The following is a 56,558-nucleotide window of genomic DNA, read 5'->3' as shown; positions in this document are numbered from 1 at the left end:
CCGGCCTTTCCGATGACATGTTCGGCGATGTCCTCCGCGAAACGCTGAAGGCGGCGAATGTCGACTTCGCTCCCTGCGCGACCCTGTCGCTGCATACAACGCTTGCCTTCGTCAAGCTCGTCAACGGCCATGCCACCTATGCCTTCTTCGACGAGAACACGGCGGGGCGGATGATTACGAAAGATCATCTGCCGGCGCTCGGCGACTTCTGCGAGGCGCTGCATTTCGGCGCGATCAGCCTCATCCCCGAGCCCTGCGGCTCGACATATGAGGCGCTGATGACCCGCGAACACGAAAAGCGGATCATCTCCTTCGACCCGAACATCCGGCCCGGCTTCATCAAGGATCGGGAAGCCCATCTCGCCCGGATGAACCGCATGGCGGCGATGTCTGACATCATCAAGTTCTCGGATGAAGATCTCGACTGGTTCGGCATGACCGGCAGCCACGACGATCTGGCGGCCGAATGGCTGAAGCGCGGTCCGAAGCTGGTTCTGATCACCAAGGGCGCCGATGGGGCCGTCGGCTACACCGGGCGTCACAAGGTCGACGTTGCCGGTGAGCGCGTCACGGTCGTCGACACGGTCGGTGCCGGCGATACCTTCGATGCCGGCGTGCTCGCATCGCTGAAGCTGAGCGGTCTCCTGACCAAGGACGCCGTCGCAAACCTCTCGGAAAGCGCTGTTCGCGACGCCCTGGCCCTCGGCGCCAGGGCCGCCGCCGTCACCGTTTCGCGTGCCGGCGCCAACCCGCCCTGGAAGCATGAAATCGGGCTCTGAGAAGAGCCCGCACGAAACTCAATCCTTTTCCTCCGGGCGATATTCGAGAATGTCACCCGGCTGGCAATCGAGAACGGCGCAGATCTTCTCCAACGTGTCGAAGCGCACGCCTTTGACCTTGCCCGATTTTAACAGCGATATGTTCTGCTCGGTAATGCCGACCTGTTCCGCAAGATCGCGCGAGCGCACCTTGCGTTTCGCCAGCATGACGTCGAGGTTTACGACAATCGGCATCCGTTAAACGAAGCTCCTGTTCTCGGCTTCGATCCCCGATGCGATGACCATGACATGGCCGAGCACCAGAAGCAGCCCGGCCATCAGCATAACGATAATCGTTCCCCCATTGATGTCGATGAAGACGGAGTGCCCGGTCGTACTGGGATTGTCGTAGGTGACAGCCATGATGCCGATTGCGTTGCTGACAGTCATGCACAAGGAACCGACGATGGCGATGATGCCGATCCGCTTCAGCAGGACACCATTGCGGCTGGAAAGGATCTCACCGCGTTCGAAACCGTCGAAAAGTTGCCAGGCAAAGGCGAGGCCGGCAATAACAAGCGCATTGTTCATCGCAGTGAGAAACATGACGGTTATTATCGCGCGATAGGAGAGCGTGATGGCGGAGACCTTCGGGAAGACCACGTCGCGAATACCCTGCTCGAAGCCGGCCCGGTCGAAGAAAATCTGCCAGTGCCCGTAGACGACGGCCGAGCAGAACACTGCGCCGCACAATACGACCATCAGTTTCATGATGCGGCTCAGCTTGCGCAGCCGCTCGGGAGATCCGTTCATTAAAAAGTTCCTTATCGGCTCACTTGTTTTTTTATTGTAAAACGATAATTATTTCGCGTCAATTATGATTTTGGTGCGTTTCATGACTTTCCGTATTTTGATGAACCCATGCCTTTTCCTGTCCCTCAACGTGCTGGCCGCCTGTGCAGCGCTCAATGTCGGCTCGTTTGAAAAACTGTCTGGCGTCGATCCGCTCACGTCCGATCCGGCAGAACTGCGTGTTGCCCTTTTGGTGCCCGAAGCGCTGTCGCTCAGGCGCGGCGACGCAACACTCGGCATTTCGTGGAAGGCGGATGGTGCGCCCCTCGACACCCACCGTTTTGCCCTTCAGATCCAATCCGGAAATGTCGGGGCGCCGGGGCTGACCGAGGGGATGCGGGAGGGGCAGACGCTCTATGTCCTGACGCTGACGCCCGCCGATGCGGAGCGCCTGCGCGATATGCAGGAGAAGATCGCGGCGACCAAAGGCACGGAGGCCAAGGGTCGCGGAAGCCTTACGGTCGGTTTTTCCGGTGGCTGCTGGAGCGGTGCGTTTCCTGCTGACCAGAAAGTCACGGTCGATGCCTGGATCCGTACGCGTTCCGACGAAAACTACTTCCAGCTCCTTTCGGGACTGGATCTGATGGATATGCTCCGCCAGTCCGGCGTCAAGGCGCTGCCGGCCTGCGCGGCCTGAACGGCCAGGGCACGCCGGGCGCGCCCTGGCCTCGCATTCTTAGCGAGAAGCCTTGAGCAGCACGGCCACAAGGCCCGCCGTCGACGAATCGTGACCGGCAGCACTTTCCTTGCCTTCGACCACGGGCAGCAGGCCCGTTGCCAGCTCCTTGCCGAGCTCGACGCCCCACTGATCGAACGAATTGATGTTGAAGAGCGCGCCTTCGACGAAGACGCGGTGCTCGTAGAGCGCGATCAGCCGGCCGAAGGCGAAAGGATCGAGCTGGTCGTAGACCAGCGTCAGCGACGGGCGGTTGCCGGCAAAGACGCGGTGCGGCGCGATCTTGTCTGCCTTGGCATCCGCCATGCCCTTGGAGGTCAGCTGTGCCTTCGCCTCGGCAAGCGTGCGCCCCTTCATCAGGGCTTCAGACTGGGCGAGGCAATTGGCAATCAGCAGTTCGTGCTGGTGGCGCAGGTTCTTCTCGTGGCCGTTGGCGGCGATCATGAACTCGGCCGGGATGACGTCCGTGCCCTGGTGGATCAGCTGGTAGAAGGCGTGCTGGCCATTGGTGCCCGGCTCGCCCCAGACGACCGGACCCGTCGAATATTCGACCGGTTTGCTGTCGAGCGTGACCGCCTTGCCGTTCGATTCCATGTCGAGCTGCTGCAGGTAAGCCGGAAAGCGCGACAGGCGCTGGTCATAGGGCAGGATCGCCCGCGAGGGATAGCCGAGAACATTGCGGTGATAGAAGCCGAGGAGGCCCAGCAGCATCGGCAGGTTCTGGCGGATCGGCGCAGTGCGGAAGTGCTCGTCGATGGCATGGCCGCCATCGAGGAAGCGGCCGAAATTCTCCTTGCCGATGGCGATCATCAGCGGCAGGCCAATGGCCGACCAGATCGAATAGCGCCCACCGACCCAATCCCAGAAGCCGAACACGCGCGCCTGGTCGATGCCGAAAGCTGCGACCTTGTCGAGTGCCGTCGAGACGGCGGCAAAGTGGTGGCCGACTGCGGCTTCGCCGAGCTTGCCGGCGATGAAGGCGCGGGCAGTCGCCGCATTGGTCATCGTCTCGATGGTCGTGAAGGTCTTGGAGGCGACGATGAAGAGCGTCGTTTCCGGATCGACGAGCTTCAGCGTATCGGCGATATGCGCGCCATCGATGTTGGAGACGAAATGCAGGCGCGGGCCGTCATGGAACGGCGCGAGCGCCAGCGTCGCCATCACTGGGCCGAGATCCGAGCCGCCGATGCCGATATTGACCACATCGGTGATCTTCTTGCCGGTCGCACCTTTGAGCGCGCCCGAGCGGATGCCATCGGCAAAGGCGCCCATGGTTTCAAGCACGCCGTTGACGTCGGGCATCACGTCCTTGCCGTCGACCATGACAGGACGATTGCCGCGGTTGCGCAGCGCCGTGTGCAGCACGGCCCGTTCTTCGGTAATGTTGATGATGTCGCCGCGGAACATCGCGTCGCGCTTCTCTTCGACCTTGGCCGCTTTCGCCAGCGCCTCAAGACCGTCGAGCACCTGTTCGTTCACTGCGCATTTCGAATAATCGAGCAGCAGATCGTCGAGCGAGGTGCTGAAGCGCGAGAAGCGCTGGGCATCGCTCGCGAAGGCGGCGCGGATATCGGTCGCATTGGTCTGCGCGGCGGTTGCTTTGAGTTGATCGACAAGCGCTTTCATCGCGGGGCTCCTTGTGTCGGACATTCGCCTGCGTAGCTATTCGCTTTGCATTGTCCAAATCAAGCCCGCAAAACCGCCGGGATGGCGGTTTTCAGGATTTTTTAAATCGTTTTAAGTCGAGGCTGGCCCTAGCCCCGGAGGTCCTTGCGCAGGATCTTGCCGACATTGGTTTTCGGCAACTCGGTGCGGAACTCGACGAAGCGCGGCCGCTTGTAGTTGGTGAGATTGGCCGCGCAATGCCGCTTGACGTCCTCTTCGGTCAGGTCAGGATCCTTGCGCACGACGAACAGCTTGACGGCTTCGCCCGAATGTTCGTCCGGAACGCCGATCGCCGCGCATTCGAGAATGCCGGGATGGGTCATCGCCACTTCCTCGATCTCGTTAGGGAAGACGTTGAAGCCCGAAACCAGGATCATGTCCTTCTTGCGGTCGACGATCTTGACGAGGCCGGCGGGGTTTATGAAGCCGATATCGCCGGAGCGGAAGAAACCGTCGGGCGAAATCGCCTTGGCGGTTTCGTCCGGACGCTGCCAGTAACCGGCCATGACCTGCGGCCCGCGAATGCAGATTTCGCCGACGTCGCCGATCGCCAGGGTGTTGCCCTGGTCGTCGCGGATCTCAACCTCGGTCGAAGGGATCGGAAAGCCGATCGTGCCGGTGAACTCGGTCGAGTCGAGAAGGTTGGCGGTGGCGACCGGCGACGTCTCGGAAAGCCCGTAGCCTTCGGCGATCGGGCACCCCGTCATCTTCTGCCAGCGCTCTGCCACCGGTCTTTGGATGGCCATGCCGCCGCCGAAGGTGAGCATCAGCGACGAGAAGTCGAGCTTCTGGAATTCGGGGTTGTTCATCAGCGCATTGAACAGCGTGTTGAGACCCGGGAAGATGTTGGTCTTGTACTTGCCGAGCTCCTTGACGAAGCCGGGAATGTCGCGTGGGTTGGGGATCAGGATGTTGTTGCCGCCGGTGGCAAGGCCCATCAGCGAGTTCACCGTCAGCGCGAAGATATGGTAGAGCGGCAGAGCGCACATGAAGACGAGACTGTCCGGCCGCGGACGCGAGCGGAACGCCGTGTCGAACCAGATTTCCATCTGCGCCATGTTCGACAAAAGGTTGGAATGGGTGAGCGTCGCCCCTTTGGAAATACCCGTGGTGCCGCCGGTATATTGCAGGAAAGCGACATCGCTCGGCGCCACATTGGGTTTGGTCAGCTTCAGGCGGCCACCTTCGGCGAGCACGGACTTGAAGGAATGATGGCCGGGGATCGACCAGGCGGGCACGAGCTTCTTCACCCGGCGCACGATCAGATTGACGATCGTGCCCTTGAAGCCGAGCATGTCGCCCATCGTGGCGACCACCACATGCTTGATGCTGGTCTTGGCCGCAACCTGCTGGACCGTATGAGCGAAGTTCTCAAGCACGAAGATCGCCTTGGCGCCGGAATCGACGAGCTGATGTTCCAGTTCGCGCGGCGTGTAGAGCGGGTTGACGTTCACGACCGTGAATCCTGCCCTCAGAATGCCGAAAACGATAACAGGGTTCTGCAGGATGTTCGGCATCATCACCGCGACGCGGTCGCCCTTCGACAGCCCGCGCGCCTGCAGCCAGGCGCCGATCTTGGCGGATTCGGCATTGAGCTCGGAGAAGGTCAGCGATTTGCCCATGCAGGTAAAGGCGAAGCGGCGCGAGTAGCGCGCGACGGCATGGTCGAAGAAGTCGCCGATCGATTTGTAGGGCAGAGGGCCGATTTCGGCGGCAATGCCCGGCGGATAGGACTTCAGCCAGATCTTCTCCGGGCTGATGCCTGTTGGTTGCGTGTTGAGTTCCGCCATGACCTCTCTCCCTCTGGTCGCCACAGGCTAGCCTTGCTTGCGGCCAAAGAAGTAACCCTCCCGGTCTTCTCTTGCCGATGAAGATGATGCTTTTACGACACCTCTTCAAGCCGAGATTCGGGATTATATAACTTTGACGTAAACGTCAACTCAGCGAACAGTTAGCCGGTCTGCTTCACCAGCGTGTGAAAAAGTATGATGAGTGCCGCAAAGCCTTTGCCAGCCGGGTTTAAAGCCTGTATTGCATTGCAGCATATCCCCGTCGGAAACCGTCCGATACCACGCCGCCAGCACCCCACAGATTTGTTCCGCTGTTCGAGGCCGAACGACACAGGTCATTGCTCATGTGTGACGAAGCCTATTCTTCTGCCGTCGATTCGCGCCGAAGCCGCATCTCTGTTGCCGAGGTTGCGCTCGCCGTTGGCGGGTTCGGCATCGGTACGGGCGAATTCGCCATCATGGGCCTGCTGCCGCAAGTGGCCGATGACGTCGGCGTTTCGGTGCCGCGCGCCGGCGCCGTCATCAGCGCCTATGCACTCGGCGTCGTCGTCGGCGCACCGTTGATCGCGGTGCTTGCGGCGCGGTTTTCCCGCTTTCGGGTGCTCTTGGTGCTGATGCTGCTGTTTGCGATCGGCAATTTCGCAAGCGCCATCGCACCGGATTTCTACACGCTGGTTGCCGCGCGCTTCTTTGCCGGTCTTCCGCACGGTGCCTATTTCGGTGTGGCGGCGCTCGTGGCTGCAGGGCTGGCTGCACCCAACCAGCGGGCGCGTGCCGTCGGGCGCGTGATGATGGGCCTGACGATCGCGACCCTGTTCGGAACGCCGCTCGTTGCCTGGTTCGGTCAGGCGCTCGGATGGCGGTCGGCCTTCGCCATTGTCGGCGGCATCAGCCTTCTGACCATTGCGCTCACCTGGTCCTACGTGCCGCGCGACAAGGGCAATCCGCAGGCGACGCCGCTGCGCGAGCTTGGCGCCCTGGGCAAGCTGCAGGTGTGGCTGATGCTCGGCATCTGCGCCATCGGCTGCGGCGGCATGTTCGCCGTCTTCAGCTACATCGCTCCGGCATTGACGGACGTCGCAGGCGTTTCCGTGGCGAACGTGCCGATCATGCTGTCGGTGTTTGGCGCCGGGATGATCCTCGGCAACATCGTCGGCTCCAGGCTCGCCGATTGGGCGCTGCTGCCGGCGATCGGCATCGCGCTTGCCTTCAATATCTTCGCTTATGTGCTGTTCTATTTCACCATGGGCAATCCGTGGATCGCCATCGTCAACGTCTTGTTCATCGGCGGCGGCTTTGCCGTCGTACCGGGTGTGCAGACCCGACTTATGGACGTGTCGGGCGAGGCGCAGACACTTGCCGCAGCACTCAGCCATTCCGCCTTCAACCTCGCCAATGCGCTCGGCGCCTGGCTTGGCGGCTGGTCCATTGCCGCTGGCTATGGTTGGACTTCGACTGGTCTGGTCGGTGCCGTCATGGGGGTTGCCGGTTTCGGTATCTTCCTCGCATCGGTTTTCGTCGATCGCGCCGAGACGACCAAGCGGGCGGCGATACGTGCGGCAGAATGACTTCTGCCATCAAATGAAGCCTGAGAGCTTGCGCGCCGCTAAATTTTTCTGTCATGTCCCGCCGCTAGCGTCGGCTGTGGCCCCGAAACTACCGTAAACCGGGGGCATGGGGGCGGCACTGCATAATTTTGCGCTTAAATCGGATCGATCTAAGCGCAAAATTATGCATCAGATCCTGGTACAGCGACCTTTGCACGTCTTTGTGGGAGACGCGCGGCACTGTACAGGCTGGCAAGGCCTCGGGTTTGTTGTAAGGTCGTCTGGAGACGGAGGAATGTTGGTGCAGTTGGGCAATCGCGAACGAGAAAACCTTCCCGTAGAGCCGCGGCTCTTCGGGCATGCGGCGGCGTCGCGCTCGGCTCTGGTTGGTCCGATCACCGCTGCGCGCTGGATGCTCGTCTTCGTGCTTCTGGCCGGCGTCTATTTCTTCCACGGCTTCCTCGTCCCGGTTCTGGCTGCTGTCGTCATCGGTTTTGCCAGCTGGCCGATTTATCGCCGCCTGCTGGCGGCCGTCGGCGGCAACCGCACACTGGCGGCGACCATTGCCATTATCTGCGTCGTCGCCTTCATCGTCGTGCCGATCTCGGTCGCTGCCGTCTACGCGGTCGACGAAGTGCGCGACTGGCTGGTCTGGGCGGTTGAAACCAATGCCAACGGCGCCGGCGTGCCCGTCTGGCTGACCTCGATCCCCGTCGCCGGTGCCTGGCTCGGCGAGCAATGGGTCAAATATGTCGGCCATCCCGGAGCGCTCGGCGAACTGGTGCAGCTCGTCAGCGGCTCCAACATCGGCAATATCTATCGCGGCGTGCTGGTCATCGGCGCGTCGGCGTTTCACGCCTTCCTGACGCTGCTCTTCATGCTGATCACGCTGTTCTTCGTCTATCGCGACGGACACTCCTTCTCCAAGCAGCTCGATCATCTCGGCGAACGCATCTTCCCGATGCGCTGGGAACGGCTGTCGCGCGTGGTGCCGCTGACGATCAGCTCGACGGTGACGGGCATGGGCATCATCGCCATCGGCGAGGGCATCGTGCTCGGCGTCGCCTATTGGCTGGCCGGCGTTCCCTCGCCGGTCACGCTCGGCATCATCACCGGCCTGATGGCGCTGATCCCCGGCGGTGCGCCGCTCTGCTTCACGCTGGTTTCCGTCTATCTCGTCGCCAGCGGCTCGCCGGTCCAGGGCATTGCGCTGTTTGCCTGGGGCACGACCGAACTCTTCATCGTCGACAAGACGTTGCGTCCGCGCCTTGTCGGCGGCCCGATCAAGCTGCCGTTCCTGCCGACCTTCTTCGGCCTCGTCGGCGGCGTGAAGACCATGGGCTTTCTCGGTCTGTTCGTCGGTCCGGTGCTGATGGCACTGCTCGTCGCCATCTGGCGCGAGTGGATGCGCGAAGTGACCACCGAAGCGGCACCCACCGTAAGCCCGATCATCAAGGGCTAGGGTTTTTCCAGCAAAGATGCGAAGCGGTTTTTCGCCAGGAAATGCGTAAAAACAAAGAGCTAAAGCGTTTCTGTTACTCAGTTTAAGTTGGAAACGCTCTGACGCCACCAATCCGCCAGCCGCCTTCGGACGGTGGCAGTATCCTTATCTTTTCCTTATGCGCGCGCGAAACCATCGCAATCGATAATTGACCCGCTGAGGGTGCATCATCCGGCCATAAACAGTTCCGGAGAATGCACATGTCCGATTTCCTTTTTCTTGCCGCCGGTCTCGGCGGCCTTGTCGTGTTTGCGCTCTACGCGCGCACGCTCAGCCGGCTCTAGGAGGCGTCGATGTTCGAAGCCTTCATTGGCCTCGCCGTCGCCTTTGCGCTCGCGGCCTATCTCATCGTGACCCTCGTTCGACCGGAACGGTTCTGATCGTTCAGCCGTATTTTGCGGAGAATTCCTCATGTCTATTATCGGGTGGCTGCAGATCGGCCTCCTCTTTCTCGCCGTCTTCCTCGCGATCAAGCCATTGGGCCTTTACATGGCCCGGGTTTTCGCTGGCGAGCGCAACTTCCTCTCTCCGGTTCTCGGACCCGTCGAGCGTGGGCTCTATCTCGCGGCTGGCGTCGATGCTAGGAAGGAGCAGGGCTGGCTCGCCTATACACTGTCGATGCTCGCCTTCAGCGCGGCCGGCTTCGCGCTTCTCTACGTCATCCTGCGCTTCCAGGGGTCGCTGCCGCTGAACCCGCAGGGGTTTGCCAACGTCCCGCCAGACCTCGCCTTCAACACGGCGGTCAGCTTCCTCACCAACACCAACTGGCAGTCCTATGGCGGCGAGACCACCATGAGCCATTTCAGCCAGATGGCCGGCCTGACAGTGCAGAACTTCGTGTCGGCTGCAACGGGCATCGCCATCGCGCTTGCCGTCACCCGCGCCTTTGCCCGCTCCGGCGCCGCGACACTCGGCAATTTCTGGGTCGATCTGACCCACTCGACCCTCTATGTGCTGCTGCCGCTGGCAGTTCTCGTTGCACTCGCTTTCGTCGCGATGGGTATGCCGCAGACGTTCCACGCTTCCGTCAGCGCCACCACGCTCGAGGGCGTGCAGCAGACGATCGCGCTTGGTCCGGTCGCAAGCCAGGAGGCGATCAAGCAGCTCGGCACCAATGGCGGCGGCTTCTTCAACGCCAATGCGGCGCACCCGTTCGAAAACCCGAGCGCGCTCAGCAACTACCTGTCGATCTTCGCGATGCTGTCGATCACCTCGGCGCTGGTCTACACCTTCGGCCAGATAGTCGGTGACCGCCGCCAGGGCTGGGCCTTCATCGCTGCCATGGCAACGTTGCTGATCGCCGGTATCGGCGTCATCTACTGGGCCGAAAGCTACGGCAACCCGATCCTGCACGGCCTCGGCCTCGAGGCGTCTCTCGGCAATATGGAAGGCAAGGAAGTCCGCTTCGGCCAAGCGATGTCGGCGGCTTATGCCGGCGTGACCACAGGCATTTCGACCGGTGCGGTCAACGGCATGCACGGCTCCTTCACCGGCATTGGCGGCCTTGTCCCCATGCTGCTGATCCAGCTTGGCGAAGTGCTGCCGGGCGGCGTCGGCTCCGGCCTTTACGGTATGGTCGTCTTCGCGATCCTCGCCGTCTTCGTCGCCGGCCTGATGGTCGGGCGCACGCCCGAACTGCTCGGTAAGAAGATCGAAGGCCGCGAGATGAAATACGCGATGCTGGCGATCCTCATCCTGCCCGCCTCGATCCTCGGCTTCACCGCGATTTCTGCCGTCATGCCCTCGGCTGTCGCCAGCATCGGCACGTCAGGTCCGCATGGCCTGTCGGAAATCCTCTACGCCTATACCTCTGCTACCGGCAACAACGGCTCCGCGTTTGGCGGCCTCTCGGCCAACACGCCCTGGTACAACACGACGCTCGGCTTCGCGATGCTGCTCGGCCGTTTCGCCTACGCGATACCGGTGCTGGCGATAGCCGGCTCAATCGCCGCCAAGACCCGCGTTCCGGCTTCCCAGGGAACCTTCCCGACGCACACGCCGCTCTTCGTCGGCCTGCTCATCGGCGTCATCCTCATCCTCGGCGGGCTGCAATATTTCCCGGCCCTCGCGCTTGGTCCCATCGTCGAGCAGTTCGCCATGCTCTCGGGCCAGACCTTCTGAAGGAACAGACAATGTCTTCGAAACCCGTCGCCCCAAGCCTTCTCGACCCGGCGATCCTGCTACCGGCCTTCAAGGCCGCATTCACCAAGCTCGACCCGCGCCAGCTTGTCCGCAACCCGGTGATCTTCGTCACCGAGGTGGTGGCAGCCATGGTCACGGTCTTCTTCATTCGCGATCTTGCGACTGGAACCGGCACGCCGCTGTTTTCGGGCCAGATTGCCGCCTGGCTGTGGTTCACGGTGCTGTTTGCCACCTTCGCCGAAGCGGTCGCCGAAGGACGCGGCAAGGCGCAGGCCGACAGCCTGCGCCGCACCAAGTCCGAACTGACGGCCCGCAAGCTTGTCTCGGCCGAAGGCAGGGAAACGCAGACCATTCCGGCGACATCGCTGAAGGTCGGCGATCTCGTGCTGGTCGAAGCCGGGGAACTGATCCCCGGCGACGGCGACGTCGTCGAGGGTGTCGCCTCGGTCAACGAAAGCGCCATCACCGGCGAATCCGCACCCGTCATCCGTGAGTCCGGCGGCGACCGCTCCGCCGTCACCGGCGGCACGCAGGTGCTGTCCGACTGGATCAAGATGCGCATCGGCACGGCGCCCGGCGACACCTTCGTCGACCGCATGATCGCGCTCATCGAAGGCGCGCAGCGCCAGAAGACCCCGAACGAGATCGCGCTCTCTATCCTGCTCTCGGGCCTGACGCTGGTCTTCCTGGTCGCCGTCGTGACACTCTGGGGTCTTGCCGGCTACTCCGGCACGGTTCTGTCGGTCACGGTTCTTGCAGCCCTGCTCGTCACGCTGATCCCGACCACCATCGGCGGCCTGCTGTCGGCCATCGGCATCGCCGGTATGGACCGGCTGGTGCGGTTCAACGTCATCGCCACATCCGGCCGCGCCGTCGAGGCGGCTGGCGACGTCGATACGCTGCTGCTCGACAAGACAGGCACGATCACCTTCGGCAACCGCATGGCCGCCAACTTCATGCCGGTCCCCGGCGTGACGGATGCCGAGCTTGCCGATGCCGCGCTGCTGGCAAGCCTTGCCGATGAGACCCCCGAGGGCCGCTCGATTGCCGCCCTTGCGACCGGCGAATTCGGTCGTCAGACGCCAGCCGTATCGCTGCCAGCTTCCGACAAGCAGACGAGCCGCGAGGTTGTGGCTCTGGCTGTCGGTGGCGGCTCGGTTCAAACAGGTGCCTTGGCAATTGATGCCGTCGTGCCCTTTGCCGCCGAAACGAGACTGTCGGGCGTCGATTTCGGCGGACGCCGGCTGCGCAAGGGCGCCGTGGATTCGATCCTGAAGTTTGCAGGCGTTCGCGACGAGAACGTGCCGGCCGAATTCCGCCGTGCCGTCGACCAGGTCGCGCGCACCGGCGGCACGCCGCTTGCCGTTGCGGACGGCAATCGCCTGCTCGGCGTCATCCACCTCAAGGACGTGGTCAAGCCTGGCATCAAGGAGCGCTTCGCGGCACTGCGTGCCATGGGGATACGCACCGTGATGGTGACCGGCGATAACCCGGTAACGGCAGCGGCAATCGCCTCGGAAGCCGGCGTCGACGATTTCCTCGCCGAAGCGACACCGGAAGACAAGCTCGGCTATATCCGCAAGGAACAGCAGGGCGGCCGATTGATTGCCATGTGCGGCGACGGCACCAACGACGCGCCGGCGCTGGCCCAGGCCGATGTCGGCGTGGCGATGCAGACCGGCACGCAGGCGGCGCGCGAGGCGGCCAACATGGTCGATCTCGATTCCAGCCCGACAAAGCTCATCGAGATCGTCGAGATCGGCAAGCAACTGTTGATGACGCGCGGCTCGCTGACGACCTTCTCGGTCGCCAACGACGTGGCAAAATACTTCGCCATCATCCCGGCGCTGTTCATCACCACCTATCCGGCGCTGGCCGCGCTCAACATCATGGGGCTGTCGTCACCGCAATCGGCAATCCTGTCAGCGGTCATCTTCAATGCCTTGATCATCGTCGCGCTCATCCCGCTGGCGCTGAAGGGCGTCAAGTATCGCCCGGTCGGCGCCGCAGCACTCCTGCGCCGCAACCTGCTGGTCTATGGCCTCGGCGGCCTCCTGCTGCCCTTTGCCGGCATCAAGCTCGTCGACGTCGTCGTCTCTGCTCTCAATCTGGTGTAATCATGTTGAACCAACTTCGTCCCGCAATCGTCATGGCCTTGTTGCTGACTGCGATCACCGGCCTTGCATATCCCTTCGCGATCACCGGCGTTGCCCAGGCATTGATGCCGGCGCAGGCCAATGGCAGCCTGATCCGCATCGATGGCGCGATCGTCGGCTCCGATCTGATCGGGCAGAACTTCACCGCCGACAAATATTTCTGGCCGCGCCCCTCCGCGACCGGGCCCGAAGCCTACAACGCCGGCGGCTCGACCGGATCCAACCTCGGCCCGACCTCGGTCAAACTGAAGGACCGGGTTGCCGCCGACGTCGAGAAGCTGCGCGCCAGCGGTATAACAGGCGAGATCGCCGCCGATGGCGGCACCGCGTCCGGCTCCGGCCTCGATCCGCATATTTCGCCGGCTTTCGCCCGCGAGCAGGTGTCCCGTGTTGCCAAGGCCCGCGGGTTTGCGGAAGCCGACGTGGCGAGCCTGGTCGAACAGGCGACGGAAGGTCGTCTGCTCGGGATCATAGGCGAGCCGCGCGTCAATGTGCTAGAACTCAACCTCGCTCTGGATGCCCGGAGAAGCTGAGTGTGAAGCCTGAGATGCGGCCAGAGACGCTGCCAGAGACCCTGAATGCCTGAAACCGACCGCGAATCGAAAAGCCGTCCGGACCCGGACGCACTGCTGGCGCTGGCCGGGCAGGGGCGAAAGGGGAAGCTCACGGTTTTTCTCGGCGCAGCCCCCGGCGTCGGCAAGACCTACACGATGCTGACGCGGGCGCGTCGGTTGAAGGCCGATGGCGTCGACATCGTCATCGGTCTGGTGGAAACCCACGGGCGCGGCGAGACCGCCGCGCTCGTCGAAGGGCTGGAGATACTGCCGCGCCGCGATGTCAACCATCGCGGCCGTGTGCTTTCCGAATTCGATCTCGACGCGGCGCTCGCCCGCCGTCCGCGGATCATCGTCGTCGACGAACTGGCGCACAGCAACCCCGAGGACAGCCGCCATCCGAAGCGCTACCAGGATGTCGAAGAGTTGATTGCCGCCGGCATCGACGTCTGGACGGCACTCAACATCCAGCATCTGGAAAGCCTGTCCGATGTCGTTGCCCAGATCACCGGCGTTCCGGTGCGCGAGCGGGTGCCCGACACGGTTCTCAGCCGTGCCGATGACGTGCTGCTCGTCGACCTGCCGCCGGCCGAACTGATCGAGCGGCTGAACCAAGGCAAGGTCTATCTGCCTGACAGCGCCAAGCGCGCGATCGAGCGCTTCTTCCGCCTCGGCAATCTGACGGCGCTACGCGAGCTGGCGCTGCGGCGGACGGCCGACCGCGTCGACGACCAGATGGTCGACTATCTCAAGCAGAACGCCATCGAAGGCCCCTGGGCGAGCGGCGAACGTCTGCTGGTGTGCATCGGGCCCGACCCGCTGTCGGAAAAGGTCGTGCGCACCGCCAGCCGCCTGGCCTCGGGGCTGAATGCGCCATGGATCGTCGTCTTCATCGAGCGGGCCGACCGCGAAAGCGGCGATGGCGAAGCGGCGCGACGGCTTGACGAGACTTTTCGCCTGGCCGAACAGCTCGGCGCCGAAACCCGCCGCATCGTCGGCAACGATTTCGTCGAGGAGATCCTCAAGCTCGCCCGTCGCGAGCATGCGACGCAGATAGTCATCGGCATCAGGCGCCAGCGGTTCCCGCTACGGCTGTTCCGGCAATCGCTTCCCGACGCGCTGGCCGAACGCATCACCGGCGTCGGCATTCATCTGGTTACCGACAAGGAGCAGCCGCGTCCGAAAAGTCGCCTGAGCGTCAAGCGGCAAATGCCGGAGGGCTTCGGGCGGGCGCTCGCGATCGCGGCCGTCACCGTGGCGGCGGCGACTGCACTTGGCGTCCTGATCGAGCGCTTCATCATCCTGCCGAATATATCGCTGCTGTTCCTGCTGGCGGTGCTGGCGTCGGCGACCTATGCCGGCCACGTCGCGGCGATCGCGGCTGCCCTGTTTTCGGTTCTTGCCTACAACTTCTTCTTCATCGATCCGGTCGGCACCTTCACGGTCGCCGAACCGCACGAAGTCTTCGCGCTGTTCATTTTCCTGGTCGCGGCTGCGCTTGCCGGTAGTCTGGCCTCCCGGGTGCGCGAACAGGCGAAATCAGCGCGACGCCGTGCCGCGGCGACGCAGGCGCTCTACGATTTCTCCCGCAAGCTCTCGGGTACCGCCAATGTCGACGATGTGCTCTGGGCGGCGGTGACCCAGATGCAGACGACGCTGAAGCGCAATGTCGCGCTGCTGTTGCCGGAGGAGGGCGATCTGCAGCTCAAGGCCGCGTGGCCTCCGGACACCGAGCTCGATGTCACCGATACCATGGCAGCGCGCTGGGCGATGGACAAGCAGGAGGCGGCCGGCAACGGCACCGGTACGCTGCCGAACAGCCCCTTCCATTTCCGACCGTTGACCAGCCCGCATGGCGTCGTCGGCGTCTGCGGTTTCGCCCAGGCCGGCAAGCCGCTGGAGATCAACGAAGAGCGGGCGCTCGCCGCCATCCTCGACCAGACGGCGATCGCCATCGACCGGGCGCGCCTTTCGCGCGAGAGCCTCGATCACGCCGCCAAGCTGGAGGGCGAGCGGTTTCGCGCTGCCTTGCTGTCATCGATCTCGCACGATCTGCGCACGCCGCTTGCCACCATCACCGGCGCCGTCACCAGCCTGCGCCAGCTGGGCGACCGCATGCCGCCGGAAAGCCGCGACGACCTGCTGCAATCGATCGAGGAGGAGGGCGCACGGTTGACGCGTTTCGTCGCCAACCTCTTGGACATGACCCGCATCGAAGCGGGGACAGTCAATGCCAAGCGCGACTGGGTGGATGTCGCCGACGCCGTGCGGGCAGCCGTCGATCGGGCGCGTAAGTATTTTCCGGACCGTGAGATCGAAACCAGCATCGCGCCCGAACTACCGTTGATGCGCGGCGACAGCGTGCTTCTCGGCCAGGTGCTCTTCAACCTGCTCGACAACGCCAACAAATACGGCGGCGAGGAGCCGGTCAGCATCTATGCCAGGCGGGACGGCAACGAGATTGTGCTGTCGGTCACCGATCTCGGCAAGGGGATTGCTCACGGTGATCTCGAACACGTATTCGAAAAATTCTTCCGGCGGGGCAAGGTGGATGGCCGCACGCCGGGCACCGGCCTCGGACTGTCGATCGCCAAAGGCTTCGTCGAGGCCATGGGCGGCCGCATCAAGGCTGAGAGCCCGGCTTTGAGGCGTCGCGGAACGCGCATTTCCATGCGTTTTCCCGCCGCCGAAGCAGAAATTTCTGAAAAGGACCGTGCATGAGCGTGGAGCGCATCCTCGTTGTCGACGACGAACCCCAGATCCAGCGTTTTCTGCGACCGGCGTTGAGTGCCGCTGGCTATGACGTGCTTGAGGCGCTGACGGGCACCGAGGCGCTGAAGGCGGCGGCGACCACCGCGCCCGATGTGGTGATTCTCGATCTCGGCCTGCCCGACATGGACGGCAAGGATGTGATCGCCAACATCCGCGCCTGGTCGCAGGTGCCGATCATCATCCTGTCGGCTCGCGACCGCGAGAGCGAAAAGATCGCTGCCCTCGACCTCGGCGCCGACGACTATATCGAAAAACCTTTCGGCATCGGCGAGCTGACGGCGCGCATCCGGGCAGCGCTTCGCCACCGCATCCAGATGGAGGGCGGCCACACCCAGCTCTCGGCCGATGGCGTGGCGATCGATACGATCAAGCGGCTGGTGACGCGCGACGGCGAGCCGGTGCGTCTGACGCCGAAGGAGTATGATCTGCTCGTCATGCTGGCGCACCATGCCGGACGCGTCGTCACCCACAAGACGCTGCTGACCTCGGTCTGGGGCGCGGCGCATGGAGAGGACCTGCATTATCTGCGCGTCTTCATCGGCCAGTTGCGCGGCAAGATCGAGCGCGATCCGGCCGACCCGAAGATTATCCGCACCGAGCCTGGTGTCGGTTACCGCTTCGTCGGCGACGACGACTGAGGCCGACCGGTTTTTCCGGTCGGCCCTCGAAACGTCCACTCAGTTGATCACCAGCGGCTTCGGTTGGTCTTCGGACAGCGTGTCGCCGACCACCTGCCGCTTTTTCGTCGGGCGTGGATTCTCGATGATGCTGACCGGCGCGGACAGCGTTGTCGCAGCGACGTTGCCGACGCCTCTGGCTGTGCCGGCGACGACGGCCGCAATGCCCGTGCCGACCGAAATGTTGGAATCGGTCAGAGTCTGGCCCTTGATCAGCCGCTGGCCGATCAATTGCACGATCTCCGGGCTTTCGGCGAACTTGCCGTGATGCAGCCCGTCATCGGTCTCAACCTTGGTCAGGTCGATGGCGGTGATGCCGGATTTCTCCAGGTCCGTGCGATAGGGTTCCTTCGATGGGTCGATGGCGCCGAGCCTAGAAACGTCACCGGAAATGAAACTCGAAAGCGCGAGCGCACGGTCGTCCTGCGAGACGAAGATCGTGAACTTCGGTTTCTTCTTGCCCATCTCCACCCATTGCTTGGCAAAGACGTCGAGGTCGATATCGGGAGAGGCTAGGATCACGTTCTGGATCTTCGAGGGGACGTTGCCGTCGCGAATACCCATCTGCCTGAGCGATTCCATCGTCAGCCAGGTGCCCATGGAATGGGCCAGGATGGTGATGTCCTTGACATCAGGCGCGTCGGCGAGGATGCGCAGCGTATCCTCGAGTGCGGTGCGCGAGTAGTTCGTGCTTTCCTTGTCGTAATTGTATTCGAACACATTGGCGCGCGACGGCCAGGTGAACAGGATCGGCGTTGTCTGGGCGCCGGAATCATGGATGATCTGCGCAAGCCGGAAGACGGAATCCTCGTAGCGGTTGTTGAAGCCGTGAACGAAAACGAAGGTGTGGCCGCCGACACTGTGCTGCCTGAACCAGGCCTTGCCGTCGGCAAGTGTGTCGAGTTCCCGCACCCGCGTTACCGCAAAGTCGGTCGCCGGATTGGGCGGCAGCTTGCGCGGCCATTGCACGGTGCCGGGCTTGCGCACCGAATCCGGAGGGATCGATACCGAAACATCGGTCATGAAGGTGTTGACGTCTCTTTCGCCTGAAAACAGAGTCGCAGGATCGCCGGAAGGCTGCCGGGTCGTTGCGACCAGCATGTCCACCTGTGAGGTTTTCGGTGTTTGTGCCGTCAGGGCGACCGGCGTCATCACGCCCTTGGGCTTGCCACCGCACCCGGCAAGCCCCAGCGAGAGGACAACGGGGAGGATGATCGTCATCATTGCCGGCATCCGCGCCGTCGAGATCTTAATACGCGCATTCTCAATCATCGGCGCCCCACGCAGAAACAAAACGAGCCGCATCAGACTGTGCTTTCGCGACGGCGCGATGACAGCATTCCGGGCCGGCGGATGCAAGCGGGTACTTCCCGGGTTCTCGCGTTATGGTGGCGCTGTGCAGATAGCGGCTGCTTAGGCGGCGGCCCAGCCGGCGGACCTTGGCGCTTCTCGCAGGCGCCGATCCGTGCTAGGAGCGCGGTCAAAGGGATAACCGAAGCTCTGCCTCGAAACCCGGTGTGCAACCAGTCGCCACACCGGGAAGACCTTTTCCGATCGTGGCGTCCACCGATCGGGAAAGGCAACATGAACATCCCCCTTCTTCTCCTCGCATTGGCGACCTTCGCCACCGGCACGGCGGAAAATCTCGTCATCGGCATCCTGCCCGATGTGGCGTCAGGGCTCGGCGTCTCGATCGGCCTCGCCGGGCAGCTGACGTCGGTCTTCTCCGTGACATTCGCGTTGGCGGCGCCGGCAGCCCTCATGCTGACGGCGCGCCTGGAGCGCAGGACCCTGCTTTTAGTGACGCTGGGGCTCTTCATCACAAGCAACGTCGTGGCCGCTGCCAGCCCGAATTACGGCGTCCTGGTTGCCGCCCGCATCGGCATGGCGGCCGCGAGCGCAGCGTCTTTATCGGCCTTGAGCTGTTTGCGGCCTGCGTGATGTTGGCATGTGGCTGGTTCGTACCGGGGGGCGGTCGGTCGAAGCCGGCGCACGGTGGCTCCTATGCCGGCCATCTGCGCTCGCTACCCTGCGTCTGCGCGCAGCTCGTGTCGGTGCTGATGATCGGCGGTCACTTCATCCTGTTCGCCTATCTCGCACCCTATCTGGCCGAGATCGTCGGGATGCGGGGCGATGAGGTCGTCACAGCCTTTTTCGCCTTCGGCGTGGCCGGCGTCTGCGGTGGATATCTCGGCGGCCGGTTCAGCGATGCCGTTCCGCCGCGGCTGGCGATCCGGTTGACGCCGCTCGCCTACCTGCTTGCGCTGATCGCCGTACCCTTCATGTCCGAGATGCGCCTGCTGTTCCTAGTGGTGATGATGCTGTGGGGCTGCATCAGCTGGATGATTTCGCCCGTGGTGCAGAGCTTTCTGATCAGCCAGAGCCCCGAGACGGCGGAAGCCGGCATCGGTCTCAACCTGTCGGCGATGCATGTCGGCGTCGGGCTGGGCACGGGCATCGGCGGTCTGCTTGTCGAAGCGGCCTCGCCATCTGTGCTTCCGGCCGCAGCCGCGATTCTGGCGGGCCTTGCCGTGGTCGCGGCATTCGCGCGACATGGCGTGTGCCAGCGCCGGAAAGGGCCGATCGCCAGCCGGCGGCGTGAGCGAGCGGTCGACAGCGCCGCGCGTCTTATTAGACGCGCAAAGGTCGCTGTAGCACTTTGAATTGCTGCATGTCTTTTGTCCTTAAATCGAATAGGATTTAAGGAAACATGCAGTAGGCTGTCGTTTGACTGCAGATCAGGATGTGGCGCCGGGTAGCGGCAGGTTGAGCGCCGGGCCGGGGCTGACGCCGTGCTGTCGGCGGACCTGCCGCGATGCGCTGCCGTCGAACAGCGACATTGGCAACGTCCCTGTCAGGATCCAGCGATAGGGCGAGCCGGCATCCGGTTCGCGCGATTGATGCGGTATCGACGCCAACGGCAGCACGTATTCCGGACGGCGCAGGCCCGCGTCCTTGTTTCCGAGCCAGGTGAGCACGACAAACACCTCGCCGCCGATCTCCAGCGCCGACAAGGAACAGGTCCGGCCGGAGACATTGGCCTGGACGGCATCCTCGTGAACTTGAAAACGGCTGACTTTAAGCGACATCGATCGGCTTCCTCGAAATGGACCTCTTGCCGGCCGCTCATGCGTGGCAAGACGAGCTGACCTTCGGCCAGCTTCAGACTTTCATCCCGCTACAGTGCTCATTTCTTTGAAGGAAAATGGTGCCGCTTAGCAGACTCGAACTGCTGACCCCATCATTACGAATGATGTGCTCTACCAACTGAGCTAAAGCGGCCCTGAGGCGGTTCCGCGAAAAGTCCGCGGAACGAAGTGTGAGGCGCTGATAAACGCAAAGCGCCAAGATTTCAAGCCATCAGTTTCGAGAACTTGAAAATTCCTTGTTGGCGGCGATCGTGGGGGCGGGGCGGAGCCCGAGGCGGGCGCGCGCGGCGTCGTATTCGCGCTCCCACCGATCGACCATATGCGCGACCGAAGTGACCTCGCGGACCGCGCCGATGCCCTGGCCGCAGCCCCAGATGTCCTTCCAGGCCTTGGCGCCCTCGGTGGCCTGGGCGAAGTCCATCTTCGACGGGTCGGCTTCCGGCAGGCTTTCCGGGTCCATGCCAGCCGCCAAGATCGATGGCTTCAGGTAGTTGCCGTGAATGCCGGTGAAGTAGTTGGAATAGACGATGTCGGCGGCATTGCTGTCGACGATCATCTGCTTGTAGGCGTCGCTGGCGCGCGCTTCTTGCGTGGCGATGAAGGGCGAGCCGATATAGGCCATGTCGGCGCCCATCGCCTGGGCTGCCAGGATGGCGCCGCCATTGGCGATCGCGCCGGAGAGAAGCAAGGGGCCGTCGAACCAGGAACGGATTTCCTGGACGAGGGCGAAAGGCGAGAGCGTGCCCGCATGGCCGCCCGCGCCCGCTGCAACGGCGATCAGGCCGTCGGCGCCCTTGCGGATCGCCGAATTGGCGTGGCGGTTGTTGATCACGTCGTGCAGCACGATGCCGCCGTAGGAATGAATGGCGGCGTTGACCTCGGGCACGGCACCGAGCGATGATATCACCACCGGCACCTTATACTTGATGCAGAGCATCAGGTCCTGTTCGAGGCGGGTGTTGGACTTGTGGACGATCTGGTTGACGGCAAAGGGGGCAGCCGGACGGCCGGGGTTCTTGGCGTCGTGGTCGGCCAGCGTTTCGGTGATTTCGGCAAGCCACTCGTCGAGCTGCGATTGCGGGCGGGCGTTCAATGCCGGGAAGGACCCGACCACTCCTGCCTTGCACTGCGCGATCGTCAGTTTGGGATGCGAGACGATGAACAAGGGTGCGCCGACAACAGGCAGTCTCGTCGTTCCGGAAAGAATTGGCGGCAGCGACATCGAGTTCTCCATCCCATGAAATTTTTGACGTTTGCGTAAACGTCAAAATAGATAGCAGCAAGTTGCGCGCTTGCAAAGATGCGGATTTTCGAAGCGAAGCGACGGTTCGGAAGCAGTTTTCCCCGCCGTTGCCGGGGCTGCCGGCGCGTCGGACTTGCGGATTTTGAAAGCAGCGGTTACGCAATTGTTAACAAAACCAACGGCGTGCATCCGGAATTAACCGATAAGAGCTTGCGGATGATGAAAAAGGCACCGATCGAATGCCGAGCGCCGGCGGGGGCTACTGCATAATCCTTTAAATCGGATCCGATTCAGGGATAGGATTATGCAGCAGATTTAAGGCGTTACAGCGTCCTTTACGCGTCATATTTGACGCGCGGCGCTGTAAGGCCCGGTGTGCACAGAAGGATTTGACGTGAGCGGACTCGAAACTGCAATCCGAAATGCGCTGGAGCGCTCCGACAGAACCAACGCCGAAACGCGGGCGCGCATCTATCAATCTGCGCGACAGGCGCTGGAAACCGGGCTGCAGAAGCAGGGAATCGAGGATCAGAACGTCGTCGCCCAGCAGCGCCATCGGCTGGAAGCGGTCATCCATGCGATCGAAACCGAGGAGCGCGCGGCGTTGAAGGCACGCCCGGCGCCGACCCCTTCGGTCAGCCTCGACGACGCGGTCACGCCACGCGATACAGCAACGAGCAGGCCCGAGCTGCAGCCGTCCGCGCCCGCTAGCGGCCGCCGCGAGCCGGCTTTCGCCGGCCAGGCACCGCGCGATGCGCCGAATGACGGTGGGCTTGGCAGCCTTCGCGCCGACCGCGATGGCCCCGTTGTCTCGACGGCAGCGGCCGGCGAGGTCGCGGCCAGGCAGTCGCATGAAGGCCGAGGCGCAGTTGCGCCGGAAGCGCGCGCGACGGACGGTCGCAAGCGTCGACGCAAGCGGGGGCGTCTGCTTTCGCTCGCCATGGTCGTTGCGACGCTTGCCGCCGCGGTCGTGGCTGCCGTCTGGTGGGTCGAGACCAACAATCTGCTGCAGTCGCCGGCCGCGCGCGATACCAATGTCGCCAACCCGCCGGCAACAGTGGCATCGCAGGATTTCGACGGTGCCGCCGGTCTGCAGACCCTCGGTGCCCAGGAAGGCTTCACCGGCGACTGGGTCGAGGTGTATGCGCCCGGCAAGACAGGCGCGATCACGCCCGGCCCGCAGGCGACCGCCGAACAGGTCAACGACGATGGCGGACCGCGCGCCCTGCTGACATCTGGGAATGCCGATGCCGACGGTGACGTGACCATCGAGATCCCGGCCGCGATCCTGGCCGAGCTTTCAGGCAAGACGTCGACACTGGCGTTGACCGTCCAGGCCGCACCTGGCAAGTCGACCGAGTTTGCGGTGGAGTGCAACTTCTCTTCGCTGGGCGAGTGCGGTCGCCACCGTTTCACCCTGCATGACGAACGGGTCGACATGCTGTTCAAGGTCACCTTCGATCGCAGCCTTGCGCCGAGTGCTGCCGGGCAGATCGTCATCAACAGCGACATCAGCGGCGGCGGCAAGGGCATGAACCTTTACGCCATCCGCGTCCTGCCGGGTCAATAATCCCAACGCAGGTGGGTATAGACCGACGGGCGGCCGGCTGACGCTAAAGCGCGTCCCGATCTCAAGTGTTCTCTTGTTGCGCTTTACAGCGCCGCGCGTCTTTTCTTGCGCATGTCGTTGTCGCAAAATCGCTGCGCACTTTTGCGCGACAGGCCGCGGGCCTATTTCAGGAAGCCGGGGCCCGAGCCGATGATCTTGTCATCGACCTCGCCGATGGCGTCCTTGTCCTTGCCCTCATAATCGAGCTTGGAAAGCATGTGCCGAATGAGGTTGAGACGGGCGCGCCGCTTGTCGTTGCCACGCACCACGGTCCATGGCGCCTGGTCCGTATGGGTCTCTTTCAGCATCTGGTTGCGCTTATCGGTATAATCGTCCCATTTGTTGAGTGCGGCGATATCCATCGGCGACAGCTTCCAGATTTTCAGAGGATCATGGCAGCGGTCGTGAAAGCGCTTGAGCTGCATCTCGCGGCCGATGTTGATCCAGAATTTGAAGAACTGAATGTCTTCGTGCACGATCATCTTTTCAAAGCGCGGCACCTGCTTCAGGAATTGCTCGTGCTGCTCGGGCGTGCAGAAGCCCATGACCGGCTCGACGCCGGCGCGGTTGTACCAAGAGCGGTCGTAGAGAACGAGTTCGCCTGATGTCGGCATCGTCGCGATGTAGCGCTGGAAGTACCATTGCCCACGCTCGGTTTCTGTCGGCTTCGTCAGCGCGACGACGCGCGCCCAGCGGGGGTTCAGGTTGCCGCTGGTCGCATGGATCGCGCCGCCCTTGCCGGCCGCGTCGCGGCCCTCGAACAGGGCGATGATGCGCTTGCCGGTTGCCTGCTGCCAGAGTTGCAGCTTGACCAGTTCGATCTGCAGCTTTTCCAGCGTCTTCAGGTATTCATCGTCGTCGAGCTTCTTCTTGTAGGGGTAGTCGTCGGAGGAGAACGCGGCCTCGTCGATCCACTTCGGCAATTCGGGATTGTCGATGTCGAAGAGCCGCTTCTTGCCGCCGATATCGAGTTCTACCGCCCGGCTTTCGGTCTTCGTTGCTGCCTGCGTTGACGCCATTTGGTCTTCCTCCAGCCCGAGCGATTTCCTGTGAGGAGGCCACAATTGCATTGCGGATTCAAGCGCGTCGTGAAAATCATGTCATGAACGGTCGCTATCTCTCGACCATTTAGGGTCGGGAGGAAGACAAAGTGATTCATGAGGATATCGTGCTGGACGGTTCCAAGGCGTTCTGGCGGATGCTCGTGCCGCGACTGAAGGCAGAACGTTGGCTCCTCGGCCTGACGGCGCTGCTCGCCGCGCTTGCGACCGTCGCCGGCATTCATTTCCTCGTCGTGCTGCCGTTCTGGATCGTGCTTGCCGCAGCCCTGCTCAACCGCAGCGCGCCTTCGGTGCTACCGAAGGCCGCAAAAGCGGCAAAGGTGGCCGCGGTTGCGGGCGCGGCCAGCGACGCCCTGATCCCAGCCCTGAACGCGCTCGATATGCCGGTGCTGGTGGTGGCTGTCGATGAAACGGTCGTCTTCCAGAACATCGCTGCCGAAAAGGCTTTCGGCACCATCCCGCCCAACAGCTATCTTGCCGCCCGCGTTCGCTCGCCCGGCATTCTCGATATGGTCCGCGAGACGATCGCGACCGGCAAGATCAACCAGATCGAGCACACCGAGCGGCTGCCGTCCGATGCCGTCTATGTGGTCCGGGTGGCGCCAGCCGAAATCGGTGGCGATGGCCCATGGCGCCGGATCTTTCTCTTGACCTACCGCGATATTTCGCAGGCCCGCCGCATCGATCGCATGCGCTCTGACTTCGTCGCCAACGCCAGCCACGAGTTGCGCACGCCGCTGGCGTCGCTGCGCGGCTTCATCGAAACCATGCAAGGCCCGGCGCGCAACGACGCGAAGGCGCAGGAGAAGTTCTTCGGCATCATGCACGAGCAGGCGACGCGCATGAGCCGCCTCGTCGACGACCTCCTGTCGCTGTCGCGGCTGGAGCTGAAATCGCACATCGCGCCAGACGATACGATCGATCTGCGGCCGCTGCTCGGCCATGTCCGCGACAGTCTTGCTCCGCTTGCGGGCGATCTTGACGTGACGATCACGCTGACAATGCCCGAGACGCCTGTGGTCGTTCAGGGGGATCGCGACGAACTGATCGAGGTTTTCGAGAACCTGATCGAGAATGCCTGCAAATACGGCCAGGAAGGCAAGAGGGTCGATGTCGAGCTTTCCGGCGACGACGGCGGGCAGGCGGAGGTCGTGGTCAGAGACTACGGCCCCGGCATTCCGGCCGAGCATGTGCCGCGCATCACCGAGCGGTTCTATCGCGTCAATGTGGAGGCCAGCCGCTCGAAAAAGGGCACCGGTCTCGGCCTTGCGATCGTCAAGCACATCCTGACCCGCCACCGCGCGCGGCTCCTGATCCACTCGGAGTTGGGCAAGGGCACGGTGTTTACCGTGCGCTTTTGACATATTGGCGCGGGATAATGCCGCTGTGTTCATTTTTCATTATTATTTTCAATGACATGAGCTGTCATAAATGTTTCGCGAAACTGACATAAAAGGTGTGGCTATCGGCGGCTAGTTAGGGGCAGCCGATCAAACGGCGAAGAGCGCTGCAACGCTTGGCGCACTCAACACCAGCCCATTCCGGGAGAACTTTTATGAAAGCTCTTAAACTCACCGTAGCGGCGCTTGTCGCATCCGCCGCATTCGCCGGCGTGGCTGCCGCGCGCGATCAGGTTCAGGTCGCCGGCTCCTCGACCGTTCTTCCCTACGCAAAGATCGTCGCCGAGACGTTCGGCGAAACGTTCCCGGACTTCAAGACCCCGGTTGTCGAATCCGGCGGCTCCTCGGCCGGCCTGAAGGAATTCTGCAAGGGCGTTGGCCCTGATACCATCGACATCGCCAACTCCTCCCGCAAGATCAAGGACAGCGAAGTCGAGGCCTGCAAGGCCGCCGGCGTCACCGAGATCCAGGAAATCCAGATCGGTTATGACGGCATCGTCTTCGCAACCGACGCCGGCAACGCCGACCTCGCCCTGAAGCCCGTTGATCTCTACAAGGGTCTGGCTGCCGAAATCGTCGTCGACGGCAAGCTCGTTGCCAACCCTTACAAGAAGTGGTCTGAAGTCAACTCCGCTCTGCCGGACGCCGACATCGCCGCCTTCATCCCGGGCGAAAAGCACGGCACGCGCGAAGTCTTCGAAGAGAAGATCCTGGCCGCAGGTTGCAAGGAAGCTGGCGCCATTGACGTCATCAAGGCCGCCGTTGCCGATGAGAAGCAGCAGCACAGCAAGTGCGTCGCAGTCCGCAAGGACGGCATGGCTGTCGACATCGACGGCGACTACACCGAAACGCTGGCCCGTATCGCTGCCAACAAGAACGGCATCGGCGTATTCGGCCTGTCCTTCTACGAAAACAACGCCGACAAGCTGAAGGTCGCCACCGTCAACGGCATCGTTCCGTCGACCGAAACGATCGCTTCCGGCGAATACCCGGTTTCCCGCCCGCTGTACTTCTACGTCAAGAAGGCACATCTCGGCGTTATCGCGGGCCTCAAGGAATATGTTGAGTTCTTCCTCGACGATCAGATGATCGGCCCGGAAAGCCCGCTTGCAGAATACGGCCTCGTCGCTGCTCCGGACGCCGAGCGCGAAGAAGTTCGCAAGGCTTTCGCAGCCGGCAACATGCTCTGATACTGACAAGCCCCGGCGCGATGGTCTCGCGCCGGGGCATGCCTCCATCCGAACTGCCGGCAGCGCATTGAGCGTCACGCCGCGGAGACGTGCCGATGAGTACTTCATTTCTTCTTTTGCTCATTGTTGTAATTGGTTTTGTTTCTTATTTTGGGGGTCGTGCGCGCTCCTTCGCACAGGCTGGCGGCAAGCTCTCCAATCTGCATTCCTTACCCGGCTATCACGGCAGCTATGTCGCCATCTGGGCGATCCTTCCAGCGGCGCTCGTACTCGGCGCCTGGCTCGTCGCCGCGCCCATGTATATCGACTCCAGCACCCGGGCGACCTTGCCCGAGACGGTGCAGACGCAGGGCGGCGCCACGGTCGAGCTGGCGCTTGGCCAGGTCAAGTCGGTCGCCGGCGGCCTGAAGCGGTTGACGGCCGAAGAAGTTTCGGCGCTTGAAAGCGGTTCGGCCAATCTTCGCTCGACGCTTGCGGCCAAGGGCGTGGCTCTTGCCGGCGAGGGCGAACCCTACATGATCACCGCCGCCCAGCATTTCAACGCGATGAGCGCCACCAATCGCTGGCTGATGAGCGCCGTCGTCCTGCTGATCGCGATTGCCGGCGGCTTTTATGCCATCCGCAACATCGCCACCCGCTTCCGCGCCCGCAACCAGGTCGAGCGCGTCATGCTCGGCGCGCTGATCGTAGCGTCCTCGATCGCCATCCTGACGACGGTCGGCATCATCGCCTCTATGCTGTCGGAAGCCGGCCGCTTCTTCACGATGGTTTCACCCTTCGAGTTCTTCTTCGGCACGGTCTGGGACCCCCGGTTTGCTGCCGCCGGAAGCGGTGGCTCCTCCGGCCAGTTCGGCCTGATCCCGCTTCTCGCCGGTACGCTCTACATCGCCTTCGTCGCCATGCTGTTTGCGGTGCCGATCGGCCTGTTTGCCGCCATCTACATGGCGGAATATGCCAGCCCACGACTGCGTTCGACGGCAAAGCCCCTGCTCGAAGTGCTCGCCGGCATCCCGACCATCGTCTACGGTTTCTTCGCACTTGTGACCGTCGGCCCATTCCTGCGCGATATCTCTGCCCAACTGAACGGTCTCGTCACCGGCAATTATCAGAACTTCATCCAGGCACAGAGCGTCGTGACCGCCGGCATCGTCATGGGCATCATGCTGATCCCGTTCGTGTCCTCGCTTTCCGATGACATCATTACCCAGGTACCGCGGGCCCTGCGCGACGGTTCGCTCGGCCTTGGTGCCACCCGCTCCGAGACAGTCAAGAAGGTCATCCTTCCCGCAGCACTTCCGGGCATTGTCGGCGCTCTGCTTTTGACCGCCTCGCGTGCCGTCGGCGAGACGATGATCGTGGTGCTTGCCGCCGGTGTCGCGGCCCGCATGCAAATCAATCCTTTCGAGCCGATGACCACGGTGACGGTGAAGATCGTCAACCAGCTGACGGGTGACCTTGAGTTCACCTCGCCGCAGACGCTGGTTGCCTTCGCACTCGGCATCACGCTCTTCGTTATCACGCTCGGCCTCAACATTTACGCGCTCTACATCGTGCGCAAATATCGGGAACAGTACGAATGACCGACATCGCTTCCCCGGCCGTCCGGATCTCCGTCCGCCCCGCATCCGCCAAGCGTGATATCGGCATCAAGCGTCGCTACGCGGCCGAGCGTCGGTTCCGTGCCTATGGCATCAGCGCCATCAGTCTTGGCCTGTTCTTCCTCGCTCTGCTGCTGTGGACGGTGATCTCCAACGGCTACACCGCGTTCCAGCAGACGACGATCACGCTGCCGATCGAATTCACCGAAAAGGTCATCGATCCCAAGGGTGAGCGCGCGACCGACGGCAAGGTGCTGGTGGCGGCCAACTATCCGCTGCTGGTCCGCGATGCGCTGATCAAGCAGCTCGGCATCGATCCGAGCAATCGTCCGCTGGTCAAGCGGGCCACCGACATGGTGTCTGCAAGCTCCCGCACGCTGTTGCGCGACATCGTCGTCGCCGACCCGTCGGTTATCGGCAAGACCATACCGGTGACACTGCTCGCCGAAGCCAATGTCGACTCCGCCTTCAAGGGGCAGATCGACCTGAAGGTCGATGAGAGCAAGCGCAAGGTCAAGGACCAGCAGGTCACCTGGATGAACGAGCTTGCAAGCGCCGGCGTCCTGAAGAAGAGCTTCAACACCGGCATCTTCACCTTCGGTGCCTCGAGCCGTCCGGAAGCGGCAGGCGTCGGCGTTGCCGCCCTCGGTTCGCTGTTCATGATGCTGATCGTGCTCGTGCTGTCGCTGCCGATCGGCGTTGCCGCCTCGATCTATCTCGAAGAGTTTGCGCCGAAGAACCGGCTGACCGATCTCATCGAGGTCAACATCAACAATCTCGCCGCCGTTCCGTCGATCGTCTACGGTCTCTTGGGGTTGGCCGTATTCATCAACTTCGCCGGCATGCCGCGCTCGGCCGCCCTCGTCGGCGGCCTGGTGCTGACGCTGATGACCCTGCCGACGATCATCATCGCCACCCGTGCAGCGTTGAAGGCGGTCCCGCCGTCGATCCGCTCGGCAGCGCTCGGTCTCGGTGCGTCGAAGATGCAGACCATCTTCCACCACGTCCTGCCGCTGGCGATGCCGGGCATCCTGACCGGCACGATCATCGGTCTCGCCCATGCACTTGGCGAAACCGCGCCGCTGCTGTTGATCGGCATGGTCGCCTTCGTCGTCGATTATCCCGGCTCGCCGATGGAGCCGTCGACCGCGCTGCCGGTGCAGATCTACATGTGGGCCAACGAGGCGGAACGCGCCTTCGTCGAGCGCACATCCGGCGCGATCATCATTCTTCTCATCTTCCTCGTCGTCATGAACCTTGGCGCCATTCTGTTGCGACGTCGCTTTGAGCGCCGTTGGTAGTGAGGTAATTACTATGAACATCATGTCAGAAGCAGCAGTCGAAAAAGCCTTGGATCAGAAAATGAACACCGTGCCCTACAAGATGATCGGCAAGGATGTGTCGGTCTACTACGGCGAGAAGCGTGCGCTTTTCGACGTCAATCTCAATATCCGCGAGAACACGGTGACAGCGCTGATCGGCCCTTCGGGCTGCGGCAAGTCGACCTTCCTGCGCACGCTGAACCGCATGAACGACACCATCGAGAACTGCCGCGTCACCGGCAAGATCACGCTCGATGAAGACGACATCTACGACCCGACGATCGACGTCGTGGAACTGCGAGCCCGCGTCGGCATGGTGTTCCAGAAGCCGAACCCGTTCCCGAAGTCGATCTACGACAACGTCGCCTACGGCCCGCGCATCCACGGGCTTGCCCGCACCAAGTCTGAGTTCGACGAAGTCGTCGAGACCAGCCTGCAGAAGGCTGGTTTGTGGAACGAGGTGAAGGATCGCCTGCAGGAGCCGGGCACCGGTCTTTCGGGCGGCCAGCAGCAGCGTCTGTGCATCGCGCGCGCCGTTGCCGTCAGCCCTGAAGTGATCCTGATGGACGAGCCCTGTTCGGCGCTCGATCCGATCGCGACGGCCAAGGTCGAGGAACTGATCCACGAGCTGCGTACCAACTTCACGATCGTCATCGTCACCCACTCGATGCAGCAGGCGGCGCGTGTTTCGCAGCGCACTGCCATGTTCCACCTCGGCAATCTTGTCGAGGAGAACGACACCGACAAGATGTTCACCAATCCGGATGACCAGCGTACCCAGGACTACATCATGGGCCGGTTCGGTTGATGGCCGAAGCTCCTCTTCACCCCGTTTCCTGAACGCGCCCGCAAGGATCGAAGACTATGTCCATGCACATAATGTCCGCCTACGACGAAGAACTGAAATATCTCACGCGCCGCATCTCCGAGATGGGCGGGCTTGCCGAGCAGATGGTGGGCGAATCCGTTCGTGCGCTTGTCAATTCTGACCTCGCCTTGGCGCAGAAGGTGATCTCCGACGACACCATCCTCGATGAAGCCGAACGCCAGATCGGCGAAAAGGCAATCGTCACCATCGCCAAGCGCCAGCCCGTTGCTGCCGACCTGCGCGAGATCATGGGATCGATCCGCATCGCGTCCGATCTGGAGCGCGTCGGCGACCTCGGCAAGAACAACGCCAAGCGTGTCATCGCGGTTGCCGGCTCCGGCATCCCGCGCAAGCTGGCGCGCGGTCTCGAACACCTGGCAGAGCTTGCGCTGGTGCAGCTCAAGGAAGTCCTCGACGTCTACGCTTCCCGCTCGCCGGAGAAGGCCAACAGCATCCGCGAGCGCGACGAGGAGATCGACGCGATCTACACCTCGCTGTTCCGCGAGCTGCTCACCTACATGATGGAAGATCCGCGCAACATCACGCCCTGCACGCATCTTCTCTTCTGTGCCAAGAACATCGAGCGTATCGGCGACCACGCCACCAATATCGCCGAGACGATCTACTACATGGCGACGGGCGCGCAGCCGGAAGGCGAGCGTCCGAAGGACGACAATACGTCGACGCTGGGTGCCGTGAAGGACTAACGCATGTCGCGCAAAAGTGCGCAGCGGTTTTGCGATAACGACATGTGCAAAAACAAGAACTTAAAGCACAACAAGCGCATCTTAGAGATCGCGACGCGCTTTAAGACCCGGATACGTTCGAGTGCCTGCTTATGAACCTGCTCCGGTCGCAGCCCTGGTTGCGGCCCTGCTCTACTGCGTCTGAAGCTATACGTTTTCGCGCGTGCCTATGAAAACGCGCGGAGTGCTCCAGATTCTATATGTTCGAGCATCTCTTTGCGTTCGATCGAACGCGAGACGCTCTGGGTAAGGAGACGTTGCCTGATGTTGCCGAAAATCGCCGTTGTCGAAGACGAAGAGGCGCTGAGTGTCCTGCTGCGTTATAACCTCGAAGCCGAAGGGTTCGATGTTGATACGATCCTGCGCGGAGACGAGGCGGAGATCCGCCTACAGGAGCGCCTCCCGGATCTCCTGATCCTCGACTGGATGCTGCCGGGCGTTTCCGGCATCGAGCTTTGCCGCCGGCTGCGCCAACGTCCGGAAACCGAGCGCCTGCCGATCATCATGCTGACGGCGCGCGGCGAGGAGAGCGAGCGGGTTCGTGGCCTTGCCACCGGCGCCGACGATTATGTCGTCAAGCCGTTCTCGACCCCGGAGCTGATGGCCCGTGTCAAGGCGATGCTGCGGCGCGCCAAGCCCGAGGTCCTCTCGACGCTGCTTCGCTGCGGCGACATCGAGCTCGATCGCGAGACCCATCGCGTGCATCGCCGCACCCGCGAGGTCCGCCTTGGTCCGACGGAATTCCGCCTGCTCGAATTCCTGATGTCGTCGCCGGGCCGGGTGTTCTCGCGCTCGCAACTCCTTGATGGCGTCTGGGGCCACGATATCTATGTCGACGAGCGCACCGTCGACGTGCATGTCGGTCGCTTGCGCAAGGCACTGAATTTCTCGAGCATGCCTGATGTCATCCGCACCGTTCGCGGTGCCGGCTACTCGCTCGAAAGCTGAGCCAGCCGGCCACTGCAGCGCCGCGCATCTTAATGGACGCGCAAAGGTCGCTGTTGCATCTTGAATTGCGGCATGTTTCCTTGAAGCGAATACGAACCAGGGAAACATGCAGCAGCCAATAAAAAAGGGGCCGTGCGGCCCCTTTTCTGCATGTGGTTTTCGGTCGTCTCAGCGAGCGCGACGGCGCTCGGAGGTCGGCTGATAGGCAAGCCGCGCATGGAATGTGCAATAGGGCGAAGCTTCCGGGGAATCGTTGCCGCAGAAGTGGAATTCTTCCTTGAGCGGGTCGCCGATCGGCCATTTGCAGGTGCGCTCGGTCAACTGCGTCAGCTCCAGGCGGCGCGACATTGGCACGACCACATCCGTCTGGATGCGGAAATCCTGTTCGGCGACGAGATCGACTTCGACCTCTTCCTTGAGCACGGTCGCGCCGGCCGCACGGGTAACCGTCCGTGTCGTGACGCGCGAAGCGTAGTTCGGAGCGCGCGGCGCCGAAGTCGGGCGCTGCTTCGGCCGGGTCGCGGCGGTGGTTCCGCCAGCCTTGGCCCTGCCGGGCAGGCTCAGCCGGTGAACCTTGCCGATGACCGCATTGCGGCTGACGCCGCCGAGCTGTGCCGCGATCTGGCTCGCGCTCAGGCCCTCGGACCAAAGCTTCTTCAGTTTTTCCACCCGCTCGTCAGTCCAGTTCATTTCTGCACTCTCCGTTCTCAGCGTTGGCGATGACAGAATCTCTCACCACGCTCCGGACAGGCTCCGGAGCTGCAACGCGATAACACTTTTGGTGACTAGGCCCGCCGCATGCGTCTAGTAATTGAACATTAACCTACTGACCGGCGGACTCCGTGGCAAGAGTCCCGCGAATCGCGCCGAATCGATTTCTTGGTTTTCCCCAACTTGCTCGGTGGGCGTTGCATTTTTGCAAGCCCCGTCGCGTGATTTTTTCGTCGCATGGATCAGACCCGTCCGACCGCACTGCAAAGCTTGGTTTTGTTGACATTGCGCTGCGAAATAGGAATAGTGCCTGCGCCGCCGCAAGGCGGCATTTTTAATTTTTTGCCGCGCTCAACAGGGGCTCGGATCGATGCCGATAGCAATGAAGGAGAGGCTCGCCATGACTGCAACCACGCCGCTTTACGACACCTACATGCGTGCGCCGTTGCGTTTCGAGCGAGGAGAGGGCGTCTGGTTGATCGCCGAAGACGGCTCGCGCTATCTCGACTTCGCCGCCGGCGTCGCCGTCAACTCGCTTGGCCATGCGCATCCGCATCTGGTCGAGGCGTTGAAGGCGCAGGCCGAGAAGGTCTGGCACCTGTCCAACCTTTATGAGGTCCCCGGCCAGGAGAGCCTTGCACGCCGGCTGACGGCCGTCACCTTCGCCGATCGTGTCTTCTTCACCAACTCGGGTGCCGAGGCGCTCGAATGCGCGATCAAGACTGCGCGTCGCTACCACTATGCCAAGGGCAATCCGGAGAAGTTCCACATCATCACCTTCGAGGGTGCCTTCCACGGACGCACGATCGCGACCATCGCGGCGGGTGGTCAGCAGAAGTACATCGAGGGCTTTGGCCCGAAGGCCCCGGGTTTCTATCAGGTTCCCTTCGGCGATATCACGGCGCTCAAGGATGCGATCACCGACGAGACGGCGGCGATCCTGATCGAGCCGATCCAGGGCGAGGGCGGCATCCGCCCGGTCACCAAGGAATTCATGCAGGAGCTGCGCGCGCTTTGCGACGAGTTCGGTCTGCTGCTGATCCTCGACGAGGTCCAGTCCGGCGTCGGCCGCACCGGCAAGCTTTTCGCCTATGAATGGGCTGGCATCCGTCCGGATATCATGGCTGTCGCCAAGGGCATCGGCGGCGGCTTCCCGCTCGGTGCCTGCCTTGCGACCGAAGAGGCGGCTGCCGGCATGGTCGCCGGTACGCACGGTTCGACCTATGGCGGCAACCCGCTTGCCATGGCTGTCGGCAACGCCGTGCTCGACGTCATCCTGGCCGACGGTTTCCTGGAGCATGTCCGCGACGTGGCCCTGGTCTTCCGCCAGGGCCTCGCGTCGTTGAAGGACCGTTTCCCCGATGTGATCGAGGATATCCGCGGCGACGGCCTGATGCTCGGCATCAAGGCGAAAGGCCCTTCGGCCGATCTCCTGAAGGCGATCCGCGCGGAGAAGCTGCTGGCTGTTCCGGCCGGCGAAAACGTCCTGCGCCTGTTGCCGCCGCTGACGGTGACCGCCGCGGAAGCGCGCGAAGGCCTGGCGCGGATCGAGCGCGCGGCCGAAGCCGTGAGAAGCAGCAGCGGTACCGCCGCAGCCTAATTTGTGAACCCGGAGATCGGCAGCGATTTTCCCAAGGGTCCATGCGCGAGCCCAAGGTGTCGAGCGTTCTTTTGGCTCTTCGACACCGGTCGCGCTCCACGGGCCATTCTGAGACAGGAATTGACTACGATGGCAGGCACAAGACATTTCATCGATCTTTCGGCCATGACGGCAGCCGATCTGCGCACGATCATCGATGACGCACGCGTGCGAAAGACGGCGACGAAGGCCGGAACCGCCGAAAAGCCGCTCGCCGGCAAGATGTTGGCGATGATCTTCGAAAAGCCTTCGACCCGCACGCGCGTCTCCTTTGACGTCGGCATGCGCCAGCTCGGCGGCGAAACCCTGTTTCTCTCGGGCACCGAAATGCAGCTCGGCCGCGCCGAGACCATCGGCGACACTGCCAAGGTGCTGTCACGCTACGTCGATGCGATCATGATCCGCACCACCGATCATCGCCGTCTTCTCGAGCTTGCCGAGCACGCCACGGTGCCCGTCATCAACGGCCTGACCGACGACACCCATCCCTGCCAGATCATGGCCGATATCATGACCTTCGAGGAGCATCGCGGCCCGGTGAAGGGCAAGACCATCGCCTGGACCGGCGACGGAAACAACGTGCTTCACTCGCTGATCGAGGGCTCGGCCCGTTTCGGCTACCGCATGAACATGGCGGTGCCGCTCGGTTCCGAGCCGCACGACAAGATCCTCAACTGGGCGCGCAACAATGGCGGCGAGATCCTGCTTTGCCATGAGGCCGAGCAGGCCGTTGCCGGCGCGCATTGCGTCGTTACCGACACCTGGATTTCCATGAACCAGGAGCATCGCGCTCGCGGCCACAACGTCTTCCAGCCCTTCCAGGTCAACGACGCGCTGATGAGGCACGCCTCGCCGGACGCACTGTTCATGCACTGCCTGCCGGCGCATCGCGGCGAGGAAGTGACCGACGAGGTCATCGACGGGCCGCAGTCGGTGGTATTCGACGAGGCGGAAAACAGGCTGCACGCACAGAAGTCGATCATCGCCTGGTGCATGGGGCTCGTCTGATCGGCGCGTCTGCCTATTGAAATTTCCCGCATGCGACACGATTTAGGCCGAATGCGGGACGTTCCGGGGTGGAAACAACGGACGTTACCTGACGACAGGCAGCGCATGATCGGCCGGCAAAACGGCACATGCCTGCTAGACAAATCCGTTTATGGCGGGATCGAATAGGATAACGGGCAGGCTGCACCGGAGGATGTTTATGTTCTCTGCGCGGCCCTCTCCCAAGCATGTCGCGGAAAAGTGCGCAGCGGTTTTGCGATAACGATATGCACAAGAACAAAAACTTGAAGCGCAGTCAGCGAATCCTGGCGATCGCGACGCGCTTTAGTGACGTAAGGAGCAGCAGATGACTGAGATGGCACCAGGACTTGGCGAATTCGACTTTGCCGGTGACGATCATGTCGTGCCCTTCCAGGTGGAGGGCCTCGATGTGCGTGGCCGCGCCGTTCAGCTCGGCCCGATGCTCGATGCGATCCTCGAGCGCCACAACTATCCGCTTCCGGTCGCGCGGCTGGTTGCCGAGACCGTGGTGCTGACCGTGCTGCTCGGAACGTCGCTGAAGTTCGACGGCAAGCTTATCGTCCAGACGAAGAGCGACGGCCCGGTCGATCTTGTCGTCGCCGATTTTGCCACGCCCGATCGGGTGCGCGCCTATGCCCGTTTCAACGAGGAAGCGCTGGAGGAAGCTCTGAAGGACGGACGCACCCAGTCGCATGAGCTGCTGGGCAAGGGCGTTCTCGCCTTCACCATCGATCAGGGTGCCCATACCCAGCGCTATCAGGGCATCGTTGCGCTCGATGGCGCCACGCTCGAGGAGATTGCCGGCGTCTACTTCCGCCAGTCGGAGCAGATCCCGACCAAGGTGCGCCTCGGCGTTGCCGAACTGCTCGACCGCGACGAGAACGGCAAGCCGCGCCATCGCTGGCGCGCCGGCGGCATGGTCGCGCAGTTCCTGCCGGATGCGCCGGAGCGCATGCGCCAACCGGATCTTTCGGGGGGTGACGGCGACGACAACGAGGATCTCTTCGACGAGGACGATCTCTGGGCGGAAGCCAAGGTCATGGTCGAGACGATCGATGCCGACGAACTGACCGACCCGATGGTCGGCACGGAACGTCTGCTCTATCGGCTGTTCCACGAGCGCGGCGTTCGCGTCTACGAGCCGCAGGCGGTCTATGATCGCTGCAGCTGTTCGCGCGAAAAGATCCGCTCGGTGCTCACCGGACTGCACGCCGACGATATCGAGAGCACCATCGAGGACGGCTTGATCAAGGTGACGTGCGAGTTCTGCTCGACCACCTATCGCTTCGAGGCAAGCGAGGTCCGCCAGCAGTAGGATGCCTCAATTCAGGGTTCGAACGAGCCCTGGTGAATCAAGCGAGAAGGCGGGGATTGCCACGTTGAAGTGTTCTCCGCCTTCCGATTCCATGCTGTAGTGGCCGAACATGACGCCGGACGGCGTATCGAGCGGGCATCCGGAGGAATATTCGTAGGTATCGCCGGGGTTCAGCAACGGTTGCTCTCCGATGACACCGGGCCCGCTGACTTCGTCCACCTGGCCGTTCTCGTCGGTAATATGCCAGTAGCGTGTCATCAGCCGAACCGACTCGGCCGAATGGTTGGCGATGACGATGCGGTAGCCCCAGACATAGCGGCTGTCATCCGGATCAGATTGCTCTTCCAGATAATAAGGCTCCACCGTAACTTCTATGTCGCGAGTGAGCGCGCGATACATGAGCAACACCTTGTTTCAAGTCTTTCAGGGTATTCTACAGCAAGATGGTTTCGTCAAGAATAACGGCAGGATTGCATGCGTCGGCGGCAAGTCTGCGGAAAGGCGAGGCCGATGCTTGATGGCGCGGTGAGAAAACATCTGGATCCGATACTGGATCGGCTCGGTGCAGCACTTGCCCGCGGGGGTGTCGGTGCCAATGCGGTCACGATCACCGGCCTCGCGCTCGGCCTCGTTGCCGCTGTCCTCATTGCCGGACAATACTACCTTGCCGCCGCCATTGTTATCGTCGTTAGCCGGCTTTGCGATGGACTTGATGGTGCGGTGGCACGCGCCACGCGCAAAACCGATTTCGGTGGTTTCCTCGACATCGTGCTCGACTTCGCCTTCTACGGTGCCATCCCGCTCGGCTTCATCGGCGCCGATCCGCAGGCCAACGGTCTTGTCGGCGGTCTGCTGCTCTTCTCGTTCTACGTCAACGGATCGAGTTTTCTCGCCTATGCCATTATGGCCGAAAAGCGAGCGATGACGACGGATGTGCGGGGGGCAAAATCGCTCTACTTCACCACCGGGCTTGCCGAGGCGACGGAGACGATCGCCGCCTTCCTGGCCTTCTGCCTGTTCCCGACGTGGTTTCCGCTGCTGGCGGCGCTGTTTGCGGTCGTCTGCCTCTACACCGCGCTATCGCGCATTGTGCTCGCGCGAACGCGTTTTCGCGACGTCGAGTAGCGGCCGCCGCCGATCTCGGGGCGGCCGTCTTGTTCGTGGGTATCAGGCCTTGACGGTCTTCAGCGCGCGGGCGAAGTCCTCGACGATGTCGTCGCTGTCCTCGATACCGGCGGAGAAACGAACGGTGCCGGCGGAAATGCCGAGCTCGTCGCGAGCTTCGTCCGTCAGGTTCTTGTGCGTCGTCGTCGCCGGATGGGTGATCAGGCTTTTGGAATCGCCAAGATTGTTGGAGATGCGGGCGATCTGCAGTGCGTTCTGCAGTGCGAAGGCCGCATCCTTGCCGCCCTTGAGTTCGAAGGCGACAAGGGTCGAACCGCCGGTCATCTGCTTGGCGATGATGTCGGCCTGCGGATGGTCCGCGCGGCCGGGGTAGATCACCTTGGCGATCTGCGGCCGCTCGGCGAGGAAGTCGGCGACGCGACGGGCGTTTTCGGTCTGCTGCTTGACGCGCAGCGGCAGCGTCTCGATGCCCTTCAGCAACGTCCAGGCGTTGAACGGCGACATCGCCGGGCCGGTGTGGCGGAAGTAGTCATGCAGATGCTCGTTGATCCAGTCCTTGTCGGACAGAACCACGCCACCGAGGCACCGGCCCTGGCCGTCGATATGCTTGGTGGCGGAATAGACGACGATATGCGCGCCGAGTTCCAGCGGCTTCTGAAACAGCGGCGTGGCGAAGACGTTGTCGACCACGACCTTGGCGCCGATCTGGTTGGCGAGCCGAGAAACGCCTGAAATGTCGATCACTTCCAGCGTCGGGTTGGTCGGGCTTTCCAGGAAGAAGACCTTGGTGTTCTTCTGGATCGCCTTTTCCCAGTTCGCGAGATCGCGTCCGTCGACCAGCGTGCATTCGATGCCGTATTTCGGGGCCAGCGTCTCGACCACCCAGCGGCAGGAGCCGAAGAGGGCGCGGGCGGCAACGATGTGGTCGCCGGCCTTCAGCTGGCATAAAATGGCGGCAGTGACGGCAGCCATGCCTGATGCCGTGGCGCGCGCGTCTTCGGCGCCTTCCAGCATGCACATGCGCTTTTCAAACATGTCGTTGGTAGGGCTGCCGTAACGGGCATAGATGAAGCCTTCGGTCTCGCCCTTGAAGCGTGCTTCCGCCGCCTCGGATGTCTCGTAGACGAAGCCCTGGGTGAGGAAGATCGCCTCGGACGTCTCGCCGTGCTGGGAGCGGGTCGTTCCGCCGTGGACGAGTTGGGTTGCCGGGCGCCAGTTTTTGCTCATGTGACGATCACCTTCAAAAACAAAAAAACCGGCCGCGTGAAGGGCCGGTTTGAAACCCGGCCTTTTTAGCTACTTGTTTAACGTGGCTGCAAGCCGACCGGCCAAATCACCACGGGATAAAGCTCCAATACTGCTTGGGTGCGCTTGCGTCAATTCCTGGAGTTTGGTTTTGTCTCGCAACTGAAAAGAGGATCGAAATGGGCCGCGAGACTGGGATTTTGGCCGACCGCGCGATCGCCGCGCTGTTTGCGACCGGACGCTTGAAAAGCGAAAAGGCGCTGGATACCGATCAGATCCAGCCGGCAAGCCTCGACCTGCGCCTCGGCGCCAAGGCATTTCGCGTGCGCGCGAGCTTCATGCCGGGGCCGGCGCATCTCGTTGCCGACAAGCTCGACCGGCTGAAACTGCATGTCGTCGATCTCTCCGACGGCGCCGTGCTGGAAACCGGCTGCGTTTATATCGTGCCGCTGATGGAAAGCCTCGATCTGCCGGAGACCATGTCGGCTTCGGCAAATCCGAAGAGCTCGACCGGTCGCCTCGACATCTTCACCCGCGTCATCACCGATCGCGCCCAGGAGTTCGACAAGATCCCGGCTGGATATCGCGGACCGCTTTACCTCGAAATCAGCCCGCGCACCTTCCCGATCGTCGTGCGGCGCGGTTCGCGCCTGTCGCAGATCCGCTTCCGCACCGGCCAGTCGCTGCTCTCCGAGCAGGAACTGCTGGCGCTGCATGAAAGCGATATGCTGGTTGCGAGCGACAAGCCCAATGTCAGCGGCGGCGGGATCGCGCTCTCGATCGATCTCAAGGGTACGGGCCCGGACGGACTGATCGGCTACCGCGGCAAGCATCACACCGCGGTCGTCGATGTCGACAAGAAGGCGCAGCATGCCGTGTTCGACTTCTGGGAGCCGCTCTATAGCCGTGGCCGCGACGAGCTGATCCTCGATCCCGACGAATTCTACATCCTCGTTTCGCGCGAAGCTGTGCATGTTCCGCCGCTCTACGCTGCCGAGATGACGCCGTTCGATCCATTGGTCGGTGAATTCCGCGTGCATTATGCCGGCTTCTTCGATCCGGGCTTCGGCCATGCCTCTGCCGGCGGCAGCGGCAGCCGAGCGGTGCTCGAAGTCCGCAGCCACGAGGTTCCCTTCATCCTCGAGCATGGCCAGATCGTCGGCCGGCTGGTCTATGAACATATGCTGGAACGCCCGGAGGGACTTTACGGCCTCGGTCTTGGCTCCAACTATCAGGCTCAGGGTCTCAAGCTCTCCAAGCATTTCCACGCGGAGTAACAGAAAAAGTGCCGTTGCGCGGCAACGCGGCGCAACGGTCCTTGACAGATGCATGCGGTTGAGGAAGTTTCCGAAGCGCTGCGGGTGTAGTTCAGTGGTAGAACGCCAGCTTCCCAAGCTTGATGTCGTCGGTTCGATCCCGATCACCCGCTCCACTTTTTTCTTCAATGTCAGCCCATCGCGCTTTGAGCCGGCACTCCTGCGTGCGACGGCCCGAACCGTCGGACGCCGAAGCCAGTAGCCAGCCCGGTTCCATCCGGCTAATCTTGTCATCACCCATGAATCATCTGCGGCCGCGCTGGCCGTGCGGTACCACCAAGAGACGCGCTGGCCATTGCCCATGAAAATCCACCGACTGCTGGCTCTGTGCGTGTATCTGATGGCCGGTTCGCTTGCCGCCCAGCCCAGGGATCTGCCCAATCTGTTCGATGCGCGCGAGCGCATTGCCAAGCCGGATCTGACCGGCCTTGCGCGCCTACGGTTCCTGACCACGGTGGATTTCCCGCCGTTCAACTTCATCGACCAATCGGGCAAGCTTTCGGGCTTCCATGTCGACCTGGTGCGCGAGATCTGCCGCGAACTCGATATCGAAGCCAAATGCCAGATCCAGGCGGTCACCTATGCCGAGCTGCTCCCGGCGCTGGAAGAGGGACAGGGCGAGGCGGTCGCCGCCGGCATCTCCGTCAGTCCGGAACTGCGTCAGCGCTTCGGCTTCTCCAGGCCGTTCATACGGCTTCCTGCGCGCTTCGCCGTCAACACCAAGGCAGCCGGCGCCGTCTCCGATCCGTCGGGCCTGAAGGGCAAGGCGGTGGGCGTCGTTTCCGGCACCACGCATGAGGTGATGTTCAGGGCCTTTTTCCCCAAGCTTGAAGCCAGGATCTTTCCCGATCGCGATGCCATGCTCGCCGCTCTGCAGAAGGGCGAGGTCGCAGCCGTCTTTTCCGACGGCATGCAGCTTTCCTTCTGGGTGTCCGGCAGCGCTGCCGCCGGATGCTGCGCGCTTGTCGACGGCGCCTATTTCTCGCAACGCTTTCTTGGCGAGGGCCTGACGATCATGAACCGCAAGGCCGAGCCGGCGCTGACGCAGGCGATCGATCACGCCTTGCTGGCGCTTTCGCGCAGTGGGCGGCTCGACGAGATCTACCTGCGCTATTTCCCGAACGGAATTTACTAGGAGCGTTTCAGCGGCTCCTCTGAGACAGAAACGCTCTGCAGTTTATGTCGCCAAACCGCCGCACACTTTGCGCGGACATGCTCCAAATCAACTGCGACGGAAGGGCAGGAGTAACGACCACAAAAGCTTGGTCGGCTCGCTGCGGCCATAGGCGGTCAACCCCGTTTCGATCGCATCGTCGCCCCGTCGCGGCCGATCCGTATAGGTCGAGAACAGCCGGTCCCAGATCGCCAGGTTGAAGCCGTAGTTCGAATCCGTTTCCGAGCGCTCGGTCGAGTGGTGGATGCGGTGCATGTCGGGCGTGACGATCAGCGGCCGCAGCGCCCGGTCGAGGCGGGGTGGCAGCCGCAGATTGGCATGGTTGAACATGGCAGCGGCATTCAGCACGATCTCGAACATCAGCACGGCGACGGCAGGTGTGCCGAGCGCGACGACGACGGCAATCTTCCAGATCATCGAGACGACGATCTCCAGCGGATGAAAGCGCAGCGCCGTGGTCAGGTCGACGCCCGGGTCGGCGTGATGAACCCGGTGCATTCGCCATAGGGCGGGGACCTTGTGAAAGGCGACATGTTCCAGCCAGACGGCGAAGTCGAGCAAGACGAAGGCGATTGCGCCGGCCACGAGCGGAGGAACGCCCAATGCCGGCAGCAGGCCGTATCCCCGCGCTTCAGCCCAGAGTGCCGCGCCCGTGGCAGCGGCCGGGAAGATCAGCCGCAGCGAAAGCGAGGACAGAACCAGGATAGAGAGGTTGGTAAACCAGCGGCGCGCCTTCAGCGCCTTTTGCAGTTCCGGCCGCTCCAGCCTCGGGTGCAGAAGCTCGAGCGCCGCCATGGCGGCAAAGACCGAGAGAAAGGCCAAAAGGCGCCACATGGGTTCGGTCACGCCGAAAAGCTGCATCCCTCAGGCCTCGCTGCCGTTTTTCGGTGAAGCGATATCACGCTTCGGCAGGAGAGCGCCAAGACACGTTGACGTGAACCGGCCGGATCGGCCCGCCGTTACCTGCGGAAGCGGGCGAGCGCGCCGCGTTCGATTGCAGCGCAGGTAAGCTTGTCGAGGCCGAGGCGATCACGCAGCAACTGCAAAAGGCGGATCTCCTCGTTGCGGATGCGCTGGTCGGCGGCCGCAATCTCGACGGCGAGCGCATAAGCCGTCTCGTAAAGCCTCTCCGGCAGCGCCTCGCGAACGATCTCAAGCACGATGTCGAGGCCTTCAGGGGCGGCAAGCTGGGCTGAGCATTCGTGGCCGACGAGCACAAGCTGGTCCTCGTCGAAGCCTTCGAAGGCGGGAAGAAACTGCACGAGCCTGCCGATGCGCGCGAACTCGTCGTCGCTCATCTCCCGGTCGACCGCCGACATCATCACCATGACATAGACAAGGGCTTCGTGCTGGCTGAGGTTGGGTGGCATGGAGGCTTTCCGCAAAGTGTCTGCTGCAGCGACGTCTGCGCGTCTAATAAGACGCGCGGCGCTGTAGGAAGAACTGGTGTGTTCCGCCGTTCCTTACAAGTCCGGTGCCGCTTCGTCCATCGTTGCAGCGGCGCTCGGATCGTCGAACGGCATCGGCGTTTGGCGAAAATCGCGCGGGTCATCGCCGTAGAAGCCAAGCCTTGACTTGCGTGCCGCTTCGGCCTGCTCTTCAAGCACCGAGCCCGGCAACGGTGTCGCCCAGCCATTGGCAACCAGCCAGGCGGCAGGATCCTGGCCGCCGACGGTGCACCGGGCGGTGACGGTCTCGCCCGTTCCGTCTCCGGGGATGTCGCAGTTGACCGCACGGGCACGCAGGAAGTTGCGGAAGGCGGTCCGGGCGACCATGCCGCAGGGCCAGCTTTTGCCGGCGCTTTCGCAGGTCCGTTCCGCCGCTTCCGGCTCGATGCCGTCGAGTTGCAGTGTTATCTTGCCGAAGCGGATGAGCCCGGCGGCGAGCGCCATCGGCTGTTGGAGGACCGTCGGCGCCTTCGGCTTGTCCCTGTCGGTATCCGACAGCGGCGTTCGCGGTTCTATGCGTTCGAGTGGCTTCGTCGTGACTTCGTCGGGCAGACCAAACTGTTGCGGTTCGATGGCGCGGGCAGTGGTCTCGGTCGAGTGGGAGCTGCTTTCGCTCTGGCCACCATCAGGCACCGTGTCGTTCTGTTCAGGGGCCGTCATGTCGAACGGCACGTCTTCGGCGCCGACCTCAGGCTGCGTTTCCCCCATGTCGGGCGTTTCGAGCACGAAGTCCGGCGTGGCGCCACTTTCCCGGTCGCGGATCGTCGTGGCGCCGGCATAGAGGATGCCGGTATAGAGCGCTATGGCGGCAATCCCGCCTGCCAGGGTGACCAGTTGCTGCCGCATCAGGAAAGATGTCCTATTGGCTGGCCCAGATGATCCGGGCAATCCATTCGACTTCGCTCATCTCGAAACTCCGGTTGGGATGTTCCGGATTGAGCGATAGCAGTTCGATATTGCGTGGAGTATGCCGCACCAGGATTTTCGCCATAACCTCGCCTTCGCGGGTCTTGACCACGACACGGTCGCCGCGCCGGACCTGCGCGCCCGGGTCGACGATCAGAACGTCGCCGTCGCGATAGAGCGGCAGCATGCTTTCGCCCTGGATCTCGAGCGCATAGATGCCGGCGCGTCGCTCGGCCGCCGCCGGGAAATCGACGACGTCCCAGCCCTGGCCGGCCGGAAACCCGCCATCGTCGAAGAAGCCGCCAGCGCCAGCCTGGGCAAAACCGATCAGCGGTATGGCGGGTTTATACGGCTCGGTTCGGGCGGCGTCAGGGCGCATCAGCGCCATGAACTGGTCGATGGTCGCACCGGTCGCATCCAGCACCTTGGCGATCGATTCCGTCGACGGCCAGCGCTCGCGGCCATCGGCGGACTGGCGCTTGGATTTGTTGAAGGACGTCGGGTCGAGCCCGGCGCGGCGCGCAAGCCCGGACGGCGAGAGCTGGTGGCGCTCGGCCAACGCATCGATGGCGTGCCAGATGGTGTCGTGTGACAGCATGAATGTCTGTTCCGCGGCAGGGCGGCGACGGCCGCACGTCCTTATTCGACAGTAGATTAACCAAGCCGGCCAGGGTGGTAAAGAACAGGGAGGAAAATAATCCTTGGTCGTTCCGATTGAAATAGAGTGGCCCGCTTCTATAGTCCTTGTCGTTGCTTGAGTTTAGCCGGCGAGGGGGCTCATTTGTTGGCGGTGCTGAAATCCGAACGTCTGCTGTTCGCCGCCTTGGTTGCCGCGATTGCCGGTTTTGTGCTGGAGCACCCCTTGCTCGAAATGGGGCAGGTAGCTTCGCTCGTTGGGGCGGCCGCATTGGTGGGTGCGATCGTGCTGGCGTCGATGCGGGTCGCCCATCACGCCGAAGTCCTCGCGGCCAAGGTCGGCGACCCCTATGGCACGATGATCCTGACGCTGTCCGCCGTGCTGGTGGAAGTGATCATTCTGGCGATCATGATGACCGGCGAGAGTTCGCCGACGCTGGTGCGCGACACGATCTATTCCGCCGTGATGCTCGATATCAACGGCATTCTCGGTCTTGCCGCGCTGCTTGGCGGGCTGAAACACGGAGAGCAACCCTACAACGACAATTCCGCGCGCACCTACAGCGTCATGATCCTGACGGCGATGGGCATTTCGATGGTCGTGCCCGAATTCGTGCCGGCCGCGAGGTGGCACTTCTATTCCGCCTTCACCATCGGCGCGATGATCATGCTCTACACGCTGTTCCTGCGCATGCAGGTGGGGGTGCACAGCTACTTCTTCAGCTACAGCTACCCCCGGGCGAGGAGCGACGGGATTGATGATGCCGGTGAACCCGACGAGCCGGTGCTGCCGTCGATCGTGATCCTGCTCATTGGCGTGGTGCTGATCGGCGCGCTTGCCGAAATCATGTCGGGGCTGCTGACCTCAGGCCTCAAGGGGAGCGGCGCGCCGCCGGCCGTCGCCGCCATCGTCGTCGCCGCAATCTCGGCGTCGCCCGAGATCATGACGGCGATGCGTGCAGCACTTGCCAATCGCATGCAGGCGGTCGTCAACATCGCGCTCGGAGCATCGCTGTCGACCGTGATCCTGACCGTGCCGGTGATGGAGGCGATTGCGCTTTACACCGGCCAGCCTTTCATCATGGCGATGTCGCCGGTGCAGACGGTGATGGTGGCGATCACGCTGATCGTTGCAGCGATCAATCTCAACGACGGTCAAACCAATGCCATCGAGGGCATGACGCATTTCGTGCTGTTTTCCACCTTCGTCATGCTTTCGGCTATCGGTTTGTAGTCCTCAAGCGACCGCGTTTTCCCTGGTCTTGCGGGCGACGACATCCTCAAAGGCTGCCTGCAATGTCGCGCGCACGCGCGGCGGACCATCGAGGGCCAGTCCGAGATGCTCGTAGCGAAGCTCGTCCATGAAGCGGTTCCAGAGCTCAGGCCCGCCGGTTTCCATCAGTTCGGCCCGGATGCTGAGCTCTTCGCTGACGGGCAGGTAGCGCCGCCCCCAGGCGCCGAGATGCGCCATGATCGGCACCAGCGCGATGGTCATTTCTGTGAGGCTGTAGATGGCCTTCTGCTTGTGCGTCGGGTCATCCGTCTTGGTCAGCATTCCCTGCTCGACAAGCATCTTCAGCCGATCAGCAAGAATGTTCGACGAGATGCCCTCCTGCGATCGCAGCAGTTCGCGGAAGTGCCTTTTGCCCCCGAAGATCATGTCGCGGACGATCAGCAGGCTCCATTTGTCGCCAAAGACCTCGAGCGAGAGATTGATCGGGCAGCCGGAGCGATGATCGTCTTTCATTGGGGTCCTTTCAAAACTGCTTGCATTATTGCATCAGTGGAATTATCTTGCAACTGCTTTCAAAATGAAATCAGTTATCTGGCTGCGCGCGGAAGCGCTGGTGCGTCTGCGCAAATGGATCGAAGAGGAGAAGATCATGAGTGCCAATTCCGTGGAACATGCGAGCTTCACCATCGAACGGGTTTTCAACGCGACGCCCGAACAGGTCTTTCGCGCCTTCGCCGATCCGGCGGCGCACGACCGTTGGTTCGTCAAGGCGGACGGGTGGCCGGTCGCCGAATATGGCCACGACTTCCGCGTCGGCGGGCGCGAGAGCGGCCGCTTCAGCAAGGACGGCAAGACCTTCTATCACAACGACACTGTTTACCTCGATATCGTCGAGAACCGGCGCATCATCTCGGCCTATACGATGGCTGAGAACGAGCGGCGGATTTCCGCTTCGGTGGCAACCGTCGATATCCAGCCGCACGGCGCCGGCACGCGTATCGTCTTCACCGAGCAGGCGGCCTTTCTTGATGGGCTCGACCAGGTCGCCTATCGGCGTGAGGGCTGGGAAGAGTTGATCGCCGCGCTTGGCACCGAACTCGGCGAGACGGCGGAAGCCGCCTGATCTGCCATCGCTGCGGATCTGCGGCATTAAAGCATCGTTGCCAGCGCGCTGCCGGCGATGCCGAAGGAGAACACCGCGAGACAGACGGCGGCAATGCGGCGCGGCAGATTGGACATGTGCGCGCCGCGCGACAGCCGGATGAGCATGGCGCCGGCGCCGATCCAGAACGAGCCGGCGACAACGACGAGCAGCGAAAACCCTGTGATCCACGGTATCGTCGCCACCAGTCCGGTCTGCGGCAAAAGCACCAGGGCTACGATCAGGGCCTTGGGATTGAGAAGCGTCGTAACGAACACCCGTTGGGTGGTGATCTCGGGCGAAGCCCGGTTGTCGTCACCGGTGGTCCACAGTGCATAGGCGAGGAAAAGGACCCAGAAGGCAGCCACGATCCGGAGCGCGAGCCCGATCTGCGGATGCGCCGCGAGAAATGGCGCAAGCAGCGCCACGGCTGGAATGATCACCGCGAGATAACCGCCGAGTTCGCCTAGGAGCAGCTGCGCCGAGCGCCGAAAACCGACCGCGGCGCCGGAGAGCCAGAGCAAGGTGTTCGTCGGGCCCGGCGTCGCCAAGAGGACGAGGGCGGAAAGGGTGAAGGCGAGCGGTTGCATCATCGAGGATCCGGTTTCGCGGCGATATTGCGGTCATGTACAGCATCGCGCATCAATCTGGATACGCTCCTGTTGCCGCCGCACTGAGACTTTCTGCATAACTCCCGGGACCGACCCCGACCTGGTTGCTTCATGCGTAGCGAAGAGGCCGGTCCGGGGCCTTGATCTCCATCAAGCGAAAGTACGAACACACTCCAAGATTTCGCCACAGCGCAGGCTGCCGCCACCTCTTCCGCCTTGAGCGGCGGCGCGCTATCAGACGGGCGCTGCCGCCTTTTCTCCCGGCTGCCATCGGGGCTTTCCATGAACAAGACAGTGCTTTCCGGCATCGTGATGACGACGTTTTCCTATTTGCTGTTCTCGCTGCAGGATGCGTCGGTCAAATGGCTGGTGGTCGGCTATTCGGTCTGGCAGATCCTGTTTACCCGCAGCATCACCATTCTCCTCCTGTGTCTGGTGATCGGCCGGGGCAGGCTCGTGCGCCGCGCGATCTCGTCGCCCGTCGTCAAGCCGCTGTTCGTGCGCAACCTGTTGCTGCTGGCCGCCTGGCTTTCCTATTTCAATGCGGCCCGCGATCTCGCCCTTGCCGAAATGACCACGCTTTATTACGCCGCGCCGATCGTGGTGACGCTGCTGGCCGTCCCGATCCTCAAGGAAGACGTGCCACCAATCCGCTGGTTCGCGGTGCTGCTCGGCTTCATCGGCGTGCTGATCGCCTGCGATCCGCTTGGAACGGGCATGAGGCTCTCGCTGCCGGTTTTCCTGGCGCTGATGGCCGCCGTGTTCTGGGCGATCGGTACGGTGATGCTGCGCAAGACCGCGCTCCAGGAGACGACACTGACGCAGATGACGATCTCCAACGTCTTCTTCATCGCAATGACCGGGCTTGCCGTCGGCTTCTACTGGACGCCGCCGGCGCTGTTCGATCTCGCGCTGATGGCGGGCACGGGGGTGATCGCCGGCATCGCGCAATATGCGCTGTTCGAGGGCATGCGCCGGGCGCCGATCTCGGTGATCGCACCGTTCGAATATACCTCACTCGTCTGGGCCTTCGGCCTCGGCTTCCTGATCTGGGGCGATATTCCGGCGAGCAACGTCTTTGCCGGCGCCGGCCTTATCTTCGTCGCCGGACTGACGATCATTGTCGGCGAGCGCTTGGCCCATCGGCGGGTGGTTGCCGAGGTTTAGCCCGCCTCAAGCAGCGGTAGCTCGATTGTCCAGCTGGCATGATGCCATCGGCCCGGTCTGCTCCAGCATTGCTACACCGAATTCGGCCACCTCGCCAAAGTCCTGACGTCGCTTTACTGGGCCGATCCGGCCAATCGCGCCGATGCGCCGGTGCTTTGGTAGCGCCCGACGGCAGCAGTGACTGCGCAGAAGATTGCCGGCGCGCGGCAACGTTCTCTCCTCCGCGCTCCTCGGGCTTGACGCAAGGACCGATCGGTTAGCGCCGCGAACGGGTCTGGATCCTCGGGTCAAGCCCGAGGATGACGGGTGGAGGGCCGGCTGAAGACAAATGCTACCGAAGTGATGCTCAAAGTGCGTTCAGTGCCCCATGTCGCGGTGCCGGAACGCTTCATTTTCCCCGACGGGAAGACGTTTCTCTGCGCCAGCGTTCGCGACGCGGACAGGCACCAAGGGAAGCCTGCCAGAGTAGAAGACGCACCTATTCTCGGATCAAAAGGAAATCGGCTCGTCCTCCGACAGTCATCCTCGGGCTTGACCCGAGGATCCATGCGCCCGAGCAATAACGCAAGGGTGTATTGCGAGGATCATTGGTCCTCTCTTATCCCGGTTGTTTTCCCGCATCACCAATGCATCTCGCCACTCCGATCTGGACTTGACCAGAACGAGCAGCGGCCATCACTATTCGCGCGCATGGCGGGCTATGTCTACATCGTGACCAATCAGAAGAAAGGGACGCTCTACATCGGCGTAACATCCGATCTTGCGCGCCGGATCTATGAGCATCGCGAAGGCTTGATGCCCGGGTTCACTTCAAAATACGGGTGCGCCCGGTTGGTTTGGTACGAAGAGCACCTTCAGATCGGCTCTGCAATCCAGCGTGAGAAATCTCTGAAGCGCTGGTATCGCCAATGGAAACTCGACCTGATCGAGCGCATGAATCCGGACTGGCGCGATCTCTATGAGGAATTGTGGTGACAAATTGGCGAGGGTCGCTTCTGCGGCACCTTATGTCGCGATGTAGCCAACTCATCTGAGATTTCCAACAAACGAAAACAGGCTCCGTGAGGAGCCTGTCTGCATGTTCGGTGGGATCTTTTACGCCGCCTGCTTCTTCTCGCCGTAGGGGTCGAAGCGGCCGTAGAAGGTTTCGCCGCGTTCGGCCATTTCCTTCAGCAGTGCCGTCGGCTTGAAGTGGCTGCCATAGTCCTTGGCAAGCTTCTCGCACATCTTGACGAAGGCCTTGGCGCCCATGCCGTCGATGTAGGAGAGAGTGCCGCCGGTGTAGGGCGCAAAGCCGAAGCCGAGGATCGAGCCGACGTCGGCTTCGCGCGGATCGGTGACGATGCCTTCTTCCATGGTGCGGGCCGCTTCGAGCGCGATCGTTGCCAGGAAGCGCTGCTTCAGCACCTCGACGTCGATCTTGTCGGCATTCTCTTGCGGATAGAGCGTCTTCAGCTCCGGCCACAGGTACTTCTTCGCGGGCTTTGCCGGATATTCGTAGAAGCCCTTGCCGTTCTTGCGGCCGCGACGGTCGAGGTCGTCGACCATCTTGTTGATCAGCGCCATGTGCTTGGGATCGACGGCCTTTTCGCCGAGATCGGCGACGGTGGCTTTCAGGATCTTCTGGCTGAGGTCGATTGCCACTTCGTCATTGAGCGACAGCGGGCCAACCGGCATGCCGGCCATCTTGGCGGCATTTTCGATCATCGCCGGCGGCACGCCCTCGATCAGCATGTCATAGGCTTCGTGGATGTAGCGGAAGACGCAGCGGTTGACGTAGAAGCCGCGCGTGTCGTTGACGACGATCGGCGTCTTCCTGATCGCGGCGACATAGTCGAGCGCGACGGCGAGCGCCTTGTCGCCGGTCTCCTTGCCGAGGATCACTTCCGTCAGCATCATCTTCTCGACCGGCGAGAAGAAGTGGATGCCGATGAACTGGCCGGCACGCTTCGAGTTCTTCGCAAGGCCGGTGATCGGCAGCGTCGAGGTGTTGGAGGCAAAGATCGTGTCTTCGCCGATCACCGCTTCCACCTTCTCGATCACGTCCTTCTTGACCTGGCGGTCTTCGAACACGGCTTCGACGACGAGCCCGACATCCTTCAGGTCGTTGTAGTCTGCGGAGGGCGTGATGCGCGCAAGCAGCGCTTCGCCTTCTTCCTTGGTCAGGCGGCCCTTGCCGACCGAATCCTTGACCAGGCCCTCCGAATGGGCCTTGCCCTTGGTCGCCGCTTCCATGTCGCGGTCGATCAGCGTGACGGCGATGCCGGCGGCGGCCGTCACATAGGCGATCGAGGCGCCCATGAAGCCGGCGCCGACGACGCCGACATGCTTGAACTCGGACTTCGGCACGCCGGCCGGGCGGCGGGCACCCTTGCCGAGTTCCTGCATCGAGACGAACAGCGAGCGGATCATCGAGAAGGCTTCGGTCGTCTGAAGGATCTCGGTGAAGTAGCGCTGTTCGATCTTCAGAGCCGTGTCGAAGGGGACCTGCAGGCCCTCATAGACGCATTTGAGGATCGCGATCGCGCCTGGGTAGTTGCCTTGCGTCTCGCGGCGCAGGATACCGGAGGCAGCCGGCCAGAGCTGGGCCGAGGCCGGGGTCCAGATGCCGCCGCCGGGTACCTTGTAGCCCTTTTCGTCCCAGGGCTGGACCGGCTTCAGGCCGTTCTTGATCATCGCCTTGGCAGCCTCGACCAGCTTGTCGGCGTCGACGACTTCATGCACCAGGCCAAGCGCCTTGGCGCGCGCCGCGGTCAGCGACGAGCCGGTGGTCATCATCTGCAGCGCGTCCTGCGCGTTGGTCAGGCGCGGCACGCGCTGGGTGCCGCCGGCGCCGGGGAAGATACCGACCTTGACTTCAGGCAGGGCGATCTTGACCGACTTGGAGTTCGAGGCGACGCGGCCGTGGCAGGCGAGCGAAAGCTCGAAGGCGCCGCCCATGCAGGTGCCGTTGATCGCCGACACCCACGGCTTGCCGGAGGTTTCGAGCTTGCGGAACAAGCCGGTCATGCGGCCGACGAGGTCGAAAAGCTTCTGGGCGGCGTTATCAGGGTCCTTCTTCTTTTCTTCATGCTGGAAGGTGAACATCGACTTGATCATCGAGAGGTCAGCGCCGCCGGAGAACGACGACTTGCCCGACGTGAAGACGACGCCCTTGACGGCGGCATCGGCCGTCGTCTCGTCGACGATGGCGTTCAGCTCTTCCATCACCTCCTGGGTGAAGACGTTCATCGACTTCTCAGGCATGTCCCAGGTGACCAGGGCAATGCCGTCGGCATCGGTCTCGATCTTGAAATTGGTATACTTCGTCATGGTTCTCCCCCTCAGTAGAGAATGGGTTCGATGCGCAGCGAGATATTCGATCCGCCGCTGTAACTTTGTTTGGTGGTGTTGGTGGCGATCAGCCTGCCGTCGCGCTCGACGCTGATGGTGAAGCCGGCATCGGCGGCCTTGTCGAGTTCGGGCTTCGGCACCTGCAGCACGAAGGGCACACGGTTTGCCTTGCCGTCGCTCGAAACGGACGTTTCGGCGATCAGCTTGGCGGCCACATCCATCACGCCCTGCTCCTCGAGCCGGATGGTGACGGTGCCTGCCGGAACCGGGCCGTTGGCGACATTGGAGATCGCACCGGTCAGCGTGAAGCTGTCGCCGCCTTCGTCTTCGGAGACGCAAGCTGAGACTGCAAGCAGCCCCAGCCCCATCAGCCCGAGAAGCGTGCGGCGCGTGGCTACCATCGTCAGACCCTTTCGATGATCGTTGCGGTGCCCATGCCGGCGCCGATGCACAACGTCACCAGCGCGGTGTTGAGATCGCGCCGTTCCAGCTCGTCGAGCACCGTGCCGAGGATCATCGCACCGGTAGCGCCGAGCGGATGGCCCATGGCGATCGCGCCGCCGTTGACGTTGATCTTGTCGTGCGGAATGTCGAAGGCCTGCATGTAGCGCAGCACGACCGCGGCAAACGCCTCGTTGAGCTCGAAGAGGTCGATGTCGGAGAGCTTCATGTCGGCGCGCTTAAGCAACTTCTCGGTCACGTCGACCGGGCCGGTCAGCATCAGCGCCGGGTCGGAGCCGATATTGGCGAAGGCGCGGATGCGGGCGCGGGGTTTGAGGCCCATGCTTTCGCCGCCGGCCTTGGAGCCGAGCAGCACGGCCGCGGCGCCATCGACGATGCCCGACGAGTTGCCGGCATGGTGCACGTAGTTGATCTTCTCGATTTCCGGATGCGCCTGGATGCCGACGGCTTCAAAGCCGCCCATCTCGCCCGGCATCTGGAACGACGGGTTGAGCGAGGCGAGCGCCTGCATGTCGGTGCCGGGACGCATATGCTCGTCGCGGTCGAGAATGGTCAGCCCGTTCTGGTCCTTCACCGGCACGACCGACTTCTTGAAGTAACCCTTTTCCCAGGAATGCGCTGCGCGCTTCTGGCTTTCGACGGCGTAGGCATCGACGTCGTCGCGGCTGAAGCCGTACTTGGTGGCGATCAGGTCGGCCGAGACGCCCTGCGGCATGAAATAGGCCGGCAGGTTGACGGACGGGTCCATGAACCAGGAGCCGCCGGACATGCCGAGGCCGACGCGCGACATGCTCTCGACGCCGCCTGCAATGACGATGTCGTCGGCGCCCTGGGCGATCTTCGCCGCGCCGAAGTTGACGGCATCGAGACCCGACGCGCAGAAGCGCGAGATCTGCATGCCGGGCGCGCGGGTGGAATAGCCTGCTTCGAAGGCGGCTGCCTTCGGGATAACCGCGCCGGCATCCATCACCGGATCGACGCAGCCCATGATGATGTCGTCGACGGTTGACGTATCGAGCCCGTTGCGATCGCGCACGGCCTCCAGCATCTTGGCCGCAAGGCGAACGGACGGCACTTCGTGCAGCGAGCCGTCCTTCTTGCCACGGCCGCGCGGCGTGCGCACGTGGTCGTAAACGAAGACTTTCGTCATGTCTCATCTCCCTTTCGGCAGCACCTGATGGTGCCGCCCGTCAAACACTTACAGCGCGGCGCGTCAGACGCGCTAAGGACGCTGTAACACTTTAAACTTGCTGCATAATTTTACGCCTAGATCGGATCCGATTTAAGGAATCATGCAGTAGAAATCGGAACGCGGCGAAATCAGAACGCCGCCGCGTCGAGCGCCATCAGCGTGTCGGCGCCAGTCTCGATGCGGGCCTTGCGCAGCGCCGTTTCCGGCAGAATTCTCTCCATGAAGAACGTCGCGGTAATCAGCTTGTTCTTCAGATAGTCCGCGCGTGCCGTTTCGCCAGAGGCCAGTTTTTCCTCGGCGGTCTTGGCGATCTTCGCCCACATGTAGCCGAGCACGACCAGACCGAAGAGGTGCATGTAGTCGGTCGAGCCGGCGCCGGCATTGTCGGGCTTGGCCATGGCGTTCTGCATGAACCACATGGTGGACGCCTGCAGGTCGTTGAGGCCTTTCTTCAGCGCCTTGGTGTAGGTGGAAAGCTTCTCGTTACCGCGGTTTTCCTCGCAGAAATCGCCGATTTCCTTGAACAGCGCCATGACGGCACGGCCGCCGTTGAGGCCGAGCTTGCGGCCGACGAGGTCGAGCGCCTGGATGCCGTTGGCACCTTCGTAGATCATCGCGATGCGGGCATCGCGGACATACTGGCTCATGCCGTGTTCTTCGATGTAGCCGTGACCGCCGAACATCTGCTGCGCCATGACCGCGTGGTCGAAGCCCTTGTCGGTCAGGACGCCCTTGAGGATCGGCGTCATCAGGCCGAGGATGTCGTCGGCCGTCTGGCGGTCGGCGTCATTGTCGGAGCGGTGGGCGATATCGGATTTGAGAGCAGTCCAAAGGGTAAAGGCGCGTCCGGCCTCGTTGAAGGCGCGGATCGTCATCAGCGTGCGGCGCACATCCGGATGCACGATGATCGGGTCGGCCTTTTTGTCCGGCGCCTTCGGGCCGGAAAGCGAGCGGCCCTGGATGCGGTCGCGGGCATAGTTGGCGGCGTTCTGGTAGGCGATTTCGGCGACCGACAGGCCCTGCAGGCCGACACCGAGACGGGCTTCGTTCATCATCACGAACATGGCGTTGAGGCCTTTGTTCTCCGTGCCGATGAGGTAGCCTTCCGCCTCGTCATAGTTCATGACGCAGGTCGAGTTGCCGTGAATCCCCATCTTGTGCTCGATGGCGCCGCAGGAGACGCCATTGCGCTCGCCCGGCTCGCCGTCGGCGGTGAGCTTGAACTTCGGCACGATGAACAGGGAAATGCCCTTCACGCCATCCGGCGCGCCCTCGATGCGGGCAAGCACCAAATGGATGATGTTCTGCGACATGTCGTGTTCGCCGGCGGAGATGAAGATCTTCTGGCCGGAAATCTTGTAGGCGCCGTTGCCATCGGGCACGGCCTTGCTGCGCAGGAGGCCGAGGTCGGTGCCGCAATGCGGCTCCGTCAGGTTCATCGTGCCGGTCCAGGTGCCGTCCACCATCTTCGGCAGATAGGCCCGCTTCTGCTCATCCGAGCCATGGACGAGGATCGCAGCGATCGCGCCCTGGGTCAGGCCGGGATACATCGTCAGCGCCATGTTGGCCGAGGACATATATTCGCCGACGGCGGTGTGCAGCGTGTAGGGCAGGCCCTGGCCGCCGAATTCCTCTGGCACCGAAAGCCCGAGCCAGCCGCCTTCGCGGTAGAGATCAAAAGCCTGCTTGAAGCCCTTGGGCACGCTGACCGAGCCGTCGTCGTGCCGCTTGCAGCCTTCCTGGTCGCCGGAAAGATTGACCGGAAACAGCACTTCTTCCGCAAGCTTGGCGGCTTCGCCGACGATTGCTTCGATCATGTCGGGCGTCGCATCGGCAAAGCCGGGAAGGTTGTTGTATCGCTCGATGCCGAGCACGTCGTTCAGAATGAAGAGAGTATCGTCGACCGGTGCCTTGTAGGTGGGCATTCTTTCCTCGCCTTTTTCGCTTTCGGATCGCCGCCTCCAAGCGGCCGACGTCCGGTTGCAACATGCCGAATGCGCCGCCATCTGAGGGCGGTCTCGCATCGTTGGCAGGATGCTACAAAATTTTGACGTTTGCGTAAACGTCAAAAATACCGCCCGATCGAAGTTTCGCTTGCGGATAAAAGGCGCGGTGAAATCGCCGCCGCACAACACTCTCCATCAGCTAGCACTGTCAAATCGTTAAAAAATCCGCGCCGGTTAACGGCTTGTTTACCACGTTTAATGAAAGGTGCGTGTTGAGATGGTCAAAGCTGCAACCGGTCCGGTCCTCGCATTGTTGTAGCTTTGCCCACGTCGCAAGTGCCGCAGGGGTGAAGGAAGCCGTTTCCTTCCGTGGCGACTTTCGAGATGGCCGACGGACAGGGGCGAAGAGCACAATGAATGGATCGCGATCAAATCCTCAGCGCGCTGGTAGCCAGAGCTATGGCGAGCGGCCCTCTCTGGACGCCCTGAACCGCACGATTGAAGGGCTTGAAGCCCGGATCGAAGGCCTGATGAACGGAGCGGGACGCGAGCCGCCGGCCCGTCCAGTCGAGCGCGAGCGTGTCGCCCCCCGCGATATCCCATCCCCGCGTGATGCCGTCTCCGAAATCATGCAGCGCCAGCGGGCGCTTAGCACGTCGCGCGAGCGGCCACCCTTGAGAGACCGTTTGCCGCAACGCGAGCCG

51 protein-coding genes, 2 tRNA genes and 1 riboswitch (2 of these 54 only partly in view) are annotated in these 56,558 nt (G+C 62.5%); of the genes, 31 read left to right on the top strand and 22 right to left on the bottom strand.

Annotated elements, in window-relative coordinates; all coding sequences use genetic code 11:
- Window positions 1-779: the 3' portion of a carbohydrate kinase gene (locus ASD00_RS00795; protein ID WP_025425776.1), read on the top strand. Its footprint begins 148 nt before the window's first position; 779 of the gene's 927 nt are visible here — the last part of the coding sequence; its start codon lies beyond the left edge, outside the window; it ends in the stop codon at window positions 777-779.
- A gap of 18 nt (window positions 780-797) precedes the next feature.
- Here ASD00_RS00795 and ASD00_RS00790 read toward each other — a convergent pair whose 3' ends face one another.
- Window positions 798-1,013 carry a helix-turn-helix transcriptional regulator gene (locus tag ASD00_RS00790; protein WP_025425777.1) on the bottom strand — a complete coding sequence of 72 codons (216 nt, stop codon included), beginning with the start codon at window positions 1,011-1,013 and terminating at the stop codon, window positions 798-800.
- Between the two features lie 3 nt (window positions 1,014-1,016).
- Window positions 1,017-1,571: a DUF2975 domain-containing protein gene (locus ASD00_RS00785; protein ID WP_025425778.1), complete on the bottom strand. Its 555-nt coding sequence runs from the start codon at window positions 1,569-1,571 to the stop codon at window positions 1,017-1,019.
- An 82-nt stretch (window positions 1,572-1,653) separates the two neighbouring features.
- Between ASD00_RS00785 and ASD00_RS00780 the strand changes: the two genes are divergently transcribed.
- Complete coding sequence (locus ASD00_RS00780; RefSeq protein ID WP_128090391.1) at window positions 1,654-2,247, top strand: hypothetical protein; 594 nt, start codon at window positions 1,654-1,656, stop codon at window positions 2,245-2,247.
- Between the two features lie 39 nt (window positions 2,248-2,286).
- Here the strand turns inward: ASD00_RS00780 and pgi are convergent, their stop codons facing one another.
- Together pgi and ASD00_RS00770 are read right to left on the bottom strand one after the other, a co-directional pair.
- A complete protein-coding gene (pgi, locus tag ASD00_RS00775) occupies window positions 2,287-3,912 on the bottom strand; it encodes a glucose-6-phosphate isomerase (protein ID WP_057204273.1) in 1,626 nt (541 codons plus the stop codon).
- A 128-nt stretch (window positions 3,913-4,040) separates the two neighbouring features.
- Window positions 4,041-5,741 (bottom strand): long-chain fatty acid--CoA ligase, encoded by a 1,701-nt coding sequence (locus ASD00_RS00770; protein ID WP_025425781.1) that lies wholly within the window; start codon window positions 5,739-5,741, stop codon window positions 4,041-4,043.
- 344 nt (window positions 5,742-6,085) lie between these two features.
- On the opposite strand from ASD00_RS00770, the gene ASD00_RS00765 reads away from it, so the two are divergent.
- From ASD00_RS00765 to ASD00_RS00735, 7 genes are all read left to right on the top strand, one after another.
- Entirely contained in the window at window positions 6,086-7,309 is a 1,224-nt protein-coding gene (locus tag ASD00_RS00765; RefSeq protein ID WP_025425782.1) for an MFS transporter, read from the top strand.
- A 280-nt stretch (window positions 7,310-7,589) separates the two neighbouring features.
- Complete coding sequence (locus tag ASD00_RS00760; protein WP_025425783.1) at window positions 7,590-8,750, top strand: AI-2E family transporter; 1,161 nt, start codon at window positions 7,590-7,592, stop codon at window positions 8,748-8,750.
- Between the two features lie 450 nt (window positions 8,751-9,200).
- On the top strand, window positions 9,201-10,910 hold the full coding sequence (gene kdpA, locus ASD00_RS00755) for a potassium-transporting ATPase subunit KdpA (protein WP_057204271.1): 1,710 nt from the start codon (window positions 9,201-9,203) through the stop codon (window positions 10,908-10,910).
- Window positions 10,911-10,921: 11 nt separating this feature from the next.
- A complete protein-coding gene (kdpB, locus tag ASD00_RS00750; RefSeq protein WP_025425785.1) occupies window positions 10,922-13,048 on the top strand; it encodes a potassium-transporting ATPase subunit KdpB in 2,127 nt (708 codons plus the stop codon).
- A gap of 2 nt (window positions 13,049-13,050) precedes the next feature.
- Complete coding sequence (gene kdpC / locus ASD00_RS00745; protein ID WP_025425786.1) at window positions 13,051-13,620, top strand: potassium-transporting ATPase subunit KdpC; 570 nt, start codon at window positions 13,051-13,053, stop codon at window positions 13,618-13,620.
- A gap of 45 nt (window positions 13,621-13,665) precedes the next feature.
- Complete coding sequence (locus tag ASD00_RS00740; RefSeq protein WP_025425787.1) at window positions 13,666-16,362, top strand: sensor histidine kinase KdpD; 2,697 nt, start codon at window positions 13,666-13,668, stop codon at window positions 16,360-16,362.
- Complete coding sequence (locus ASD00_RS00735; protein ID WP_025425788.1) at window positions 16,359-17,051, top strand: response regulator; 693 nt, start codon at window positions 16,359-16,361, stop codon at window positions 17,049-17,051. Before ASD00_RS00740 ends, ASD00_RS00735 begins: the two co-directional genes overlap by 4 nt.
- Before the next feature lie 39 nt (window positions 17,052-17,090).
- Here the strand turns inward: ASD00_RS00735 and ASD00_RS00730 are convergent, their stop codons facing one another.
- On the bottom strand, window positions 17,091-18,314 hold the full coding sequence (locus ASD00_RS00730; protein ID WP_244494167.1) for an alpha/beta hydrolase: 1,224 nt from the start codon (window positions 18,312-18,314) through the stop codon (window positions 17,091-17,093).
- Between the two features lie 360 nt (window positions 18,315-18,674).
- On the opposite strand from ASD00_RS00730, the gene ASD00_RS41335 reads away from it, so the two are divergent.
- Window positions 18,675-19,031 (top strand): MFS transporter, encoded by a 357-nt coding sequence (locus ASD00_RS41335; protein WP_051509151.1) that lies wholly within the window; start codon window positions 18,675-18,677, stop codon window positions 19,029-19,031.
- A complete protein-coding gene (locus ASD00_RS41330; protein WP_051509152.1) occupies window positions 19,031-19,753 on the top strand; it encodes an MFS transporter in 723 nt (240 codons plus the stop codon). The genes ASD00_RS41335 and ASD00_RS41330 overlap by 1 nt, the downstream gene beginning before the upstream one ends.
- Window positions 19,754-19,828: 75 nt before the next feature.
- Here the strand turns inward: ASD00_RS41330 and ASD00_RS00715 are convergent, their stop codons facing one another.
- The 3 genes from ASD00_RS00715 to ASD00_RS00705 all read right to left on the bottom strand — a co-directional run bounded on the left by ASD00_RS00715 (window position 19,829) and on the right by ASD00_RS00705 (window position 21,461).
- The gene (locus ASD00_RS00715) at window positions 19,829-20,179 is read right to left on the bottom strand and encodes a hypothetical protein (protein ID WP_025425790.1); all 351 of its coding nucleotides are present in this window, start codon (window positions 20,177-20,179) and stop codon (window positions 19,829-19,831) included.
- Window positions 20,180-20,296: 117 nt separating this feature from the next.
- Window positions 20,297-20,372, bottom strand: a tRNA-Thr gene (locus tag ASD00_RS00710).
- 78 nt (window positions 20,373-20,450) lie between these two features.
- Complete coding sequence (locus ASD00_RS00705) at window positions 20,451-21,461, bottom strand: nitronate monooxygenase family protein (protein WP_025425791.1); 1,011 nt, start codon at window positions 21,459-21,461, stop codon at window positions 20,451-20,453.
- Window positions 21,462-21,876: 415 nt separating this feature from the next.
- Between ASD00_RS00705 and ASD00_RS00700 the strand changes: the two genes are divergently transcribed.
- Entirely contained in the window at window positions 21,877-23,052 is a 1,176-nt protein-coding gene (locus ASD00_RS00700; protein ID WP_025425792.1) for a hypothetical protein, read from the top strand.
- A gap of 161 nt (window positions 23,053-23,213) precedes the next feature.
- Here the strand turns inward: ASD00_RS00700 and ppk2 are convergent, their stop codons facing one another.
- Window positions 23,214-24,110 (bottom strand): polyphosphate kinase 2, encoded by an 897-nt coding sequence (gene ppk2 / locus ASD00_RS00695; protein WP_025425793.1) that lies wholly within the window; start codon window positions 24,108-24,110, stop codon window positions 23,214-23,216.
- 131 nt (window positions 24,111-24,241) lie between these two features.
- Here ppk2 and phoR point away from each other — a divergent pair, with 131 nt between their 5' ends.
- From phoR to phoB, 7 genes are all read left to right on the top strand, one after another.
- Window positions 24,242-25,513, top strand: coding sequence for a phosphate regulon sensor histidine kinase PhoR (gene phoR / locus ASD00_RS00690; RefSeq protein ID WP_025425794.1), 1,272 nt, complete (start codon window positions 24,242-24,244; stop codon window positions 25,511-25,513).
- A 194-nt stretch (window positions 25,514-25,707) separates the two neighbouring features.
- Window positions 25,708-26,742, top strand: coding sequence for a substrate-binding domain-containing protein (locus ASD00_RS00685; protein WP_025425795.1), 1,035 nt, complete (start codon window positions 25,708-25,710; stop codon window positions 26,740-26,742).
- Window positions 26,743-26,837: 95 nt separating this feature from the next.
- Window positions 26,838-28,322, top strand: a complete 1,485-nt coding sequence (pstC, locus tag ASD00_RS00680; RefSeq protein WP_057204270.1) for a phosphate ABC transporter permease subunit PstC — start codon at window positions 26,838-26,840, stop codon at window positions 28,320-28,322.
- Window positions 28,319-29,641: a phosphate ABC transporter permease PstA gene (gene pstA, locus ASD00_RS00675; protein WP_025425797.1), complete on the top strand. Its 1,323-nt coding sequence runs from the start codon at window positions 28,319-28,321 to the stop codon at window positions 29,639-29,641. Before pstC ends, pstA begins: the two co-directional genes overlap by 4 nt.
- 13 nt (window positions 29,642-29,654) lie before the next feature.
- Entirely contained in the window at window positions 29,655-30,470 is an 816-nt protein-coding gene (pstB, locus tag ASD00_RS00670) for a phosphate ABC transporter ATP-binding protein PstB (protein WP_025425798.1), read from the top strand.
- Between the two features lie 56 nt (window positions 30,471-30,526).
- The gene (phoU, locus tag ASD00_RS00665; RefSeq protein WP_025425799.1) at window positions 30,527-31,237 is read left to right on the top strand and encodes a phosphate signaling complex protein PhoU; all 711 of its coding nucleotides are present in this window, start codon (window positions 30,527-30,529) and stop codon (window positions 31,235-31,237) included.
- A gap of 303 nt (window positions 31,238-31,540) precedes the next feature.
- A complete protein-coding gene (gene phoB, locus ASD00_RS00660) occupies window positions 31,541-32,224 on the top strand; it encodes a phosphate regulon transcriptional regulator PhoB (RefSeq protein ID WP_025425800.1) in 684 nt (227 codons plus the stop codon).
- Window positions 32,225-32,392: 168 nt separating this feature from the next.
- On the opposite strand, the gene ASD00_RS00655 is transcribed toward phoB, so the two are convergent.
- On the bottom strand, window positions 32,393-32,914 hold the full coding sequence (locus ASD00_RS00655) for a GcrA family cell cycle regulator (protein ID WP_025425801.1): 522 nt from the start codon (window positions 32,912-32,914) through the stop codon (window positions 32,393-32,395).
- Window positions 32,915-33,335: 421 nt separating this feature from the next.
- Between ASD00_RS00655 and ASD00_RS00650 the strand changes: the two genes are divergently transcribed.
- The 3 genes from ASD00_RS00650 (at window position 33,336) to ASD00_RS00640 (ending at window position 36,918) form a co-directional block, all read left to right on the top strand.
- A complete protein-coding gene (locus ASD00_RS00650) occupies window positions 33,336-34,535 on the top strand; it encodes an aspartate aminotransferase family protein (RefSeq protein ID WP_025425802.1) in 1,200 nt (399 codons plus the stop codon).
- A 129-nt stretch (window positions 34,536-34,664) separates the two neighbouring features.
- A complete protein-coding gene (argF, locus tag ASD00_RS00645; protein WP_025425803.1) occupies window positions 34,665-35,582 on the top strand; it encodes an ornithine carbamoyltransferase in 918 nt (305 codons plus the stop codon).
- A 346-nt stretch (window positions 35,583-35,928) separates the two neighbouring features.
- A complete protein-coding gene (locus ASD00_RS00640; RefSeq protein ID WP_025425804.1) occupies window positions 35,929-36,918 on the top strand; it encodes an Hsp33 family molecular chaperone in 990 nt (329 codons plus the stop codon).
- Window positions 36,919-36,924: 6 nt separating this feature from the next.
- Here the strand turns inward: ASD00_RS00640 and apaG are convergent, their stop codons facing one another.
- Entirely contained in the window at window positions 36,925-37,317 is a 393-nt protein-coding gene (apaG, locus tag ASD00_RS00635) for a Co2+/Mg2+ efflux protein ApaG (RefSeq protein WP_025425805.1), read from the bottom strand.
- 111 nt (window positions 37,318-37,428) lie between these two features.
- On the opposite strand from apaG, the gene ASD00_RS00630 reads away from it, so the two are divergent.
- A complete protein-coding gene (locus tag ASD00_RS00630) occupies window positions 37,429-38,043 on the top strand; it encodes a CDP-alcohol phosphatidyltransferase family protein (protein ID WP_025425806.1) in 615 nt (204 codons plus the stop codon).
- 42 nt (window positions 38,044-38,085) lie between these two features.
- On the opposite strand, the gene ASD00_RS00625 is transcribed toward ASD00_RS00630, so the two are convergent.
- Window positions 38,086-39,270, bottom strand: coding sequence for an O-succinylhomoserine sulfhydrylase (locus ASD00_RS00625; RefSeq protein ID WP_057204268.1), 1,185 nt, complete (start codon window positions 39,268-39,270; stop codon window positions 38,086-38,088).
- 44 nt (window positions 39,271-39,314) lie between these two features.
- Window positions 39,315-39,393: riboswitch (SAM riboswitch) on the bottom strand.
- Window positions 39,394-39,467: 74 nt separating this feature from the next.
- Here ASD00_RS00625 and ASD00_RS00620 point away from each other — a divergent pair.
- From ASD00_RS00620 to ASD00_RS00610, 3 genes are all read left to right on the top strand, one after another.
- On the top strand, window positions 39,468-40,565 hold the full coding sequence (locus ASD00_RS00620) for a 2'-deoxycytidine 5'-triphosphate deaminase (RefSeq protein ID WP_025425808.1): 1,098 nt from the start codon (window positions 39,468-39,470) through the stop codon (window positions 40,563-40,565).
- Window positions 40,566-40,645: 80 nt separating this feature from the next.
- Window positions 40,646-40,720: transfer RNA gene (locus ASD00_RS00615), tRNA-Gly, on the top strand.
- A 185-nt stretch (window positions 40,721-40,905) separates the two neighbouring features.
- Window positions 40,906-41,739, top strand: coding sequence for a transporter substrate-binding domain-containing protein (locus ASD00_RS00610; protein ID WP_038575856.1), 834 nt, complete (start codon window positions 40,906-40,908; stop codon window positions 41,737-41,739).
- An 87-nt stretch (window positions 41,740-41,826) separates the two neighbouring features.
- On the opposite strand, the gene ASD00_RS00605 is transcribed toward ASD00_RS00610, so the two are convergent.
- From ASD00_RS00605 to ASD00_RS00590, 4 genes are all read right to left on the bottom strand, one after another.
- Entirely contained in the window at window positions 41,827-42,639 is an 813-nt protein-coding gene (locus ASD00_RS00605) for a sterol desaturase family protein (RefSeq protein WP_057204266.1), read from the bottom strand.
- Window positions 42,640-42,737: 98 nt separating this feature from the next.
- Complete coding sequence (locus ASD00_RS00600) at window positions 42,738-43,148, bottom strand: tellurite resistance TerB family protein (protein WP_025425811.1); 411 nt, start codon at window positions 43,146-43,148, stop codon at window positions 42,738-42,740.
- Between the two features lie 93 nt (window positions 43,149-43,241).
- Window positions 43,242-44,072, bottom strand: coding sequence for a thermonuclease family protein (locus ASD00_RS00595; protein ID WP_025425812.1), 831 nt, complete (start codon window positions 44,070-44,072; stop codon window positions 43,242-43,244).
- 13 nt (window positions 44,073-44,085) lie between these two features.
- A complete protein-coding gene (locus ASD00_RS00590) occupies window positions 44,086-44,730 on the bottom strand; it encodes a helix-turn-helix transcriptional regulator (RefSeq protein WP_025425813.1) in 645 nt (214 codons plus the stop codon).
- Window positions 44,731-44,913: 183 nt separating this feature from the next.
- On the opposite strand from ASD00_RS00590, the gene ASD00_RS00585 reads away from it, so the two are divergent.
- The gene (locus ASD00_RS00585; RefSeq protein WP_025425814.1) at window positions 44,914-46,002 is read left to right on the top strand and encodes a calcium:proton antiporter; all 1,089 of its coding nucleotides are present in this window, start codon (window positions 44,914-44,916) and stop codon (window positions 46,000-46,002) included.
- A 3-nt stretch (window positions 46,003-46,005) separates the two neighbouring features.
- Here the strand turns inward: ASD00_RS00585 and ASD00_RS00580 are convergent, their stop codons facing one another.
- Window positions 46,006-46,515 (bottom strand): helix-turn-helix domain-containing protein, encoded by a 510-nt coding sequence (locus ASD00_RS00580; protein ID WP_025425815.1) that lies wholly within the window; start codon window positions 46,513-46,515, stop codon window positions 46,006-46,008.
- A gap of 136 nt (window positions 46,516-46,651) precedes the next feature.
- Here ASD00_RS00580 and ASD00_RS00575 point away from each other — a divergent pair, with 136 nt between their 5' ends.
- Window positions 46,652-47,125, top strand: coding sequence for an SRPBCC family protein (locus ASD00_RS00575; protein ID WP_057204430.1), 474 nt, complete (start codon window positions 46,652-46,654; stop codon window positions 47,123-47,125).
- A 26-nt stretch (window positions 47,126-47,151) separates the two neighbouring features.
- On the opposite strand, the gene ASD00_RS00570 is transcribed toward ASD00_RS00575, so the two are convergent.
- Window positions 47,152-47,736, bottom strand: coding sequence for a threonine transporter RhtB (locus tag ASD00_RS00570; RefSeq protein WP_225906201.1), 585 nt, complete (start codon window positions 47,734-47,736; stop codon window positions 47,152-47,154).
- Between the two features lie 300 nt (window positions 47,737-48,036).
- Here ASD00_RS00570 and ASD00_RS00565 point away from each other — a divergent pair, with 300 nt between their 5' ends.
- Together ASD00_RS00565 and ASD00_RS00560 are read left to right on the top strand one after the other, a co-directional pair.
- Complete coding sequence (locus tag ASD00_RS00565) at window positions 48,037-48,921, top strand: DMT family transporter (protein WP_025425818.1); 885 nt, start codon at window positions 48,037-48,039, stop codon at window positions 48,919-48,921.
- A gap of 690 nt (window positions 48,922-49,611) precedes the next feature.
- Window positions 49,612-49,896, top strand: a complete 285-nt coding sequence (locus ASD00_RS00560) for a GIY-YIG nuclease family protein (protein ID WP_025425819.1) — start codon at window positions 49,612-49,614, stop codon at window positions 49,894-49,896.
- A gap of 120 nt (window positions 49,897-50,016) precedes the next feature.
- On the opposite strand, the gene ASD00_RS00555 is transcribed toward ASD00_RS00560, so the two are convergent.
- From ASD00_RS00555 to ASD00_RS00540, 4 genes are all read right to left on the bottom strand, one after another.
- A complete protein-coding gene (locus ASD00_RS00555; protein WP_057204264.1) occupies window positions 50,017-52,233 on the bottom strand; it encodes an FAD-dependent oxidoreductase in 2,217 nt (738 codons plus the stop codon).
- Between the two features lie 11 nt (window positions 52,234-52,244).
- Window positions 52,245-52,655: a YbaY family lipoprotein gene (locus ASD00_RS00550; protein ID WP_057204262.1), complete on the bottom strand. Its 411-nt coding sequence runs from the start codon at window positions 52,653-52,655 to the stop codon at window positions 52,245-52,247.
- A 2-nt stretch (window positions 52,656-52,657) separates the two neighbouring features.
- The gene (locus tag ASD00_RS00545) at window positions 52,658-53,866 is read right to left on the bottom strand and encodes an acetyl-CoA C-acetyltransferase (RefSeq protein ID WP_025425822.1); all 1,209 of its coding nucleotides are present in this window, start codon (window positions 53,864-53,866) and stop codon (window positions 52,658-52,660) included.
- A 170-nt stretch (window positions 53,867-54,036) separates the two neighbouring features.
- Complete coding sequence (locus ASD00_RS00540) at window positions 54,037-55,833, bottom strand: acyl-CoA dehydrogenase C-terminal domain-containing protein (protein ID WP_025425823.1); 1,797 nt, start codon at window positions 55,831-55,833, stop codon at window positions 54,037-54,039.
- A 434-nt stretch (window positions 55,834-56,267) separates the two neighbouring features.
- Between ASD00_RS00540 and ASD00_RS00535 the strand changes: the two genes are divergently transcribed.
- Window positions 56,268-56,558 carry the beginning of an SEL1-like repeat protein gene (locus ASD00_RS00535; protein ID WP_057204260.1) on the top strand. 3,498 nt of this gene lie beyond the right edge of the window, so only the first 291 of its 3,789 coding nucleotides appear in the window; it begins with the start codon at window positions 56,268-56,270; its stop codon lies off the right edge, out of view.

This window comes from Ensifer sp. Root31 (assembly GCF_001424825.1).
GTDB classification, from domain to species: domain Bacteria; phylum Pseudomonadota; class Alphaproteobacteria; order Rhizobiales; family Rhizobiaceae; genus Ensifer; species Ensifer canadensis.
This window is presented reverse-complemented; position numbering and strand designations above follow the sequence as displayed.

Bases quoted from the DNA above. Each gene is read 5' to 3' on its own strand.
- ASD00_RS00770 (WP_025425781.1), bottom strand. From the start codon at position 5,741: ATGGCGGAACTCAACACGCAACCAACAGGCATCAGCCCGGAGAAGATC.
- ASD00_RS00625 (WP_057204268.1), bottom strand. From the start codon at position 39,270: ATGAGCAAAAACTGGCGCCCGGCAACCCAACTCGTCCACGGCGGAACG.
- kdpB (WP_025425785.1), top strand. From the start codon at position 10,922: ATGTCTTCGAAACCCGTCGCCCCAAGCCTTCTCGACCCGGCGATCCTG.
- ASD00_RS00640 (WP_025425804.1), top strand. From the start codon at position 35,929: ATGACTGAGATGGCACCAGGACTTGGCGAATTCGACTTTGCCGGTGAC.
- pstB (WP_025425798.1), top strand. From the start codon at position 29,655: ATGAACATCATGTCAGAAGCAGCAGTCGAAAAAGCCTTGGATCAGAAA.
- ASD00_RS00630 (WP_025425806.1), top strand. From the start codon at position 37,429: ATGCTTGATGGCGCGGTGAGAAAACATCTGGATCCGATACTGGATCGG.
- ASD00_RS00555 (WP_057204264.1), bottom strand. From the start codon at position 52,233: ATGACGAAGTATACCAATTTCAAGATCGAGACCGATGCCGACGGCATT.
- ASD00_RS00790 (WP_025425777.1), bottom strand. From the start codon at position 1,013: ATGCCGATTGTCGTAAACCTCGACGTCATGCTGGCGAAACGCAAGGTG.
- ASD00_RS00730 (WP_244494167.1), bottom strand. From the start codon at position 18,314: ATGATGACGATCATCCTCCCCGTTGTCCTCTCGCTGGGGCTTGCCGGG.
- kdpA (WP_057204271.1), top strand. From the start codon at position 9,201: ATGTCTATTATCGGGTGGCTGCAGATCGGCCTCCTCTTTCTCGCCGTC.
- ASD00_RS00715 (WP_025425790.1), bottom strand. From the start codon at position 20,179: ATGTCGCTTAAAGTCAGCCGTTTTCAAGTTCACGAGGATGCCGTCCAG.
- ASD00_RS00740 (WP_025425787.1), top strand. From the start codon at position 13,666: ATGCCTGAAACCGACCGCGAATCGAAAAGCCGTCCGGACCCGGACGCA.
- ASD00_RS00570 (WP_225906201.1), bottom strand. From the start codon at position 47,736: ATGATGCAACCGCTCGCCTTCACCCTTTCCGCCCTCGTCCTCTTGGCG.
- argF (WP_025425803.1), top strand. From the start codon at position 34,665: ATGGCAGGCACAAGACATTTCATCGATCTTTCGGCCATGACGGCAGCC.
- ASD00_RS00600 (WP_025425811.1), bottom strand. From the start codon at position 43,148: ATGCCACCCAACCTCAGCCAGCACGAAGCCCTTGTCTATGTCATGGTG.
- ASD00_RS00785 (WP_025425778.1), bottom strand. From the start codon at position 1,571: ATGAACGGATCTCCCGAGCGGCTGCGCAAGCTGAGCCGCATCATGAAA.
- ppk2 (WP_025425793.1), bottom strand. From the start codon at position 24,110: ATGGCGTCAACGCAGGCAGCAACGAAGACCGAAAGCCGGGCGGTAGAA.
- ASD00_RS00575 (WP_057204430.1), top strand. From the start codon at position 46,652: ATGAGTGCCAATTCCGTGGAACATGCGAGCTTCACCATCGAACGGGTT.
- kdpC (WP_025425786.1), top strand. From the start codon at position 13,051: ATGTTGAACCAACTTCGTCCCGCAATCGTCATGGCCTTGTTGCTGACT.
- ASD00_RS00565 (WP_025425818.1), top strand. From the start codon at position 48,037: ATGAACAAGACAGTGCTTTCCGGCATCGTGATGACGACGTTTTCCTAT.
- ASD00_RS00655 (WP_025425801.1), bottom strand. From the start codon at position 32,914: ATGAACTGGACTGACGAGCGGGTGGAAAAACTGAAGAAGCTTTGGTCC.
- ASD00_RS00590 (WP_025425813.1), bottom strand. From the start codon at position 44,730: ATGCTGTCACACGACACCATCTGGCACGCCATCGATGCGTTGGCCGAG.
- ASD00_RS00560 (WP_025425819.1), top strand. From the start codon at position 49,612: ATGGCGGGCTATGTCTACATCGTGACCAATCAGAAGAAAGGGACGCTC.
- ASD00_RS00735 (WP_025425788.1), top strand. From the start codon at position 16,359: ATGAGCGTGGAGCGCATCCTCGTTGTCGACGACGAACCCCAGATCCAG.
- pstC (WP_057204270.1), top strand. From the start codon at position 26,838: ATGAGTACTTCATTTCTTCTTTTGCTCATTGTTGTAATTGGTTTTGTT.
- ASD00_RS41335 (WP_051509151.1), top strand. From the start codon at position 18,675: ATGAACATCCCCCTTCTTCTCCTCGCATTGGCGACCTTCGCCACCGGC.
- ASD00_RS00580 (WP_025425815.1), bottom strand. From the start codon at position 46,515: ATGAAAGACGATCATCGCTCCGGCTGCCCGATCAATCTCTCGCTCGAG.
- ASD00_RS00650 (WP_025425802.1), top strand. From the start codon at position 33,336: ATGACTGCAACCACGCCGCTTTACGACACCTACATGCGTGCGCCGTTG.
- ASD00_RS00545 (WP_025425822.1), bottom strand. From the start codon at position 53,866: ATGACGAAAGTCTTCGTTTACGACCACGTGCGCACGCCGCGCGGCCGT.
- pstA (WP_025425797.1), top strand. From the start codon at position 28,319: ATGACCGACATCGCTTCCCCGGCCGTCCGGATCTCCGTCCGCCCCGCA.
- phoB (WP_025425800.1), top strand. From the start codon at position 31,541: ATGTTGCCGAAAATCGCCGTTGTCGAAGACGAAGAGGCGCTGAGTGTC.
- phoU (WP_025425799.1), top strand. From the start codon at position 30,527: ATGTCCATGCACATAATGTCCGCCTACGACGAAGAACTGAAATATCTC.
- ASD00_RS00550 (WP_057204262.1), bottom strand. From the start codon at position 52,655: ATGGTAGCCACGCGCCGCACGCTTCTCGGGCTGATGGGGCTGGGGCTG.
- ASD00_RS00685 (WP_025425795.1), top strand. From the start codon at position 25,708: ATGAAAGCTCTTAAACTCACCGTAGCGGCGCTTGTCGCATCCGCCGCA.
- ASD00_RS00595 (WP_025425812.1), bottom strand. From the start codon at position 44,072: ATGCGGCAGCAACTGGTCACCCTGGCAGGCGGGATTGCCGCCATAGCG.
- ASD00_RS00540 (WP_025425823.1), bottom strand. From the start codon at position 55,833: ATGCCCACCTACAAGGCACCGGTCGACGATACTCTCTTCATTCTGAAC.
- ASD00_RS00605 (WP_057204266.1), bottom strand. From the start codon at position 42,639: ATGCAGCTTTTCGGCGTGACCGAACCCATGTGGCGCCTTTTGGCCTTT.
- ASD00_RS41330 (WP_051509152.1), top strand. From the start codon at position 19,031: ATGTTGGCATGTGGCTGGTTCGTACCGGGGGGCGGTCGGTCGAAGCCG.
- ASD00_RS00780 (WP_128090391.1), top strand. From the start codon at position 1,654: ATGACTTTCCGTATTTTGATGAACCCATGCCTTTTCCTGTCCCTCAAC.
- ASD00_RS00610 (WP_038575856.1), top strand. From the start codon at position 40,906: ATGAAAATCCACCGACTGCTGGCTCTGTGCGTGTATCTGATGGCCGGT.
- ASD00_RS00705 (WP_025425791.1), bottom strand. From the start codon at position 21,461: ATGTCGCTGCCGCCAATTCTTTCCGGAACGACGAGACTGCCTGTTGTC.
- apaG (WP_025425805.1), bottom strand. From the start codon at position 37,317: ATGTATCGCGCGCTCACTCGCGACATAGAAGTTACGGTGGAGCCTTAT.
- ASD00_RS00765 (WP_025425782.1), top strand. From the start codon at position 6,086: ATGTGTGACGAAGCCTATTCTTCTGCCGTCGATTCGCGCCGAAGCCGC.
- pgi (WP_057204273.1), bottom strand. From the start codon at position 3,912: ATGAAAGCGCTTGTCGATCAACTCAAAGCAACCGCCGCGCAGACCAAT.
- ASD00_RS00620 (WP_025425808.1), top strand. From the start codon at position 39,468: ATGGGCCGCGAGACTGGGATTTTGGCCGACCGCGCGATCGCCGCGCTG.